This window comes from Pseudomonas sp. WS 5027, assembly GCF_012985695.1.
In the GTDB taxonomy this organism is placed as follows: Bacteria; Pseudomonadota; Gammaproteobacteria; order Pseudomonadales; family Pseudomonadaceae; genus Aquipseudomonas; species Aquipseudomonas hygromyciniae.
Map to the genome: position 1 here is coordinate 108,447 of NZ_JAAQWU010000012.1, position 56,577 is coordinate 165,023.

General features: G+C 61.1%; 51 protein-coding genes and 1 pseudogene (2 of these 52 running past the window's edge). 24 read left to right on the plus strand and 28 right to left on the minus strand.

Annotated elements, in window-relative coordinates:
- The 5 genes from HBO09_RS16180 to HBO09_RS16200 form a co-directional block, all read left to right on the plus strand.
- Positions 1 to 385, plus strand: partial view of a response regulator transcription factor gene (locus HBO09_RS16180; RefSeq protein WP_169994871.1) — the 3' portion only. Its footprint begins 284 nt before the window's first position; the window shows 385 of its 669 coding nt (coding positions 285-669); the start codon falls outside the window, past its left edge; the stop codon is at positions 383 to 385.
- Positions 382 to 1,701, plus strand: a complete 1,320-nt coding sequence (locus HBO09_RS16185; RefSeq protein ID WP_169994869.1) for a sensor histidine kinase — start codon at positions 382 to 384, stop codon at positions 1,699 to 1,701. The genes HBO09_RS16180 and HBO09_RS16185 overlap by 4 nt, the downstream gene beginning before the upstream one ends.
- 202 nt (positions 1,702 to 1,903) lie before the next feature.
- A complete protein-coding gene (locus HBO09_RS16190) occupies positions 1,904 to 2,857 on the plus strand; it encodes a TAXI family TRAP transporter solute-binding subunit (protein WP_169994867.1) in 954 nt (317 codons plus the stop codon).
- A 126-nt stretch (positions 2,858 to 2,983) separates the two neighbouring features.
- A complete protein-coding gene (locus tag HBO09_RS16195) occupies positions 2,984 to 5,011 on the plus strand; it encodes a TRAP transporter permease (RefSeq protein ID WP_169994865.1) in 2,028 nt (675 codons plus the stop codon).
- Positions 5,008 to 5,424: a DUF1850 domain-containing protein gene (locus HBO09_RS16200; protein ID WP_169994863.1), complete on the plus strand. Its 417-nt coding sequence runs from the start codon at positions 5,008 to 5,010 to the stop codon at positions 5,422 to 5,424. The genes HBO09_RS16195 and HBO09_RS16200 overlap by 4 nt, the downstream gene beginning before the upstream one ends.
- Positions 5,425 to 5,431: 7 nt before the next feature.
- Here the strand turns inward: HBO09_RS16200 and HBO09_RS16205 are convergent, their stop codons facing one another.
- On the minus strand, positions 5,432 to 7,579 hold the full coding sequence (locus tag HBO09_RS16205) for a methyl-accepting chemotaxis protein (protein ID WP_169994861.1): 2,148 nt from the start codon (positions 7,577 to 7,579) through the stop codon (positions 5,432 to 5,434).
- A 238-nt stretch (positions 7,580 to 7,817) separates the two neighbouring features.
- On the opposite strand from HBO09_RS16205, the gene HBO09_RS16210 reads away from it, so the two are divergent.
- Both HBO09_RS16210 and HBO09_RS16215 read left to right on the plus strand, forming a co-directional pair.
- A complete protein-coding gene (locus tag HBO09_RS16210) occupies positions 7,818 to 9,137 on the plus strand; it encodes a Na+/H+ antiporter NhaC family protein (RefSeq protein WP_169995082.1) in 1,320 nt (439 codons plus the stop codon).
- 163 nt (positions 9,138 to 9,300) lie between these two features.
- Positions 9,301 to 10,980 (plus strand): methyl-accepting chemotaxis protein, encoded by a 1,680-nt coding sequence (locus tag HBO09_RS16215; protein ID WP_169994858.1) that lies wholly within the window; start codon positions 9,301 to 9,303, stop codon positions 10,978 to 10,980.
- A 257-nt stretch (positions 10,981 to 11,237) separates the two neighbouring features.
- On the opposite strand, the gene yegQ is transcribed toward HBO09_RS16215, so the two are convergent.
- Positions 11,238 to 12,557 (minus strand): tRNA 5-hydroxyuridine modification protein YegQ, encoded by a 1,320-nt coding sequence (yegQ, locus tag HBO09_RS16220; protein WP_169994856.1) that lies wholly within the window; start codon positions 12,555 to 12,557, stop codon positions 11,238 to 11,240.
- A 162-nt stretch (positions 12,558 to 12,719) separates the two neighbouring features.
- Here yegQ and HBO09_RS16225 point away from each other — a divergent pair, with 162 nt between their 5' ends.
- Entirely contained in the window at positions 12,720 to 13,787 is a 1,068-nt protein-coding gene (locus HBO09_RS16225; protein WP_169994854.1) for an AI-2E family transporter, read from the plus strand.
- Here HBO09_RS16225 and HBO09_RS16230 read toward each other — a convergent pair.
- The 3 genes from HBO09_RS16230 to HBO09_RS16240 all read right to left on the minus strand — a co-directional run bounded on the left by HBO09_RS16230 (position 13,784) and on the right by HBO09_RS16240 (position 14,846).
- Positions 13,784 to 13,963: a hypothetical protein gene (locus HBO09_RS16230; protein ID WP_169956212.1), complete on the minus strand. Its 180-nt coding sequence runs from the start codon at positions 13,961 to 13,963 to the stop codon at positions 13,784 to 13,786. The genes HBO09_RS16225 and HBO09_RS16230 overlap by 4 nt on opposite strands.
- Before the next feature lie 110 nt (positions 13,964 to 14,073).
- Positions 14,074 to 14,268: a hypothetical protein gene (locus HBO09_RS16235; protein ID WP_169994852.1), complete on the minus strand. Its 195-nt coding sequence runs from the start codon at positions 14,266 to 14,268 to the stop codon at positions 14,074 to 14,076.
- A gap of 230 nt (positions 14,269 to 14,498) precedes the next feature.
- On the minus strand, positions 14,499 to 14,846 hold the full coding sequence (locus HBO09_RS16240; protein ID WP_169994850.1) for a hypothetical protein: 348 nt from the start codon (positions 14,844 to 14,846) through the stop codon (positions 14,499 to 14,501).
- Positions 14,847 to 15,010: 164 nt separating this feature from the next.
- On the opposite strand from HBO09_RS16240, the gene HBO09_RS16245 reads away from it, so the two are divergent.
- Positions 15,011 to 15,829, plus strand: coding sequence for a shikimate 5-dehydrogenase (locus tag HBO09_RS16245; RefSeq protein WP_169994847.1), 819 nt, complete (start codon positions 15,011 to 15,013; stop codon positions 15,827 to 15,829).
- Positions 15,830 to 15,898: 69 nt separating this feature from the next.
- Here the strand turns inward: HBO09_RS16245 and HBO09_RS16250 are convergent, their stop codons facing one another.
- Entirely contained in the window at positions 15,899 to 16,549 is a 651-nt protein-coding gene (locus tag HBO09_RS16250) for a DUF480 domain-containing protein (RefSeq protein ID WP_169994845.1), read from the minus strand.
- A 115-nt stretch (positions 16,550 to 16,664) separates the two neighbouring features.
- Here HBO09_RS16250 and HBO09_RS16255 point away from each other — a divergent pair, with 115 nt between their 5' ends.
- The gene (locus HBO09_RS16255) at positions 16,665 to 17,174 is read left to right on the plus strand and encodes a DUF1993 domain-containing protein (RefSeq protein WP_032857425.1); all 510 of its coding nucleotides are present in this window, start codon (positions 16,665 to 16,667) and stop codon (positions 17,172 to 17,174) included.
- A 964-nt stretch (positions 17,175 to 18,138) separates the two neighbouring features.
- Here HBO09_RS16255 and sstT read toward each other — a convergent pair.
- A complete protein-coding gene (gene sstT / locus HBO09_RS16260) occupies positions 18,139 to 19,362 on the minus strand; it encodes a serine/threonine transporter SstT (RefSeq protein WP_169994843.1) in 1,224 nt (407 codons plus the stop codon).
- Positions 19,363 to 19,571: 209 nt separating this feature from the next.
- Here sstT and HBO09_RS16265 point away from each other — a divergent pair, with 209 nt between their 5' ends.
- Positions 19,572 to 20,726, plus strand: a complete 1,155-nt coding sequence (locus tag HBO09_RS16265; protein ID WP_169994841.1) for an MFS transporter — start codon at positions 19,572 to 19,574, stop codon at positions 20,724 to 20,726.
- On the opposite strand, the gene nhaR is transcribed toward HBO09_RS16265, so the two are convergent.
- Complete coding sequence (gene nhaR / locus HBO09_RS16270) at positions 20,723 to 21,628, minus strand: transcriptional activator NhaR (protein WP_169994839.1); 906 nt, start codon at positions 21,626 to 21,628, stop codon at positions 20,723 to 20,725. The genes HBO09_RS16265 and nhaR overlap by 4 nt on opposite strands.
- A 134-nt stretch (positions 21,629 to 21,762) precedes the next feature.
- Here nhaR and HBO09_RS16275 point away from each other — a divergent pair, with 134 nt between their 5' ends.
- From HBO09_RS16275 to mnmH, 4 genes are all read left to right on the plus strand, one after another.
- Positions 21,763 to 22,014 carry a hypothetical protein gene (locus HBO09_RS16275; RefSeq protein ID WP_029296611.1) on the plus strand — a complete coding sequence of 84 codons (252 nt, stop codon included), beginning with the start codon at positions 21,763 to 21,765 and terminating at the stop codon, positions 22,012 to 22,014.
- Between the two features lie 28 nt (positions 22,015 to 22,042).
- Positions 22,043 to 22,792, plus strand: a complete 750-nt coding sequence (locus HBO09_RS16280) for a TerC family protein (RefSeq protein ID WP_169994837.1) — start codon at positions 22,043 to 22,045, stop codon at positions 22,790 to 22,792.
- A gap of 95 nt (positions 22,793 to 22,887) precedes the next feature.
- Positions 22,888 to 23,922: a selenide, water dikinase SelD gene (selD, locus tag HBO09_RS16285; RefSeq protein ID WP_169994835.1), complete on the plus strand. Its 1,035-nt coding sequence runs from the start codon at positions 22,888 to 22,890 to the stop codon at positions 23,920 to 23,922.
- Positions 23,922 to 25,025, plus strand: coding sequence for a tRNA 2-selenouridine(34) synthase MnmH (gene mnmH, locus HBO09_RS16290; protein WP_169994833.1), 1,104 nt, complete (start codon positions 23,922 to 23,924; stop codon positions 25,023 to 25,025). Before selD ends, mnmH begins: the two co-directional genes overlap by 1 nt.
- Positions 25,026 to 25,098: 73 nt before the next feature.
- On the opposite strand, the gene HBO09_RS16295 is transcribed toward mnmH, so the two are convergent.
- Entirely contained in the window at positions 25,099 to 26,154 is a 1,056-nt protein-coding gene (locus tag HBO09_RS16295; RefSeq protein ID WP_169994831.1) for a permease, read from the minus strand.
- A gap of 231 nt (positions 26,155 to 26,385) precedes the next feature.
- Entirely contained in the window at positions 26,386 to 27,087 is a 702-nt protein-coding gene (locus tag HBO09_RS16300; RefSeq protein WP_169994829.1) for a histidine phosphatase family protein, read from the minus strand.
- A 251-nt stretch (positions 27,088 to 27,338) separates the two neighbouring features.
- Between HBO09_RS16300 and HBO09_RS16305 the strand changes: the two genes are divergently transcribed.
- The 4 genes from HBO09_RS16305 to HBO09_RS16320 all read left to right on the plus strand — a co-directional run bounded on the left by HBO09_RS16305 (position 27,339) and on the right by HBO09_RS16320 (position 31,196).
- Positions 27,339 to 28,037 carry a glutathione S-transferase N-terminal domain-containing protein gene (locus tag HBO09_RS16305; protein ID WP_169994827.1) on the plus strand — a complete coding sequence of 233 codons (699 nt, stop codon included), beginning with the start codon at positions 27,339 to 27,341 and terminating at the stop codon, positions 28,035 to 28,037.
- Positions 28,038 to 28,040: 3 nt separating this feature from the next.
- A complete protein-coding gene (locus HBO09_RS16310) occupies positions 28,041 to 28,883 on the plus strand; it encodes a PhzF family phenazine biosynthesis protein (RefSeq protein ID WP_169994825.1) in 843 nt (280 codons plus the stop codon).
- A gap of 178 nt (positions 28,884 to 29,061) precedes the next feature.
- Positions 29,062 to 30,036: a porphobilinogen synthase gene (gene hemB, locus HBO09_RS16315; RefSeq protein ID WP_169994823.1), complete on the plus strand. Its 975-nt coding sequence runs from the start codon at positions 29,062 to 29,064 to the stop codon at positions 30,034 to 30,036.
- Positions 30,037 to 30,110: 74 nt separating this feature from the next.
- The gene (locus HBO09_RS16320) at positions 30,111 to 31,196 is read left to right on the plus strand and encodes a DUF1615 domain-containing protein (protein ID WP_169994821.1); all 1,086 of its coding nucleotides are present in this window, start codon (positions 30,111 to 30,113) and stop codon (positions 31,194 to 31,196) included.
- Between the two features lie 2 nt (positions 31,197 to 31,198).
- Here HBO09_RS16320 and HBO09_RS16325 read toward each other — a convergent pair whose 3' ends face one another.
- Positions 31,199 to 31,978, minus strand: coding sequence for a DUF4349 domain-containing protein (locus HBO09_RS16325; protein WP_169994819.1), 780 nt, complete (start codon positions 31,976 to 31,978; stop codon positions 31,199 to 31,201).
- 168 nt (positions 31,979 to 32,146) lie between these two features.
- Here HBO09_RS16325 and HBO09_RS16330 point away from each other — a divergent pair, with 168 nt between their 5' ends.
- Positions 32,147 to 32,560: a PaaI family thioesterase gene (locus tag HBO09_RS16330; RefSeq protein ID WP_169994817.1), complete on the plus strand. Its 414-nt coding sequence runs from the start codon at positions 32,147 to 32,149 to the stop codon at positions 32,558 to 32,560.
- 372 nt (positions 32,561 to 32,932) lie between these two features.
- Here HBO09_RS16330 and HBO09_RS16335 read toward each other — a convergent pair whose 3' ends face one another.
- From HBO09_RS16335 to HBO09_RS16345, 3 genes are read right to left on the minus strand one after another with little or no spacing between them, the layout of a single operon-like run.
- Complete coding sequence (locus HBO09_RS16335) at positions 32,933 to 34,114, minus strand: acetyl-CoA C-acetyltransferase (protein WP_169994815.1); 1,182 nt, start codon at positions 34,112 to 34,114, stop codon at positions 32,933 to 32,935.
- A gap of 11 nt (positions 34,115 to 34,125) precedes the next feature.
- Positions 34,126 to 34,785 carry a CoA transferase subunit B gene (locus HBO09_RS16340; protein ID WP_027603173.1) on the minus strand — a complete coding sequence of 220 codons (660 nt, stop codon included), beginning with the start codon at positions 34,783 to 34,785 and terminating at the stop codon, positions 34,126 to 34,128.
- 34 nt (positions 34,786 to 34,819) lie between these two features.
- Positions 34,820 to 35,518 (minus strand): CoA transferase subunit A, encoded by a 699-nt coding sequence (locus tag HBO09_RS16345; RefSeq protein ID WP_010211319.1) that lies wholly within the window; start codon positions 35,516 to 35,518, stop codon positions 34,820 to 34,822.
- Between the two features lie 132 nt (positions 35,519 to 35,650).
- Here HBO09_RS16345 and HBO09_RS16350 point away from each other — a divergent pair, with 132 nt between their 5' ends.
- On the plus strand, positions 35,651 to 36,553 hold the full coding sequence (locus tag HBO09_RS16350) for a LysR family transcriptional regulator (protein WP_169994813.1): 903 nt from the start codon (positions 35,651 to 35,653) through the stop codon (positions 36,551 to 36,553).
- 58 nt (positions 36,554 to 36,611) lie between these two features.
- On the opposite strand, the gene HBO09_RS16355 is transcribed toward HBO09_RS16350, so the two are convergent.
- The 6 genes and pseudogenes from HBO09_RS16355 to HBO09_RS16375 form a co-directional block, all read right to left on the minus strand.
- Positions 36,612 to 36,941, minus strand: coding sequence for a hypothetical protein (locus HBO09_RS16355; RefSeq protein WP_029296579.1), 330 nt, complete (start codon positions 36,939 to 36,941; stop codon positions 36,612 to 36,614).
- 586 nt (positions 36,942 to 37,527) lie between these two features.
- The gene (locus HBO09_RS16360) at positions 37,528 to 37,968 is read right to left on the minus strand and encodes a CBS domain-containing protein (protein WP_169994811.1); all 441 of its coding nucleotides are present in this window, start codon (positions 37,966 to 37,968) and stop codon (positions 37,528 to 37,530) included.
- Between the two features lie 123 nt (positions 37,969 to 38,091).
- Complete coding sequence (locus tag HBO09_RS16365; RefSeq protein ID WP_169994808.1) at positions 38,092 to 40,041, minus strand: DNA topoisomerase III; 1,950 nt, start codon at positions 40,039 to 40,041, stop codon at positions 38,092 to 38,094.
- A gap of 211 nt (positions 40,042 to 40,252) precedes the next feature.
- Positions 40,253 to 41,878, minus strand: a complete 1,626-nt coding sequence (locus tag HBO09_RS16370) for an MFS transporter (protein WP_169994806.1) — start codon at positions 41,876 to 41,878, stop codon at positions 40,253 to 40,255.
- 70 nt (positions 41,879 to 41,948) lie between these two features.
- Positions 41,949 to 42,035 (minus strand): annotated as a pseudogene (locus HBO09_RS29205) (outer membrane lipoprotein carrier protein LolA); the annotation flags it as partial.
- A gap of 15 nt (positions 42,036 to 42,050) precedes the next feature.
- On the minus strand, positions 42,051 to 43,697 hold the full coding sequence (locus HBO09_RS16375) for a GMC family oxidoreductase N-terminal domain-containing protein (protein WP_169994804.1): 1,647 nt from the start codon (positions 43,695 to 43,697) through the stop codon (positions 42,051 to 42,053).
- A gap of 130 nt (positions 43,698 to 43,827) precedes the next feature.
- On the opposite strand from HBO09_RS16375, the gene HBO09_RS16380 reads away from it, so the two are divergent.
- Positions 43,828 to 44,715 (plus strand): LysR family transcriptional regulator, encoded by an 888-nt coding sequence (locus HBO09_RS16380; protein WP_169994802.1) that lies wholly within the window; start codon positions 43,828 to 43,830, stop codon positions 44,713 to 44,715.
- 140 nt (positions 44,716 to 44,855) lie between these two features.
- Here HBO09_RS16380 and HBO09_RS16385 read toward each other — a convergent pair whose 3' ends face one another.
- The 5 genes from HBO09_RS16385 to HBO09_RS16405 form a co-directional block, all read right to left on the minus strand.
- Entirely contained in the window at positions 44,856 to 46,715 is a 1,860-nt protein-coding gene (locus HBO09_RS16385) for a DUF3857 domain-containing transglutaminase family protein (protein ID WP_169994800.1), read from the minus strand.
- A 150-nt stretch (positions 46,716 to 46,865) separates the two neighbouring features.
- Entirely contained in the window at positions 46,866 to 47,963 is a 1,098-nt protein-coding gene (locus tag HBO09_RS16390; protein ID WP_169994798.1) for a DNA alkylation repair protein, read from the minus strand.
- Positions 47,964 to 48,294: 331 nt separating this feature from the next.
- The gene (locus HBO09_RS16395; RefSeq protein WP_169994796.1) at positions 48,295 to 49,641 is read right to left on the minus strand and encodes a glutamine synthetase family protein; all 1,347 of its coding nucleotides are present in this window, start codon (positions 49,639 to 49,641) and stop codon (positions 48,295 to 48,297) included.
- Between the two features lie 22 nt (positions 49,642 to 49,663).
- Positions 49,664 to 50,221: an XRE family transcriptional regulator gene (locus HBO09_RS16400; RefSeq protein WP_169994794.1), complete on the minus strand. Its 558-nt coding sequence runs from the start codon at positions 50,219 to 50,221 to the stop codon at positions 49,664 to 49,666.
- Between the two features lie 120 nt (positions 50,222 to 50,341).
- On the minus strand, positions 50,342 to 52,501 hold the full coding sequence (locus HBO09_RS16405; protein WP_169994792.1) for a WG repeat-containing protein: 2,160 nt from the start codon (positions 52,499 to 52,501) through the stop codon (positions 50,342 to 50,344).
- Between the two features lie 130 nt (positions 52,502 to 52,631).
- On the opposite strand from HBO09_RS16405, the gene HBO09_RS16410 reads away from it, so the two are divergent.
- Together HBO09_RS16410 and HBO09_RS16415 are read left to right on the plus strand one after the other, a co-directional pair.
- The gene (locus tag HBO09_RS16410; protein ID WP_169994790.1) at positions 52,632 to 52,937 is read left to right on the plus strand and encodes an RcnB family protein; all 306 of its coding nucleotides are present in this window, start codon (positions 52,632 to 52,634) and stop codon (positions 52,935 to 52,937) included.
- A 173-nt stretch (positions 52,938 to 53,110) separates the two neighbouring features.
- On the plus strand, positions 53,111 to 54,316 hold the full coding sequence (locus HBO09_RS16415; RefSeq protein WP_169994788.1) for an MFS transporter: 1,206 nt from the start codon (positions 53,111 to 53,113) through the stop codon (positions 54,314 to 54,316).
- 129 nt (positions 54,317 to 54,445) lie between these two features.
- On the opposite strand, the gene HBO09_RS16420 is transcribed toward HBO09_RS16415, so the two are convergent.
- From HBO09_RS16420 to HBO09_RS16430, 3 genes are all read right to left on the minus strand, one after another.
- Positions 54,446 to 54,694: a DUF1652 domain-containing protein gene (locus HBO09_RS16420; RefSeq protein ID WP_169994786.1), complete on the minus strand. Its 249-nt coding sequence runs from the start codon at positions 54,692 to 54,694 to the stop codon at positions 54,446 to 54,448.
- Positions 54,695 to 54,706: 12 nt separating this feature from the next.
- Positions 54,707 to 54,958, minus strand: a complete 252-nt coding sequence (locus HBO09_RS16425) for a CsbD family protein (RefSeq protein ID WP_169994784.1) — start codon at positions 54,956 to 54,958, stop codon at positions 54,707 to 54,709.
- Between the two features lie 135 nt (positions 54,959 to 55,093).
- A protein-coding gene (locus HBO09_RS16430) for a helix-turn-helix transcriptional regulator (protein WP_169994782.1) crosses the window boundary here: on the minus strand, positions 55,094 to 56,577 show its 3' portion. It continues 10 nt past the right edge of the window; 1,484 of the gene's 1,494 nt are visible here — the last part of the coding sequence; its start codon lies beyond the right edge, outside the window; the stop codon is at positions 55,094 to 55,096.

Sequence of the window (56,577 nt, forward strand, 5' to 3'; positions counted from 1 at the left end):
CGACGATTATCTGAGCAAGCCGTTCCACCCCGAGGAGTTGTACCTGCGCATTCAGGCGTTGTTGCGCCGCTCCCACGGCCAGGTCAACCAGCCGACGTTGCAGGCCGCCGGCCTGCATCTGGATGAAGGCCGCCAGTGTGTGATGCGCGACGGCGCCGAGGTGCAATTGACCGCTGCCGAGTTTCGCTTGTTGCGCTACTTCATGCTGCATCCCGAACAGATCCTGTCCAAAAGCCATCTGGCCGAGCATTTGTACGATGGTGAAACCGAGCGCGACTCCAACGTCCTCGAAGTGCACGTCAATCATCTGCGCCGCAAGCTGGGGCGCAGCGTGATTGAAACCCGGCGCGGCCAGGGTTATCGCTTTGGCGCCAGCCCCACGTGAGGTCGATCCAGCGGCGCTTGAGCCTGGGGCTGATCAGCGTGATGGTGATCGTCGGCCTGGTGCTGGCGCAAACCAGCCTGTGGCTGTTCGAAATGGGTTTGCAGCGCTACCTGGAGTCGGGCCTGCGCAACGACAGTGAAAACCTGCTGGTGGCCCTGGTGCGTGGCCCCGGTGGCGTACAGCTGGATGAACAGCGCTTGTCACCGGCCTATCAGCGCCCGTTCTCCGGGCATTATTTTCGTATCGACTTCAGCGACAACCACTGGCGCTCCCGCTCCCTGTGGGACCAGGAACTGCCGCAACTGCCCCAGGCCGGCTTGCAGGGCAATCTGCAGTTGGGCCCGGAAGGCCAGCAATTGTTGATATTGCGCTCGGACTACAAACGTTTTGGCCAGGCGATCTCCATCAGCGTGGCCCAGGACTACACACCGGTGCGCGAGAGTTTCCGCCTGATGCGCCAGGTCGGCCTGGTCCTCGGGCTGGCGGCGTTGCTCCTGATCTTGCTGCTGCAACGGGTCACCGTGCGCCGGGCCCTGCGCCCGCTGGAAACCGCCCGCGAGCAGATCGCGCAATTGCAGCAAGGCCAGCGCTCGCAACTGGACACCCAAGTGCCGGTGGAACTGGAGCCGCTTGTGGCACAGATCAATCACCTGCTGGCCCATACCGAAGACAGCCTCAAACGCTCGCGCAATGCCCTGGGCAACCTTGGCCACGCCTTGAAGACTCCCCTGGCGGTGCTGTTGAGTGTGGCTTCCAGCGAGCAGCTCAAGGACCAACCGCAGTTGGCCAAGTTGTTGCGCGAGCAGTTGCAGCAGGTTCAGCAACGGCTCAACCGCGAACTGAACCGCGCGCGCCTGGCCGGTGAAACCCTGCCCGGCGCCCTGTTCGACTGCGACAGCGAACTGCCCGGCCTGCTGGCGACCCTGAATATGATCCACGGCGAGCACCTGGACCTGAGCTACCACGTGCGCCCCGGCCTGCAACTGCCATGGGACCGCGAAGACCTGTTGGAGCTTTTGGGCAACCTGCTGGACAACGCCTGCAAATGGGCGGATGCCGAGGTGCGCGTGAGCATTGACGAGGCGCCCCACTGTTTTGAGCTGCGGGTCGAGGATGACGGGCCGGGAATTCCCGAGGCCCAGCGCAGCCAGGTGTTCAGCCGCGGCACCCGCCTGGATGAGCAGACCGATGGCCATGGCCTGGGGTTGGGGATCGTGCGGGATATCGTCGAGGTGTGGGGTGGCACTTTGCAGTTGCATGAGAGTGAGCTGGGGGGGCTCAAGGTGCTGATCGAGTTGCCTCGACGCCAGGGCTGATGGCACTTTGTTTGGATGTGTAGGGATTTGCAACAAGACTTTTCCTGTAGCGCCTAGCCGGGAGCATTTCGCTTATAACAACCAACTGGCTAGCCATGCCGAGCAGGTTTTTCTGCTTGCAAGGCCTGGTATCTGTCAGAGCACTTGTCAGCCGGGCGCTCGATTGCTCGGTACCTAATAAGAAAGATAAAAGGCGACTCCCATGCGAATGACCAAGCGTTTCAGTGTGTTTGCTGCTGCCGCAGCCTTTGCCGCAAGTACTGCGGTACTCGCCGCCCCCACATTTATCAACGTGCTGACCGGTGGCACCAGCGGCGTGTATTACCCCATTGGCGTGGGCCTGTCACAGCTGTACAGCAACGGTATCGAAGGGTCGAAGACTTCGGTGCAGGCCACCAAGGCGTCAGTGGAAAACCTCAACCTGCTGCAAGCCGGTCGCGGTGAGTTGGCCTTTGCCCTTGGCGATTCGGTCGCCGATGCCTGGAACGGCGTGGAAGACGCCGGCTTCAAGGCTCCACTGAAGAAACTGCGGGCGATTGCCGGCACTTACCCGAACTACATTCAGATCGTCGCCAGCAAGGAATCCGGCATCACCACCCTGGCCGACCTGAAAAACAAGCGCATCTCCGTCGGCGCGCCGAAATCCGGCACCGAGCTCAACGCCCGCGCGATCTTCAAGGCGGCTGGCCTGAGTTATGAAGACATGGGCAAGGTCGAGTTTCTGCCGTATGCCGAATCGGTTGAGTTAATCAAGAACCGTCAGTTGGATGCCACCTTGCAGTCCTCGGGCCTGGGCATGGCCGCGATCCGCGACCTGGCCGCGACCTTGCCGATCACCTTCGTCGCCATTCCAGCCGATATCACCGCCAAGATCGACAACGCCGCCTACCTGGGCTCCGTGATCCCGGCGGGCACCTACGACGGTCAGGACAGCGATGTACCGACCGTGGCCATCACCAATATCCTGGTCAGCCATGACGGCGTGTCCGATGACGTGGCCTACCAGATGACCAAACTCATGTTCGACAACCTCGATCGCCTGGGCAATGCCCACTCGGCCGCCAAGGATATCAAGCTGGAGGGTGCGGCCAAGGGCCTGCCGATCCCGTTGCATCCGGGGGCCGAGCGCTTCTACAAGGAAGTGGGCGCCCTGTAAGCGGCAGGTGGGTGCTGCGTGCAGCACCCACCACTGCGGACACATGCCTGGGCTGTGAATAAAACCTGCGTATACCGCGCGCCAGGTTTTGTTGGCCTATCGACGTTGTAACGAGGGAGTACCTGCATGAGTGAGCAAGACCAAAGCCTCGCCGCCAATCCCAGGGATTGGCCCCGAGCGCTGTTCTATGTCGCGCTGTTATTTTCCGTGTTCCAAATCATCACCGCTGCCTTTCACCCCGTCTCCAGCCAGATTCTGCGGGCCGTGCACGTGGGCTTTCTGCTACTGGTGGTGTTTCTGTGCTTTCCGGCGCGTGGCAAGGAACAGCCCTGGCAGCCCCTGGCCTGGCTATTGGGTCTGGTCGGGATGGGCACGGCGTTCTACCAGTGGTACTTCGAAGCGGACTTGATCCAGCGCTCCGGCGATTTGACCACCAGCGACATGGTCGTCGGCCTGGTGCTGATCGTGCTGGTGTTTGAAGCGGCGCGGCGGGTGATGGGCATTGCCTTGCCACTGATCTGTGCGCTGTTCCTGGTCTACGGCCTGTTTGGCCAGTACCTGCCGGGCGACCTGATGCACCGCGGCTATGCCATCGACCAGGTCGTCAACCAACTGGCCTTTGGCACCGAGGGGCTGTACGGCACGCCGACCTACGTCTCGGCCACGTACATCTTCCTGTTTATTTTGTTCGGCGCGTTCCTCGAACAGGCCGGGATGATCAAGCTGTTCACCGATTTCGCCATGGGCCTGTTCGGCCATAAACTCGGTGGCCCGGCCAAGGTTTCAGTGGTGTCGTCGGCACTGATGGGCACCATCACCGGTTCGGGGGTGGCCAATGTGGTCACCACCGGCCAATTCACCATCCCTTTGATGAAGCGCTTTGGCTACAAATCGGCGTTTGCCGGTGGCGTGGAGGCGACTTCGTCGATGGGCAGCCAGATCATGCCGCCGATCATGGGCGCGGTGGCCTTTATCATGGCCGAGACGATCAACGTGCCGTTCTTCGAGGTGGCCAAGGCCGCGCTGATTCCGGCCTTGCTGTACTTCGGCTCGGTATTCTGGATGGTTCACCTGGAAGCCAAGCGCTCCAACCTGCGTGGCTTGCCCAAGGAGGAGTGCCCCAACCCCTGGGCGTCGGTGAAGCAGCGCTGGTATCTGCTGATTCCGCTGTTCGTGCTGATCTACCTGCTGTTCTCCGGGCGCACACCGTTGTTCTCCGGCATGGTCGGCCTGGCACTGACGTCCATTGTGATTCTCGGCTCGGCGATCGTCCTGCGGGTCTCGTCCACGGCCATGCGTTTTGTTTTCTGGATCGTCCTGGGCGTGCTCTGCGCAGGCTTCTTCCGGCTGGGTATCGGTATGGTGTTCGGGGTGGTGGCACTGCTGGTGGCGGCCTGCTGGTTTATCAAAGGCGGTCGCGACACCCTGACCATCTGCCTGCATGCGCTGGTAGAAGGCGCGCGCCATGCGGTGCCGGTAGGGATCGCCTGTGCCCTGGTCGGGGTGATTATCGGGGTGGTGTCGCTGACCGGCGTGGCTTCCACCTTCGCGGGTTACATCCTCGCCATCGGCCAGGACAATCTGTTCCTCTCGCTGGTGCTGACCATGCTCACCTGTCTGGTGCTGGGCATGGGCATCCCGACCATTCCCAACTACATCATCACCAGCTCGATTGCGGCCCCGGCACTCTTGGACCTGGGCGTGCCGCTGATTGTGTCGCATATGTTCGTGTTCTATTTCGGCATCATGGCCGACCTCACGCCGCCGGTGGCGCTGGCCTGTTTCGCGGCCGCACCGATTGCCAGGGAGAGCGGGCTGAAGATCAGCTTTTGGGCGGTGCGCATCGCCGTGGCCGGGTTCGTTGTGCCCTTTATGGCGGTGTATGAGCCGGCGCTGATGCTGCAGAGCGATAGCCTGCTGGCCACACTGTATGTGGTCGCCAAGGCGTTATTGGCCATCGGCATTTGGGGCGCGGCATTTACCGGCTACTTGCAGGCCCGACTCAATGGGTGGGAGCGCGTGCTGGGCTTGGTCGCCGGTGGCAGCCTGATTCTGGCGACGCCGTTAAGCGATGAAATCGGCTTCGCCCTGGCGGCGCTGCTGATCGCGCAGCATTGCTGGCGCGCCCGCCGGGCTCGGGTGGCCACGGCGTGATTGGCCTGTGCCTGGGCTTGGCGGGTGCAGTCTGGGCACAAGTCCCCACGCCAGCCTTTACCCTGGCCTGGACTCATACCGTTGAGAAAGTGCGCTGGGAGGAGGATTACCGCGTAACGCCTGCGGGGCTGGTACTGGGTCAGGCGCGGGTCAAGGGTTCCGGGGCCGGTATGGAAATTCCCGACGGCGCCGAACTGCGCGAGGGCAGTTGGCATTACCAGCGTCAACTGCCCCCCTTGCAACCCCTGCGCTTGGGGCGCACCCCTGAGGCGGGGGATTATCAACTGTGTATCAACCAGCAGTGCGAGTGGCTGAGTGCCTGGCTCGGCCCGCCACACGCGAGCCGGCCGGCGTTGGAGCTCTGGAGTTGTGAGCTGGATCCTGCGTCCGACGCCAGGCCCCGCGCCTTTTAAATCGCCATCAGACGCGGAACTGATCCATCAAGCCCTGTTGTTGATTGGCCAGGCTATTGAGTGTCTGGCTGACCCGGGCCGACTCATTGGCCTGGCCCGACAGCGACTCGGTCACGTCGCGAATCGTCGCCACGTTGCTGTTGATCTCTTCGGCCACTGCGCTTTGTTGCTCGGCGGCGCTGGCGATCTGCAGGTTCATATCGCTGATCACCGTCACCGCATCGCCGATCTGGCGCAATGCCGTCACTGCCTGGCCGACCTGTTCGACACTGCCTTGGGCCTGGCGATGACTGTTGTTCATGGAACTCACCACTTCCTGGGTGCCGTTTTGCAACTGTTCGATCACCTGGCGGGTTTCTTCCACCGACTCCTGGGTACGCCGTGCGAGGTTGCGCACCTCATCGGCGACCACTGCAAAGCCACGTCCGGCCTCACCGGCACGGGCGGCTTCAATGGCGGCGTTGAGGGCCAGCAGGTTGGTCTGTTCGGCAATTGCGCGGATCACTTCCAGCACAGAACCGATCTGCTCGCTATTGGCCGCCAGGCCTTCGACCTGGGCCATTGCGGTACTCATATCGGCGGCGAGGTGGCCGATGCTAGCGGTGGTGCGGTCGATCACGGTCAGGCCGTCGCGGGTGGCCTGATCGGCATCCCGAGCGGCGTGTGCGGCCTGGGCAGCGCTGCGGGCGACGTCCTGGGCGGTGGCGCTCATCTCGTGGGAGGCGGTGGCCACCTGGTCCACCTGGCGGTATTGCTGCTCCATGCCGGCACTGGTCTGGCTGGCAATCGCCGCCGATTGGTCGGCGGTGCTGCGTGCGTCCTGCACCGAGCGTTTGACCTCGGCAATGATCGGTTGCAGCTTGTCGAGGAAACGGTTGAACCAACTGGCCAGTTCACCGAGCTCGTCGCGCTTGTCGTAGGCCAGGCGCCTGGTCAAGTCACCTTCGCCGCTGGCGATATCCTCCAGCATGTGGGCCACGCCGAGGATTGGCCGGGTGACGCTGCGGGCCATCAGCCACACCAACAGCAAACCGACCACTGCGGCGAGCAAGCCCAGGCCCAGTTCCAGCAAGGTGCCTTTGGTGTTGTCGGCATCCAGTTCGGCCTTGAGGGCTTGGGCGGGGCCGATCAGCACGTTTTCCGGCACGTCCAGCAACACGCCCCAGGACTTGCCATCGGGGATTGGCTGGAACGGCGCCAGTACCTTGAGTTGCTGGCCGGTGCGCAGGCTGTAGGTCTGGGTACTGCTGGCCATGGCACTGATCAGTTGTGCGCCGCTGGTGGTGTCGACGCTGTCCAGGCGCTGGCTGAGCTTGCTCGCATCCGGGCTATAGCCGGCAAGCAAACCCACCGGGCTGATGATGCTGACGTTGGTCTGGCCGTCATACAGCTTGCGGCTGGCATTCTGGCTGACCGCCTGCAGGCTGTTGAGGTTGATGTCCACCGACAGCGAGGCGATGACTTTGCCATTGACCGTGAGGGGGAACACGATGCTGGTGAGCAATACGTTCTGCCCGTCGATCACATAGAAGTACGGTTCGATCACGCACGGTTTGAGGGTGGTGCGCGGGCAGGTGAACCAGGTGTTGGCCTTTTCGCCGCTGGGGCCGATGCTGGTGTCGGACATGTCGCTTTCCGGCAGTGCCATCGAGGTCAGCTTACCGGGTGTCGGCTGCGACCAGTACAGGGCGAAGCGGCCCTTCTCGTTACTGCCCAGCTCTTGCTGGCCGGCAAACAACTCATCCTTGCCATCCAGGGCATTGGCTTCGAATACCAGAGACAGGCCCAGCAGATCCGGATTGGCCTGCAGCGCGGCCTTGACTTGGCGGGTCAGGTCTTCACGCAAGTCAAAGGCATCGAGGAAGCGTTTCTCGGCCTGTTCCCGCAAAAACAGCACCTGGCGCGAGAAACCATGGCCGTATTGGTAGGCGTCCATAAACTGCTGGCGGATGCCCAATGCCTGGACTTCACCCTGGGCTTCGATGCGCGATTGGGCCGCGACATTGAGCATCTGCGTGCTGGAGGTCTGGACCCGTTGTGAGCTCTGGTCCATCCGATACAGCGAAAGACCCACCAGCAGGGTCACGATCCCCAACAGACAAAGGCCGGCGAGGAGGGTGATTTTCCATTGAATGGACAGCTGCCTGAGCGACATGGAGATCCTTAACCTTTCGTTACGACAGAGATGATCCGTTGTATCGGCCGCATGGTTTTTTTCTTTATTCATACGATCAATTGAATTCTGTTTGCGACGTCGTGCTTTGACATGGCGCGCCGGCTGCTGCAAAGTGCGCGCCCTCTAATAAAACACCTTTTCTGTGTGCGCCGTGGTCGCCATTTGGCCAGGGCGCCGGCGCGTGTTGTTTTTATGTTTCTGTCTTGAGGTAGCCATGATTAACGCAGTAATCGCCGCGGTCGGTACCATGCTCGTGCTGAGCCTGTCCCGCGTGCATGTGGTCATCGCGATCATCGTCGGCGCCCTGGTCGGCGGCTTGACCGGTGGTCTTGGGATCGACGCGACGCTCAGCGCGTTCAACAGCGGCCTGGGCGGCGGTGCCACCGTGGCGCTGTCCTACGCATTGCTCGGTGCTTTCGCCGTGGCGATCGCCAAGTCCGGCCTGGCCCACGCCCTGGCGGACAAGGCCTTGCTGCTGGTGGGGCGCCAGGAGGCGAGCGGCGGCAATCACGTCAAATGGCTGCTGATCTGCTTGCTGGGGGCGGTGGCGATTGCTTCGCAGAACATCCTGCCGATCCATATCGCCTTTATTCCGCTGCTGGTGCCGCCTCTTCTGTATGTGCTGACCAAGTTGCAGATTGACCGGCGCCTGATCGCCTGTGTCATGACCTTCGGCCTGATCACCCCGTACATGTTCCTGCCGGTGGGCTTCGGCAACATCTTCCTCAACCAGATCCTGCTGGCCAACGTCGCCAAGAGCGGGGTGGATATCAGCCAGGTCAATGTCACCCACGCCATGGGCATCCCGGCGCTGGGCATGGTGTTCGGCCTGTTGGTGGCGGTGTTTATCAGCTATCGCAAAAAGCGCGTCTACGATCTGAAGAAGATCGAGCGGGTCGAGCAAGTGGCGGTGCAATACAACCCGCTGACCCTGCTGGTAGCCGGGCTGGCCATTGCCTCGGCGTTTATCATCCAGTTGTGGCTGGACTCGATGATCATCGGTGCCCTGGCGGGTTTCCTGATCTTCTCGGTGTCGGGCATCGTGCGCTGGCGCGACACCGATGACCTGTTCACCGAAGGCATGAAGATGATGGCGATGATCGGCTTCATCATGATCGCCGCTTCCGGGTTTGCCGAAGTGCTCAAGGCCACCGGCCAGGTGCAGACGCTGGTGCAGGCCTCTGCAGCCTTGATCGGCCATAGCCGTGGCGTGGGCGCGTTGTTGATGTTGCTGGTGGGCCTGCTGGTGACCATGGGCATTGGCTCGTCGTTTTCCACCGTGCCGATCCTTGCAGCGATTTTCGTGCCGCTGTGTGTGCAACTGGGGTTCAGCCCCCTGGCCATTGTCTGCATCGTCGGCACCGCCGGGGCCCTGGGCGATGCCGGTTCGCCGGCATCGGATTCCACCCTGGGCCCGACCTCGGGCCTGAACATCGACGGCCAGCACCACCATATCTGGGACACCGTGGTCCCGACGTTCCTGCACTACAACCTGCCGTTGCTGGTGTTCGGCTGGTTTGCCGCGATGACCCTCTGACCTATCCTGTAGGAGCGAGCTTGCTCGCGAAGGATTCAAGGGCACCGCGTCCATCCAGGATGCCCGTGTTATTGCCGACGACTTTCGCGAGCAAGCTCGCTCCTACAGTTTTTTCTCTCAGGGCCGTTAACCTCTTAACGCTGCCCTATAAGAGAGAAGCTCCATGCGTCTGAGTCTGAAGGCCAAAGTCCTGTCCCTTGCCGTACTCCCGGTGTTGTTGTTTGCCGTGGTCATCAGCCTGACCACGGTGTGGATCCTCAAGGACCAGGCGCGCAGCGAGGTGGCTGAAACCCGCGAGCGTCTGCTCAACAATGCCAAGGCCACCCTGCAGAGTTACGTGGAAGTGGCGATGACCACCATCAAGCCGCTGTACGACGCCGCCGCTCCTGGCGACACGCAGGCGCGGGCGCAGGTGGTCAAGCTGTTGTCCAACACCACCTACGGCAAGGACGGATATTTCTTTGGCTACGACTCCGAGACCATCCGCCTGTTCAAGGGCAATAGCCCCGACGGTGTGGGCAAAAGCTTCAAGGACAACCGTGACCCCAACGGTGTCTACGTCAACCGCGACCTGGTAAAGGTCGGCAAGGACGGCACCCACTACCTGCAATACAGCTCGACCCAGCCGGGGCAAACCGAACTGGTGCCCAAGCTCGGCTACACCGAATACTTGCCCAAGTGGGACATGGTGATTGGTACATCGGTCAACCTCGACGGTATCGACGCGCTGGTCAGCGAGGTGGAAGCCAAGGTCAACGAGCGTATGGAAGGCGTGTTGTTGAGCATCGTCGGTATTGCCGTGGTCCTGTTATTGCTGATCGCGGCAGTGGGCATGGTGCTGGCCAATACCATCCTGCGGCCCTTGCACCTGATGAAGGCCAACCTCGACGACATCGCCGCCGGCGAGGGTGATTTGACCCGCCGCCTGGCAATCACCAGCCAGGACGAGTTGGGTGAACTGGCCGGTTCGTTCAACCGGTTTGTCGACAAGATCCATGGTTTGGTGCGCCAGATCACCGACATGACTTCGCAACTGACCGGCCTGGTCAGTCAGGTGTCCGATCAGGCCCATCGTTCGGAACAGGCCATGGAGCGCCAACGCCAGGAGACTGACCAGGTGGCCACGGCGATCAACGAAATGTCGTCTGCCGCCCATGAAGTGGCGCGCAGTGCCCAGGGCGCTGCGGTAGCGGCGCAGCAGACCGACGCCGAAGGCCAGGCCGCCAAACGCGTGGTGGATGGCAGCATCGCGCAGATTCATGCGCTGGTGAATGACATCCGCAGCAGCGGCGTGTCCCTGGACAGCCTGCAGCAGGACGTATCGTCGATTGTCAGCGTGCTCGGGGTGATCCGCTCGATTGCCGAGCAGACCAACCTGCTGGCCCTCAACGCCGCCATCGAAGCGGCCCGCGCCGGTGAAGCCGGGCGTGGGTTTGCGGTGGTGGCCGATGAAGTCCGCGCACTGGCCAGCCGCACCCAACAAAGCACCCAGGAAATCCAGGGCATGATCGACCGCCTGCAAAAGGGCACCGAGGCGGCCGTGGAGTCCATGCGCCGCTCCAGCGATGCCGGCGATGGCACCTCGGCCCAGGCCAATGAGGCCGGCGCGTCCCTCGATACCATGGCGCAGTTGATTGGCACCATCAACACCATGAACGCGCAGATCGCCAGCGCCGCGGAAGAGCAAACCGCCGTGGCTGAAGAGATCAACCGCAGCGTGCATCAGATTGCGGTGGCGGTGGACAGTGTGGCGGACGAGACCCAGCAGGGCGCGCAGACCTCCCGCAGTCTGGCGGATCTGGGCCAGCGGTTGGGGCAGTTGGTGGGGCAGTTCAGGATCTGACCTGGCAATTGCGGTGCGTGTTCTGACCCCTGTGGCGAGCGGGCTTGTCGGAACGCCGCATCGCCCGCGCTGGGCTGCGAAGCAGCCCCAAATCCAGCCGCTACGAAGTACCTGATACACCGTATTCGGCTCACTGGGGCTGCTTCGCAGCCCAGCGCGGGGCAAGCCCGCTCGCCACAACAGCCCTATCTGCCTGGATTTATGCGTTGCGGCAAAATTGTATAGATACCGATGCCACGATGAGGCCCTAAAGCCCCCTACACATCCCGCATCAACAACCCAAACCCGATATCCATCTCCAGCGGCACCGGCACATACACCGTATGCCCATCCCCCGGCGCCACCTCGATCGCCTCGCCCTTGGCGTTATGCATCATCCCCAAATCAAAATGGAAATTCCGCGCCGGGGTCATCAATTCCAGGTGGTTGCCCACCGCAAAGCGGTTCTTCACCTTGACCTCGGCCAGTTCCCCGCGCCGTTCCCCGGTCAATTCCCCGACAAACTGCTGCTGTTCCGAGACTGAGCTGCCGTTCTGGTAGTTCTGGTATTCGTCATGCACATGGCGGCGCAGGAAGCCTTCGGTGTAGCCGCGCTGGGCCAGGGATTCGAGGTTGGTCATCAAGCCACGGTCGAACGCGCGCCCGGCCACGGCGTCATCAATGGCCTGGCGGTACACCTGGGTGGTGCGTGCCACATAGAAGTGGGATTTGGTGCGGCCCTCGATCTTCAGCGAGTGCACGCCCATCTGCGTCAGGCGCTCGACGTGCTGCACCGCCCGCAGGTCCTTGGCGTTCATGATGTAGGTGCCGTGCTCGTCCTCGAAGGCCGGCATCTGCTCATCGGGGCGGTTGGCTTCCTGGAGCAGGAACACCTGGTCGGTGGGCGCGCCAAGGCCCAGGGTCGGCTCGGGCTGATACTGCTGGACGATATCGCCCACGCTGTTTTCGACGGCGGGGCTGGCCTGGTACTTCCAGCGGCAGGCGTTGGTGCAAGTGCCTTGGTTGGCATCGCGCTTGTTCATATACCCCGACAACAGGCAGCGCCCGGAATAGGCCATGCACAGTGCGCCATGCACAAACACTTCCAACTCCATGGCCGGTACTTGCTGGCGGATTTCGGCGATTTCTTCCAGGGACAGTTCCCGCGACAGGATGATCCGGCAGATACCTTGCTGCTGCCAGAACTCGACGCTGGCCCAGTTCACCGTGTTGGCCTGCACTGACAGGTGGATCGGCATCTGCGGGAAGTGCCGGCGCACCAGCATGATCAAGCCGGGGTCAGACATGATCAGCGCGTCCGGGCCCATGGCGATTACCGGTTCCAGGTCCTTGAGAAAGGTCTTCAGCTTGGCGTTGTGCGGTGCGATGTTGACCACCACATAAAAGCGTTTGCCCTGGGCCTGGGCTTCGGCGATACCCAGGGCCAGATTGGCGTGGTCGAACTCGTTGTTGCGCACCCGCAAGCTGTAGCGCGGCTGGCCGGCGTAGACCGCATCGGCGCCGTAGGCAAAGGCGTAGCGCATGTTTTTCAGGGTGCCGGCAGGGGCGAGCAATTCGGGAGCGAGGACAGGGGGCATGGGGATTCAGGTCGCAAAAGGGCGGCAGGGTAGCCGAGCCGGGCCTGGCGCTTATTGATCTGGGTCTACGCTGTAGAAATAAAGATGGCACTCGTCGGATGCGCGGTGGACTAAGCAACAGGGCGCGCTGGGCGCCTGGCGTTTTTCTGGTACGGATCGGACATGAACCAAACGAATCTGCAATTCAAAACCCTGCTGTTGCTGCTGGTCATGGTGACCCTCGCATTCTTCTGGATCCTGCTGCCGTTCTATGGCGCGGTGTTCTGGGCGATCATCCTCGGGATCATTTTTGCGCCTATGCAGCGGCGCCTGCAGCTCAAGTTTGGCTGGAACCGCAACCTGACGTCGCTGTGTACCTTGATGGTGTGCCTGGTGATCGCGATTTTACCGGTGATCATCACCAGCGCCTTGCTGGTGCAGGAGGGGGCGACGCTGTACAAGAACGTCGAGAGCGGCAAGCTGGATGTGGCGGGCTACATCGAACAATTCAAGAACTTCCTGCCGCCGTACTTCCAGCACCTGCTGGACCGCTTCGGCATGGGCAACCTTGAAGGCCTGCGCGAGAAAATCGTCAAGGGTGCGATGCAGGGCAGTCAGTTCTTCGCCAGCCAGGCGTTCAGCTTTGGCCAGGGCACCTTTGATTTCCTGGTGAGCTTTTTCATCATGCTGTACTTGCTGTTCTTCCTGCTGCGCGACGGTCCCGAACTGGTGCGCAAAGTGCGCACGGCGGTGCCGCTGGCCGAGCCACAGAAGCGTCGTCTGCAATTGAAGTTCAACCGCGTGGTGCGCGCGACCGTCAAGGGCAATGTGCTGGTGGCGGTGACCCAGGGTGCGTTGGGCGGCCTGATCTTCTGGTTCCTGGATATCCCCAGCGCGTTGCTCTGGGCGGTGTTGATGGCGTTTCTGTCATTGCTGCCGGCGGTGGGCGCGGGGATCGTGTGGGGGCCGGTGGCTGCGTACTTCCTGCTCAGCGGTTCAATCTGGCAAGGGGTGGTGCTGGCCTTGTTCGGGGTGTTTGTGATCGGCCTGGTGGACAATGTGCTGCGCCCGATCCTGGTGGGCAAGGACACCAAGATGCCGGATTACCTGATCCTGATCTCGACCCTGGGCGGCCTGTCGGTCTTCGGCCTCAATGGCTTTGTCATCGGGCCGTTGATTGCCGCACTGTTTATCTCCAGCTGGGCGCTGTTTGTCGAAACCAAACCCCGGGTGCGGCTGCCATTGCCCTAGGCTGAGAAGCAGTGGGCCATCTTGCGGGACAGGGCCTGGGCGTCGGGCAGTGAAGTCAGGGGGCCACTAATGGCTTCGCCGTCGCGTACCAGGTACCAACAGGCGAGCAAACCCAGTTCCCGCAGGGGGCCGGGGACGGCACTGCCAATGACGGACATGATCTGGATAGTGGGCATATCTACCTCCATTGCTGATGGAGGTCACCTTACGGCGGCCAGGCGGGGAGGGAAAATCACCCTGCTCGATAGTCAACATCACTGCCATCGAGGCTGCGCCGACAAGGGGCTCAGTCCACCACCTGGTCCAGCATTTGCAGCACTTCCTGTTCATTGAGCAGGCCTTTGTGGACCAGGTTTTCTGCCAGCAGCGAGAGAAACTTGGCGCTGCGATGGCCTTCAAGATGCTTGAGTTCGGTCAAGGCGCTATAGACCTTGCTCGACGTGCAGAGGCCGGCGGTACGGTGCGGGTTTTGTGTGGGCATGCTGGAGCGTCCTTGTTGTTATGACCTGTTATGGGGGACCGTTTCGATAGTGAGAGTGCCGCGTGACACAAACATGACAGCGCGCGCACCGGTAGGGCAAGTACACTTTGGCCTTAATAGTGTCGGAATTAACTGCCAGCGATGTCCCCATAACGACCTTGGCGAGATTTATTCAGACCCAGCGCCCACAAAAAAGCCCCGCCTGGAATGCGGGGCTTTTTATGCCGGGCTTACCAGCCGCGCCCGTAATAACCTCGGGGCGGGCCGTAGTAGCCGCGTGGTGGCCCGTAATACACCGGTGCCGGGCGGTAATATACCGGCTGCTGCACGTATACCGGCGCCGGCTGGTAATAGACCGGTGGCGGGGCGGCATACACTGGCTGGGGCTGGTAGTACACCGGTTGCTGCTGCACATACACCGGCCGATCATGGCTGGCGATCACTGAGCCCACTACGGCTGCGCCGACAACCGCACCCAATACGGCCGGGCCACCCCAACCGCCGCCATGAGCGGAGGCTTGGCCGGCTACAGCGAGTGCACCGATCAGCAAGGCGATCCTGGGGATTTTACGAATCATGGTCTTTCCTCGGTTGGCCCCTGCGCTTGTTGTCTGCAATCAATAGACTCAAGGATTGTCGCGGGGATACTTTTAAGACAACGTATTTCAGGAAAACAGCACTGCCATTTGGTAAAGGTTGTGTAAGGTCTGTACCGATTTGCTTACTTGAAGAGGCGTTACCGATGCTGATGAACCCCAACAAGGATACCCAGTTGTGCATGTCGTTGTCGGCTCGCCCAGGCAATTTCGGCCTGCGGTTTCATAACCATTTGTATGAGCAGTTGGGGCTTAACTTCTACTACAAGGCCTTCAGCAGCCAGGACTTGAACGGCGCCGTCGCCGGGATCCGTGCCTTGGGCATTCGTGGCTGTGGGGTGTCGATGCCGTTCAAGGAAGCCTGTATCGAACTGGTGGATGAACTCGACGACTCGGCCCGCGCCATCGCCTCGATCAACACCATCGTCAATACCGGCGGCCACCTCAAGGCCTACAACACTGATTACATCGCCATCGAACAACTGCTGCAAAAGCACGCGGTGCCCAAGGACTCGACCTTTGCCCTGCACGGCAGTGGCGGCATGGCCAAGGCCGTGGCCAGTGCCCTGCGTGACGGTGGCTACGCCAATGGCCTGATCGTTGCCCGTAACGAAGTGGCGGGCCGGGCCTTGGCGCACAACCTGGGGTATGAGTGGCAGGCGACATTGGGTAACGCACGGCCGCAGATGCTGGTCAATGTAACGCCTATCGGCATGACCGGCGGTGCCCAGGCCGAGGACCTGGCATTCGAGGCCGACGCCATTGATGCAGCAGACACTGTGTTCGATGTGGTGGCGATCCCCGCCGAAACGCCGCTGATCGTGCGTGGCCGGGCCCAGGGCAAGCGGGTGATTACCGGCCTGGAAGTGATTGCGATCCAGGCCCTGGAGCAGTTCGTGCTGTACACCGGCATCCGCCCGACGGACGAACAGTTCCAGAAAGCCGTAGCGTTTGCCCGACAGTAACAAATCTCACAAACACTGGTGGACCATGTGGGAGCGGGCAAGCCCGCTCCCAGAGGGGGAAGGGGCAGGTTATTCGAGACGCGACAGGCGCTCTTCCAGCGCCGCAATCCGCGCTTCCAGCTCCTCGATGCGCTCCAGGGAAACCCCGCTGCCAGCGCCGCCGCGCTCCACCGGGCTCCCACGGGCGGCCAGGATCGCCTCGATATCCGCCGGGTCACCCAGGGAGTGGGTGTAGCGGTCTTCGCGCTGGCCCGCCTGCTTGGGCACCAACACCGCCAGGTCGCGGGCGATCAAGCGTTCCAACTGATGCACCACCTGCTCGGCATCTTCAAAATCATGCATGCGCCCGCTGCGGGTCAACAATTCATTGACCGTCTGCGGGCCCCGCAGGAACAGCAGGCCGGTGAGAATCACCTGCGCCGGCACCAGCTCCAGGGCCTTGTCCACCCGGTGTTCCCAGCGGTCGGCGCGGCTACCCATCACCAGTTTGGTAAACCCCCGGCCTTCCAGGGCACGCAGGCTCTGGCCCACCTGGCCCTGGCTGAGGTTCATCACAGGTTCGCGGCTGGTTTTCTGGTTGCAGGCCAGGACCAGGGCATTGAGGGTCAGCGGGTAGGTTTCCGGGTTGGTGGCCTGCTTCTCGATCAGGCAGCCCAGAACACGGATTTCCGTGCTGTTGAGGCGCGGCTCGGAGGTGGTGGTGTCGTGCTCGGCGGTCATCGCGCTTTCCCTATGCAGTGAGCCCACTAGCCTAATCCCGAAAAAATAAAAGACAAGCAGCGCTCATGTCTATAATCGCGGCTGTTCAAACCCTGCCACCACTGTCGAGACTGTCATGACTATTTCCCTGTATGCCGCTTCCCTCCCAGTCTTCAAGCAAATGCTCAACGCTTTGAGCGATGTGCTGAACAAGGCCGAGGCCCACGCCACCGCCAAGAACATCGACCCCAATGCCTTGCTGCAAGCGCGCCTGTTCCCGGACATGTTCCCGCTGGTACGCCAGGTGCAGATCGCCGTGGATTTTGCCAAGGGCGTTTCCGCGCGCCTGGCTGAGATCGAAGTGCCGAAATACGAAGACAGCGAAGTCACCTTTGCTGACCTGCAAGCGCTGATCGCCAAGGTCCTGGCCTTCATCGACACCATCACCCCGGCGCAGATCGATGGCAAAGAAGGCATAGAGATCGTCACCCGTCCGGGCACCCCTAAAGAGAAGCGCTTCAGCGGCCAGTCCTACCTGCTGACCTACGGCCTGCCGCAGTTCTTCTTCCACGTCACCACCGCCTACGCCTTGCTGCGTCACAACGGTGTGGAAGTGGGCAAGCGTGACTATATGGGCGCGTTCTAATTACTGAGTAACACTGCAAAACAAGTGTGGGAGCTGGCTTGCCTGCGATGGCCATGAGTATCTACACAACTCGCTCTTCTGAGTATGTGTACATATCCGTTGCCGCGGTCGCGGCGGGTATGGGTTCCGCTTTTACAGCGGCTCACTTTTGAAGAGCGCAAAAGTAAGCAAAACGCTCTTGCCCCACCACTCGGTGCCTCGCCTAGGCTCGGCATGCCCGCAGTCAGGCATTGCTCCGTGGGCCCGCCGCGATCGGCCATCCATGGCCGTGTCGCGGCTACCCCGGCATCCATGCCGGGGTGCCCACTGCGCAATACCTGCCTGCGGCCATCGTGGTTTAACGGGGCGCCTAAGATCAAAAGCCAGATCAAAAGCTGAGCAAAAGCAACAACAAAGCCAGAGCGCAGAGCTGCATTCCCCTGTGGGAGCGGCGGTGCGACGATTCGACTTGCTCGCGAATGCGGTGGGTCAGTGATGGATATATTGACTGACCCACCGCATTCGCGAGCAAGCCCGCTCCCACAAGGGGTACGCGCACGATTCGACGATCAGGTCGGCTGTCAGGCCGCCTCGTTTTGCTTGTGATTTTGATCTTAGCGCCCCGTTGAACCACGCTGGCCGTCATCCGATATTGATTTGGGGGGTAAACCGGCAGGACGCCGGTTTAGCCGCGCTGGGCCATGGATGGCCCATCGCGGCGACCCCCAAAATCAATGTCGGATGACGGGCACACCGAGCCTAGGCGAGGTGCCGAGTGGTGGGGCAAGAGCGTTTTGCTTACTTTTGCGCTCTTCAAAAGTGAGCCGCCGTAAGGGCGGAACCCATGGCCGCCGTTATCGCAGCAATGGATATGCCCCCTACATCAGCCCAAAACCCAGAGCCCAGAAGTATCAGAGAGTTGTGTAGATACTCATGGCCATCGCAGGCAAGCCAGCTCCCACACAAGCCAGCTCACACTGTTGTATCAGGCCGGGTTCTTGTCTTCTTGGCCCAGGCACGCTGCGGCGGTGAACAACACGTCGGTAGACGAGTTGAGCGCGGTTTCCGCCGAATCCTGCAACACCCCGATAATGAAGCCCACGGCCACCACTTGCATGGCGATTTCACTCGGAATCCCGAACAGGCTGCACGCCAGTGGAATCAGCAACAGCGAACCCCCGGCCACACCCGATGCGCCACAGGCACAGATCGCGGCAACCACGCTCAGCAACACGGCGGTCGGCAGGTCGACGGCGATGCCCAGGGTATGCACGGCGGCCAGGGTCAGCACGGTGATGGTGATGGCGGCGCCGGCCATGTTGATGGTCGCCCCCAGCGGGATCGAGACCGAATAGGTGTCTTCGTGCAGGCCCAGGCGCTCACTCAACGCCAGGTTGACCGGGATATTGGCGGCCGAGCTGCGGGTAAAAAAGGCGGTGATCCCGCTCTCACGCAGGCACAGCAGCACCAGCGGGTAGGGGTTGCGGCGCAGTTTCCAGAACACGATCGCCGGGTTGATCACCAGCGCCACGAACAACATGCAGCCGATCAGCACCAGCAACAGGTGCGCGTAGCCCAACAGCGCATCGAAACCCGAGGCGGCGAGTGTCGAGGCCACCAAACCGAAAATACCCAGCGGCGCGAAACGAATCACCACGCGCACAATCAGCGTGACGCCGTTGGACAGGTCGTCCAGCACGGTGCGGGTGGTTTCCCCAGCATGGCGAATCGCGATGCCCATACCGATGGCCCAGGCCAGGATGCCGATAAAGTTGGCATTCATCAGGGCGCTGACGGGGTTGTCTACCACACTGAGCAGCAGGCTCTGCAGCACTTCGCCGATCCCGCCTGGGGCGCTGATGGCGACATCATGGGTGGCGAGGACCAGGTTTGACGGGAACAGGGTGCTGGCAATCACCGCCACGACCGCCGCAGAAAAGGTGCCCAGCAGATACAGGAACAGGATCGGCCGGATATGGGTTTCCTGGCCATGCTTGTGGTTGGCAATCGAGGCCATCACCAGCACAAACACCAGGATCGGCGCCACGGCCTTGAGCGCCGAGACAAATACCTTGCCGATAAACGCGGTGGACAGGGCGGCACTGGGCGAAAGCAGGGCCAGCAGGATGCCAGCGACCAGGCCGATGACAATTTGGGTCACCAGGCTTAAGCGCAGCAGGCGTTGAAACAGCGAAGGGGCAGCAGTCATAAGAGTGTCTCTAGTTTTTTTAATGTGTACAGCGCTATACAGGGCGCGAAGTCTAACATGCTGTAGGAGGCATCCTGTTTGCTGCGGCATTCAGTCGCCAAGTCTGTGTGTGGCTCGGTCACATTCTGTTAAGATTCGCCATCCTCTTCTTATCTCTCTGTCAGCGGGCCCTTGGGCCAACGCTGGCGTCGCCGTTTCTGGAGTTGTGCATGTTGTTGCCCATCCTGCTGCTGTCCGCAGCCGGTTTTACGGTGTTGACCACCGAATTTGTGATCGTCGGCCTGTTGCCCTCCATCGCCCGTGACCTGGAGGTGAGCGTGTCCCAGGCCGGTCTGCTGGTGACGCTGTTTGCCTTCACCGTGGCAGCGTTCGGGCCGTTCCTTACCGCGTATTTCGCACGTTTTGAGCGCAAACGCCTGTTTATCAGCATTCTGTTGATGTTCGGCGCGGCCAATACCCTGGCGGCCCTGGCGCCGAATATCTGGGTGATGGCCTTGGCTCGGCTGATTCCGGCTCTCGGGTTGCCGGTGTTCTGGGCCCTGGCCAGTGAAACGGCAGTGGATATCGTCGGGCCGGACTACGCTGGCCGGGCGATTGCCAAGATCGGCTTTGGCATCGTCTGCGCTACGGTCTTCGGGATTCCGGTGGGCACCTTGATCTCTGACATGTTCGGCTGGCGCACGGCCTTTGGCATTCTCGCCGGGGTAGCGGTACTCAAGGCATTGCTGCTGTTGATTTACCTGCCGGCGACCACCGTGAAGAAAGAAACCGTGACGTTGCGCTCGCAGTTCAAGATCCTGCGCAACCCCTTGATGCAGGGCCACGTGTTGCTGTCGATCCTGGTATTTAGCGGCATGTTCACTGCTTATACCTACCTGGCAGACATTCTTGAGCGCCTGGCCGGCTTCGATGGCACCTTGGTGGGCTGGTGCCTGATGGGCTTTGGCGCCGTCGGCCTGATCGGCAATTCGTTGGGTGGGCGCATGGTCGACAAGCACCCACTGATCGCCTCGATGGTGTTCTGCGGCTTTATGATCGCGGGCATGGTGGCGCTGGTGCCGGCGATCCACTCCACACTCGGCCTGGCAGCGGCCATGGGCATCTGGGGCGTGACCCAGGCGGCGCTGTTTTTGGTCAGCCATGTGCGGCTGATGAAAGCCGCGCCCCATGCGCCGGCATTCGCCGCGTCGCTCAATATTGCCGGGGCCAACCTGGGCATTGGCCTGGGGGCGATGGTCGGCGGGCACGTGATTGACACCCTCGGCCTGGGCAGCCTGGGGTTTGCGGCGTCCGGCTTTATCCTGTTGTCGATTCTCCTGGCCCTGTGGCTGATGACCGCCAAGACCCGGGCCGCCTGCGCCTAGGTTGGCAACGCGGTAAACAGTTCACGGCGGGCGCCTTCGGTAATCGCAACGATGCCGGGGTGCTTGACCTTGCGCTCCACCGAGATTGCATAGAACGACTCGGTGACGGCGTCCGTCTGCCCAATCAGTGCCACGCCGTACTGGCGTAGCACTTCCTCGGCGATCACGCTGGGGGCGATGAAAATCCCGCTGCCGGATTGACCAAAGGCCTGCATCAAGGCGCTGTCGTCGAATTCTCCGATGATCTTCGGCCGGATCTGCTGCTCGGCGAACCAGCGTTGCAAACGGCTGCGCACTACGGTTTCCGCGCCGGGAATCAACAGCGGCGCACCGTGCAGGCACTGTGGGAAATCGCCGCCGTGCAGGTCCGCCAACGCCTGGGTGGCGAAGAAACTGATGCCACATTCCCCCAGTTTCTGGCTGTAGCCCTTGATGTCCAGGTGGCTGGGCATGGGGCTGTCGGAAATCACCAGGTCCAGGCGCTGGATCGCCAGGTCGGCCAACAGCCGCTCCAGTTTGTCTTCGCGGCAGGTAATGCGCAGCGGCTCGCTCAACTCCATGGTCGGCGCGATCAGCCGGTAGACGATGGACTTGGGCACCACATCCGCGACACCCACGCGAAACACGATCTGCTGTTCATTGGGCTGGGCGCGCAACATCGCTTCCAGCTCGTTGCCGGTCTGGAACATCTGCTCGGCATAGGGCAGGGCCTGGCGCCCGGCCTCGGTCAGCTCCAACTGGCGCCCCACCCGTTGAAACAGGGCGATGCCGAATGTCTGTTCGAGCAGGCTGATTTGCCCACTGATGGTTTGCGGGGTCAGGTTCAGTTGCTCACAGGCGCGTACGATGCTGCCTGTCTTGGCCACCACCCAGAAGTAATGCAGTTGTCGGTAATTGAGCATGGCGGCCATTAGTTCGTGAAAACCGAAGTATACGCGAGAAAAATACGAATTTTACTGAAGTGTTCACCTGCATAGAATGCGTCGCTATCGCGGGGCCACTACTTGGACCCAATGGTTCTAACGAGGAATACATCATGAAACTCAATTCTCTCGGCGCGGCTTCGTTGCTTGCGCTTTCATTGGTAATGATCAGCGGCTGCGATCAGGTCGAGAAAAGTGCGCAGCAGGTCCTGGGCAAAGCCACCGAGTCGGCCAAGCAAGCGATCGACGACACCCACAAGGCCGCCGAGCAGGCATTGAGTGAAGCGACGCAAGGCTTGATCAGTCCAGAGAAAAAGGACGATCAGCCAGAGCAAGAGTCTGAATCGAACACCAAAGAAACCTAATTTCCCAGCACAACGTCAGGACTGACCTATGGAATACCTTTTACAACTGGCCGCCAGCCCCACCGCCTGGGTGGCCCTGGCGACCCTGATCGTCATGGAAATCGTGCTGGGCATCGACAACCTGATCTTTATCTCGATCCTCACCAACAAACTGCCGGAACAACACCGGGCCAAGGCACGGCGCATCGGCATCAGCATGGCGCTGGTGCTGCGTCTGGGCCTGTTGAGCACCATCGCGTTTATCGTGCAACTGACGGCGCCGGTGTTCGAAGTGTTCGGCCAGGCGTTTTCGTGGAAGGACATGATCCTGATCGCCGGTGGCCTGTTCCTGGTGTGGAAGGCGACGACCGAGATCCACCACAGCATGGACCCGGAGCCCGAAGAGAAGGCCAGCGTCGGCAACACCGTGGCTATCGGCTTCGCCGCGGCCATCGGGCAGATCCTGCTGCTCGACCTGGTGTTCTCCATCGACAGCATCATCACCGCCGTAGGCATGACCGAGCACTTGCCGATCATGATCATTGCCGTGGTGACCTCGGTGATCGTGATGCTGGTAGCGGCTGAACCCCTGGCCAAGTTCATCAACGACAACCCGACCGTGGTGATGCTGGCCCTGGGCTTCCTGATCATGATCGGCATGACCTTGATCGCCGAAGGCTTCGGAGCCCATGTGCCTAAAGGCTACGTGTACGCGGCCATGGCGTTCTCGGCTGCCATAGAGTGCCTGAACATCGCGCGACGCAACCGTCACAAGCGTTTGCTCGCTGCCCGCCAGTAACCGCTGAACCCCAAAAAGCCGGCTGTGCTCACAAGAGCCCAGCCGGCTTTTTGCTGTCTGTTAGACTCCGCGCACTTGATAGTGTGAGGTCCACCATGAACGAGCCGATTCGCCTGACCCAGTACAGCCACGGTGCCGGTTGCGGCTGCAAGATTTCGCCGCAGGTGCTGGAAGTGATCCTCGCCGGCAGCGGTGCGCAGAACCTCGATCCCAAGCTTTGGGTGGGCAATGCCTCGCGTGACGACGCGGCGGTGTACGCGATCGACGACGAGCGCGGGGTGGTCTCCACCACTGACTTTTTCATGCCTATCGTCGACGACCCCTTCGATTTCGGGCGCATTGCCGCCACCAACGCCATCAGCGATATCTACGCCATGGGGGGCGACCCCTTGATGGCCATTGCCATTCTCGGTTGGCCGGTCAATGTACTTGCACCGGAAATCGCCCGGGAAGTGATCCGCGGTGGCCGTTCAGTGTGCGACGCGGCCGGCATTCCCCTGGCAGGTGGCCACTCCATCGACGCCCCGGAGCCCATTTTCGGCCTGGCCGTCACCGGGCTGGTGCACAAGCGTCATATGAAGCGCAACGACACCGCTACCGCAGGCTGCCGCTTGTACCTGACCAAGCCCCTGGGTATCGGCATCCTTACCACCGCCGAGAAGAAGGGCAAGCTGCGTGAAGCCGATATCGGTCTGGCGCGGGACTGGATGTGCACCCTCAACAAGCCCGGCAGCCACTTTGGCAAACTGGCCGGGGTCAGCGCCATGACCGACGTGACTGGTTTTGGCCTGCTCGGGCATCTGGTGGAAATGGCCGACGGCAGCGGATTGACCGCCCTGATCGACTACGAAAAAGTCCCACGCCTGCCGGGGGTCGAGTACTACCTGGACCAAGGCTGTGTGCCCGGCGGTACGTTGCGCAACTTCGACAGCTATGCCAGCCAGTTGGGGCGCATCAATGAGTTGCACAAACGCGTGTTGTGCGACCCGCAGACCAGTGGCGGGCTGCTGGTGGCCGTCACGCCGGAGGGCGAGGCCGAGTTTCTTGCGACAGCGGCAGAACTGGGCTTGAACCTGGCGCCAATTGGTCAGTTGGTTGAGCGACAGAGCAACGCGGTAGAGGTGTCTTGATGCCCATCGATATCACCGATTACCGCGATATTTTTCTCAACGACCGACCGATGATGGATACCCGCGCACCGGTCGAATTCGTCAAAGGCGCGTTCCCCGGCGTAGTCAATCTGCCATTGATGAACGATGACGAACGCCAGCGGGTGGGCACTTGCTATAAGCAGCAGGGGCAGCAGGCGGCGATTGTGCTGGGGCATCAGTTGGTGTCCGGGGCGACAAAGGCTGAACGAGTCGAGCAGTGGGCACAGTTCGCACGCGCCCACCCTGAGGGCTACCTGTATTGCTTTCGCGGCGGCCTGCGCTCGCAGATTGTCCAGCAGTGGCTACGCGAGGCGGGTGTCGACTATCCGCGGGTCGGCGGTGGCTACAAGGCCATGCGCACCTTTTTGCTCGAAACGCTCGAGGGCGCTACCCGCGAGTGCGACTTCGTCCTGCTGGGCGGCATGACCGGCACCGGAAAAACCGAAGTCCTCAGCCAATTGCGCAATGCCCTGGATCTGGAAGGGCACGCCAATCACCGCGGTTCCAGCTTCGGCAAGCGCGCTACCGCACAGCCCTCTAACATCGATTTCGAGAACCGCCTGGGGGTTGATCTGCTGAAAAAGCGCGACCAGGGTATCGAGCAATTCGTGGTCGAGGATGAAAGCCGCATGATTGGCAGTTGTGCGCTGCCCCTGGCTTTGCACAAAGGCATGCAGGCATTCCCGATGGTGTGGTTGGAAGATAGCCTTGCGGGGCGGGTCGAGCGAATCCTGCGCGACTATGTGGTGGACCTGTGCGCCGAGTTTGTCAGCGTGTTTGGTGAGTCGGGCCAGGAGGTGTTTGCGCAGCGCCTGACCGAGAGCCTGGGCAATATCCACAAGCGCCTGGGGGGCGAACGGTTCCAGCGATTGCAGGGCATCCTGCAACAGGCCCTGGAAGAACAGGCTCGCAGCGGCTCGGTGGAGCTGCATCGCGTTTGGATCGAAGGCTTGCTGCGCGAATACTACGACCCGATGTATGCGTTCCAGCGTGAGAAGAAGGGCGCCCGCATCGAGTTCGCCGGGGAGCAGGGGGCAGTGCTGGAGTATTTGCGCGAGCGCGATGCCCGGCGCGGGTGCTGACGACTGTCCCTGTGGCGAGCCCGCTCGCCACAGCAGCCCTATCAGCGGCATACCTATGCGGCGATGCCCAACCCTACAGCACGACCACCGCAACCAACCCACACACCACACCCATCAACATGGTCAGCCCGGCCACTGTCACCAGCACCCGTGTATCGAAATCCTTGCGCAGCATCAACAGCGACGGCAGGCTCACGCTGGGTAGGGTCATCAACAGGGCCACCGCTGGCCCGGTCCCCAGGCCCAGGGCCATCATGGTCTGCACAATCGGGATTTCCGCTGCGGTCGGAATCACAAACAGGGTGCCGACAATGGCCAGTGGCACCAGCCATAGCAGGCTGTCGGCCATCGCCCCGTCCACATGGGGGAACAACCACACCCGCGCCGCGCCCAGCAGCAACACCGCCAGGATGTACACCGGGATGGTGCTCCAGAACAACTGCCACAAGGTGCGCAGCCAGCGGCTGAGGAATGGCTGGCTGTCGGCGCTGCTGACGTTGGCCACGGCCTCCAGCGCCACTTCAGGCACCTGCTCTGGGCGCGCGATACGTTGCGCGATCAGCGCCACACCGATCACCAACACGATCCCGGCCACCAGCCGCAGTGCGGCAAAGTCCCAGCCCAGGACAAAGCCCATGAATACCAGGGTCGCCGGGTTGAGTACCGGGTTGCCCATCCAGAATGCCAGGGCGGCGCCCACCGATACTTGCTGACGGCGCATGCCGGCTGCCACTGGTGCGGCGCAGCAACTGCACATCATGCCCGGCAGGGCGAACAACCCGCCGCGTACCGTGGAGCCAAGTCCGGCGCGCCCGAACAGGCGCAACAGCCAGTCCCGCGGAATCAACACCTGCAGCAATGAGCCGAGAATCACCGCCAGCACGGCGGCTTTCCAGATCGCCAGGAAATACACCTGGGCATAGGCCAGGGCCGCCGCCAATGGCGAGCCTTGCTGGTCATTGAGAATCGAGTTGCCGATGCTGTGGCTGTCTGCCGCAACGAACGCCTTGAAGTAGTAGGGCGACCATTTCACGTAATACAGGCCGACGCAGGCCACCAACAGGAACAGCGCCGGTTTCCACCAGAAGGACCAGCCGCGTACAGGGCTGGCAGAGGTGAGGTTAGACATGGTCAAGATCCGCAGATAAGTCGATAGCGACGCATCATACGCGGTCCCGACCCCAGCAGGAGCCGGCTTGCCTTTGATGGCCATCGGTATCTACACAACTTTCAGACACTGACGACCTCCCCTGTGGCGAGCCCGCTCGCCACAACAGCCCTCTCTGCCAGGATTTATGCGCTGCGGCAAAAATGTGTAGATACCGATGCTTTGATGGCTGTGTGTCAGGCAGGGTGCGGATCAGGTGTCAGCGTTTACGTGTGTGGCATCCGGGCAAGTCTGCAAGCCGTTATCAAGCCCTTGCTTGTAGTTGCGGCTGAGCAGGCTGGCCTTGCCGTTCTGCCAGGTCAGGGTCAACACGTACAGGGTGTCGAAGTCGCCGCCGGACCAGTCTTCGGTGATGGTGTACTTCTCGCCGACCGCTTCGCTCGCCACCTTGTTGATCAACTCCGGCAGGTAGCCGTGGGACCAGGCGGTGTAGATGGTCGAGTTGTGGTACTTGTCCTCCATCAATTCGTCAGCCAGGTCGCTGGTATCGTTGGCCGAAAACTCGATGTTCACTGGCAGCCCAAGTTTGATCGCGCTGGGGCTGATGGTCATCAATGGCCGGATGTAGCTGTAGGAGTTGTCGAATTCGCCTTCTTCGACATTGCGTGTTGGGTTGGCCGCGAACACAAAGTCGGCAGCGCCGAATTTTTCCGGCAATACCGTAGCCAGGTTCATCGCGCGGTTGAGGCCCTGGCAATTGAGTTGGCCCAGGCCGCCAGCGGGTTTTTCGCCGTGGCGCAGGAAGACCAGGGTCTGCACGCCGTTCTTCGGTTCGGCACTGCTTTCGCGGGCTTCGAAGGCCAGCATCAAGGCGCCGCCTACGAAGAATATCGGTAACACGTAATAAGCATATTGTTTAAAACGTTTGCCAAGGCACAAAGGCTTGATTTTCATTAGTTTTCGAGTCTTCAGTGCTTCGGATCAAGACCGCAAGGCCCAGCCACCGCGACGCTCCGAGCATCGTGCGGGTTTCCGTGAGTATGTCGGCATGCCTCCATTCAACCGTTCAAGCGCTTCTAAGAGTGCGCTATAGCGTTTTGGTTCGCAGGGACAAGAGATTAGCGAGCCGATGTTGCGGATTTAAGACCAATGCGGCCTGGCCGCTAGATGGCTATCATGGGTTTTTCTCTGCTTGGGGTATATCGATGATTTCACTCGCGGCGTTTCCGATTATTACCAAATGGCCAGCCCAGCATCCCGAACGCCTGCAGTTGTATTCGCTGCCCACCCCCAATGGCGTCAAGGTCTCGATCATGCTCGAAGAGGTGGGCCTGGCCTATGAGGCGCATAAAGTCAGCTTCGACACCCAGGACCAGTTCTCGCCCGAGTTCCTGTCCCTGAACCCCAACAACAAGATCCCGGCGATCATCGACCCCAACGGCCCGGGCGGTGAACCGCTGGCGTTGTTCGAGTCGGGGGCGATCCTGATCTACCTGGCAGAGAAAACCGCGCAACTGCTGCCCCAGGCGCCCGCCGCACGCTACGAAACCCTGCAATGGCTGATGTTCCAGATGGCCGGGATCGGGCCGATGTTCGGCCAGGTTGGCTTCTTCAATAAATTTGCCGGCAAGGCCTACGAAGACAAGCGCCCTCGCGACCGCTATGCGGCTGAAGCCCGGCGCCTGCTGGAGGTCCTGGAAAAACGCCTGCTGGGCCGCAGCTGGATCATGGGCGATGAGTACACCATCGCCGATATCGCGACCTTCCCCTGGATCCGCAACCTGATCGGTTTCTATGAGTCGGGCGATCTGGTGGGCATCAGCGACTTCCCCAATGTGCTGCGTGCGCTGGACGGCTTTGTTGCCCGGCCGGCGGTGATTCGTGGCCTGAATATTCCGAGCTGACCCATGCCGACTTTCGATTTCAAACAACTTGATGTGTTCAGCAGCGTTGCCCTCAAGGGCAACCCACTGGCCGTGGTGCTGGGCGCCGAAGGCCTGAGCGACCAACAGATGGCGGACTTCGCCAAATGGACCAACCTCAGCGAGACCACGTTCCTGCTGCAACCGCGCGACCCGCGTGCCGACTACCGGGTGCGCATTTTCACGACCACCCAGGAGTTGCCCTTCGCCGGCCATCCGACCCTGGGCAGCTGCCATGCGTGGCTGCAAGCCGGCGGCGTGCCCCGGGGCAGCGAGATCATCCAGGAATGCGAGATCGGCCTGGTGCGTATTCGCCGCCAGGGCCAGGAACTGGCGTTTATCGCACCACCCTTGCTGCGCTCAGGTCCGCTGGATGCCGAGCTGTTGGAGCGTGTGCGCGTGGCGCTCAACCTTGAACCCGAGGCGATTCTCCGCAGCCAATGGGTCGACAACGGCGCCGGCTGGCTGGCGCTGATGTTGACGGATCGGCAGGCGGTGCTGGACTTGCAGCCGGACTATTCGAAGCTGCTTGGGTTGGCGGTAGGCGTGGTTGCCCCGTGCGATCCGAGCCGCGACGATGTGGATGCGCAGTTTGAAGTGCGCGGGTTTATTGCCGGCGATGGGGCGCCCGAGGACCCGGCCACTGGCAGCCTGAATGCCGGCGTAGCCCAATGGCTGTTGGGTGAAGGCCTGGCCCCCAGCCAGTACGTGGTCAGCCAGGGCACGGCCATGGGCCGCGCCGGGCGTATTCGGGTGCAGCAGCAAGGGGATGAGATCTGGATCGGCGGCGCCGTCTCGGTGTGTATCGAAGGCAGCCTGAGTCTTTAACGGTTATTGGCTGCCAACTTGATCCCAAAGCCGAAAACATATTGTTACGGGAGTGGCAAAACACCGTTATGGCCACGGTATTTGTGCTCTCGGTCAATCCAGGCATAAGCTTTCGCCCTTAAGCTAGCGGCCTTGCCACGTGCCATGGCCCTTTTTGTAGGAAATTGTAGGAAAACCCATGTCCAGCCAGTTCCCCGAAGCCCGTTCCCGTCGCCTGCGCCGTTCCCCCGAGCTGCGCAGCCTGTTCCAGGAAACCGAATTCACCCTCAACGACCTGGTACTGCCGATCTTCGTCGAAGAAGAAATCGACGACTTCGTGCCAATCACCAGCATGCCCGGCGTGATGCGTATCCCCGAATCGAAACTGGCCAGTGAAATCGAGCGCTTTGCCCGCGCCGGGATCAAGTCGGTGATGACGTTTGGCGTGTCCCATCACCTGGACGCCGACGGCAGCGACACCTGGAACGAGCGCGGTCTGGTGTCGCGCATGTCGGCGATCTGCAAGGATGCGGTGCCGGAGATGATCGTGATGTCCGACACCTGCTTTTGCGAATACACCGATCACGGCCATTGCGGCGTGATGCACGGCCATGAAGTGGACAACGACCGCACCTTGGCCAACCTGGGCAAGCAAGCGGTGGCGGCAGCCCGCGCCGGTGCCGATGTGATCGCGCCTTCGGCAGCGATGGACGGCCAGGTCCAGGCCATTCGCCGGGCACTCGATGCGGCCGGCTTCACCCATATCCCGATCATGGCGTACTCCACCAAATTCGCTTCGGCCCTGTATGGCCCGTTCCGCGAGGCAGGCGGCAGCGCGCTGAAGGGCGACCGCAAAAGCTACCAGATGAACCCGATGAACCGCCGCGAAGCCGTGCGCGAATCCCTGCTCGATGAGCAGGAAGGTGCCGACTCGCTGATGGTCAAGCCGGCCGGTGCGTACCTGGACATCATCCGCGACATCCGCGAAGCATCGCGCTTGCCAGTGGCGGCGTACCAGGTCAGTGGCGAATACGCGATGATCAAGTTCGGCGCCCAGGCCGGTGCCATCGACGAAGCCCGCGTAGTGCGCGAAACCCTGGGTTCGATCAAGCGCGCCGGTGCTGACCTGATCTTCACCTACTTTGCGATGGACCTGGCGCTCGCCGGCATCTGATCCCGGCTCCTACATGGGATTGGGGAGGGGTGTGAGATAGTGGGTGCTTTCAGCGACTCACAGGACACCCCCGCATGCTTTCATCCCGGCTGACTCTATGCCTGAGCGCCTTACTGGTGCTGGCTGGCTGTTCGACGCAACGCAGCCAGCAGCTTCCAGAGCGCAGTGAGTCCGAGGTCAAGGCGCAGATCGTACGGTTGATGCCGGTCAAGGTGGCGGATCGCGCCGGCTGGGCCCAGGATATCTACACGGCGTTCGACAGCCAGAAGATCTACCCCAGCACCGAGAATATCTGTGCGGTACTGGCGGTGACTGAGCAAGAGTCCACCTATCAGGTCGACCCGCCGGTGCCGAACATGGGCAAGATCGCCCAGGATGAAATCCTCAAGCGTGCCGCCAAGGTGCATGTGCCGGCCGTGCTGGTGCGCACCGCGCTGCAACTGCGCTCGCCCACGGGCAAGTCCTACGCCGATCGCCTGAGTGCTGCGCGTACTGAGAAGGATCTGAGTGGGATCTTTGACGACTTTATCGGCACTGTGCCGTTGGGTCGCACCTTGTTTGGCAGTTTCAACCCGGTGCACACCGCAGGCCCGATGCAGGTGAGTATTGCCTTCGCCGAGAAGCAGGCTCGGGATTATCCCTACACCGTAGACGCAAGCATTCGCCGCGAAGTGTTCACCCGGCGTGGCGGCATGTATTTCGGTATCGCCCATTTGCTCGGTTATCCGGTGAGCTACGAGCGGCCGCTGTACCGCTTTGCCGACTTCAATGCCGGTTGGTATGCCAGCCGCAATGCCGCGTTCCAGGCCGCAGTCAGCCGCGCTTCCGGCATCCGCCTGGCGCTGGATGGCGATTTGATCCGCTACGGCTCGATCATGCCCGGCACCACGGAACTGGCGGTGCGCTCACTGGGCAAGAAACTGGACATGCGCAACCCGAGCATCCGCAGCCAGTTGGAGCAGGGCGATCGCCTGGATTTTGAAGAGACCACCCTGTACCAGCGGGTCTTTGCCCTGGCCGAGAAAGCCGCAGGCAAGCCGTTGCCGCGGGCGATCCTGCCGGGGATTGTGCTCAAGAGCCCGAAGATCACCCGCAACCTCACCACGGCCTGGTTCGCCCAGCGCGTGGATGAGCGTTACCAGCGTTGCATGAAGCGCTGAGGTCAGGGGCGGCGCTTGACCAGCTTGCGCCACAGCCAGACCCACAGCCACAACACCGGGAACGCGAGGATCACGAACGGCAGCACGTAGCTTGAGCGCTCCAGGGCGTCGGCAGTGCCGTCGATCAGGTTGTCGCCCAGGTTGCCGAACATGCGCGCGAAACGTGATTGCTGATGCTCGCCGTCGGATGGGCGGAAGTTCAGGGTCACGCGGTTGGTGTCCAGGCGCCGCTGCTGGCCGGCGGCGATCTGCGCCAGTTCCTGCAGCTCGTTTTCGATGGCGGCTTGTTCCTTGGTGAGGGTGATCAGATCGCCCACGGTGATGTCCTTGCGCGCGGCCAGCTCATCCAGGCGTTTTTGCTGGGCCTGCAAACGTTCCTGGCGGCGACGTACATCGGCCACCGCGTCGGCCAGGTCCTCGGCGCTGGTGATGCGCTGGCCCAGTTGCCCGCCCTCGGCCGCCATGCTCACCAACGGCTCGACTCCGCTGGGGGCGATGCGCAATACAATCATGCCGCCGTCGCTGTTTTCTTCGATACGCAGGATGTTGCAGGCACCGAACTGCGCCGACTCACAGGCTTGGCGCGTGGACAGCATGCGCGGCGCCAGTAGGGCAACCGGCATCGCCAGACTCAACTCGTGCTCATAGGCCAACTGCGCGCCAGCCCGGCCCTGTTCGCCATTGATCTGTGTGGCTTCGGAATACTCCTTGGGCGAACAGCCGCCGAGCAGCAGGGCAGCCAAAAACATCAACGCAGTAGATCTGCCTTCCAGATGGCGCATTACGGTTCCTTCAGTGTGCGGGATAAAGTGCGCGGCGATTAAAGCCGGTTTGCCCGGCGAACGCAAAGTGGGCGTGGGCTTATCGGCACAGATTTACCCGGTTGATCATGCTGGCTGCATCGACCGGCGCGGGTTAAACCTCATGCTTGGTCACAAGGAAGATCCATCATGACGGATACCCCTGAAGGTTTTGCCCCCTTATCTCGCAGCAGCCCGCTCCTGGACTTGCTCGGCCCGGTGTATTTCCGCGGCGAGGGCCTGCAGTTGCAACTGGGCCTGCGTGCCGACCACCGCCATGCCAACGGGCGCGGCACGGTGCACGGTGGCGTATTGGCAACCCTGGCGGATGTGGGCATGGGTTATGCCATGGCGTTTTCCAGCGACCCGCCGTTGCCGCTGATCACCGCGAGCATGACCCTCGATTACCTGGGGGCGGTGCAGGTGGGTGATTGGATCGAAGTGCGGCTGGAACATCACAAACGCGGACGGCAGATGGCGTTTGCCACGGTCAGCCTGCAGGTGGGGGAGAAGGTCGTAGTGCGGGCTAATGCGGTATTCGCCGTGCCCCAAGCCGCTGCGTAGCTACCAGCAAAGCCGGCATAGCATAAGTATCTACACGACGCGTTGATGGTTCTCGGGTTTGTGTACACCCCCCTTGTGGCGAGCGGGCTTGTCGGAACGCCGCATCGCCCGCGCTGGGCTGCGAAGCAGCCCTAAAACCAGCCGATACGGTGTATCTGGTACAGCGCATTCGGCTTATTGGGGCTGCTTCGCAGCCCAGCGCGGGGCAAGCCCGCTCGCCACAGGGAAGTTCGTCAGTTTCTGAAAGTTATGTAGATACCTCTGGCCATCGCTGGCAAGCCAGCTGCTACAGGCGAGGGGGCTGCAAATCGCTCAGGCAAAAAAAGGCCCGGCTTTTCGTGGAGCCGGGCCTTTTCCATGTTGCTCGTTGAATCAGTCGCGCTCAAGGGCCAGTGCCACGCCCTGGCCGCCGCCGATGCACAAGGTGGCCAGGCCTTTCTTGGCATCGCGTTTGATCATTTCATGCAGCAAGGTCACCAGCACGCGGCAGCCTGATGCGCCAATCGGGTGGCCAATGGCAATGGCACCGCCGTTGACGTTGACCTTGGCCGCGTCCCACTCCAGTTCCTTGCCCACTGCCAGCGCCTGTGCGGCGAAGGCTTCGTTGGCTTCGATCAGATCCAGGTCGGCCAACTGCCAACCGGCCTTGTCCAGGCAGCGACGGGTCGCGGACACCGGGCCAATGCCCATGATCGCCGGATCGACGCCCGCGTTGGCGTAGCTGGCGATCCGTGCCAGGACTGGCAGGCCCAGTTCCTTGGCTTTATCGGCGCTCATCAGCAGGACCGCAGCGGCGCCGTCGTTGAGGCTCGACGCGTTGCCGGCGGTGACGCTGCCGTCCTTCTTGAAAGCTGGCTTGAGCTTGCCCAGGGATTGGGCGGTGGTGCCGGCGCGAGGTTGCTCGTCCACGGCAAAGGCAATCGGGTCGCCTTTGCGCTGGGGGATCAGGATCGGCGTGATTTCGTCGGCAAAGCGCCCGGCTTCAATGGCGGCGGCTGCTTTCTGCTGGGAAGCGGCGGCAAAGGCGTCCTGGTCTTCACGGCTGATGCCGTACTTGTCCACCAGGTTCTCGGCGGTGATGCCCATGTGGTAGTCGTTGAACGCGTCCCACAGGCCGTCGCTGATCATGCTGTCGACCATCTTCGCATGGCCCATGCGCAGGCCGGTGCGGGCGGCGGGCAGTACATAGGGCGCCAGGCTCATGTTTTCCATGCCGCCGGCGATGATCACTTCGGCGTCACCGCAGCGGATGGCCTGTGCGCCCAGGTGCAAGGCCTTGAGGCCCGAGCCGCAGACCTTGTTCAAGGTCAGGCTCGGTACTGCGTGCGGCAGGCCGGCGAGGATTGATGCCTGGCGCGCCGGGTTCTGGCCGGAGCCTGCGGTCAGCACCTGGCCAAGGATCACTTCATCTACAAGCGCGGGGTCCAGGCCAGTCTGCTCCAGAAGGCGGCGGATCACGGCGGCCCCCAGTTCCGGTGCCGGGATGGCGGCCAGGGCCCCTTGAAAGCTGCCCACGGCGGTGCGGGTGGCAGCAACAATCACGACGTCTTGCATGGAATCTGTCCTCACTGGAAGTGCATTTCTGGAACGTGGTCCGGGACGATCAGTTTACCGGCGGTCTTGCTCACAATCTCTTCAACGCTGACGCCAGGTGCGCGTTCCTTGAGGACAAAAGCGCCATTTTCGATTTCCAGGTAGGCCAGGTCCGTCAGCACGCGTTTGATGCAGTTGGCACCGGTCAGCGGCAGGCTGCACTGGCTGAGCAACTTGGACTCACCGTCCTTGGAGGCGTGGGTCATGATCACGATGATGTTTTCTGCGCCGGCCACCAGGTCCATGGCGCCGCCCATGCCCTTGACCAGCTTGCCGGGGATCATCCACGAGGCGATATTGCCGTGCACATCCACTTCAAATGCGCCAAGCACCGTGAGGTCTACGTGGCCGCCGCGAATCATCGCGAAGGATTCGGCCGAGGAGAAGATCGACGCGCCGATGCGTGCGGTGACGGTCTGCTTGCCGGCGTTGATCATGTCGGCATCGATGGTGTCTTCGGTCGGAAACGGGCCCATGCCCAGCAGGCCGTTTTCCGACTGCAGCATCACTTCCATGCCTTCGGGAATGTAGTTGGCCACCAGGGTCGGGATGCCGATGCCGAGGTTGACGTAGAAGCCGTCCTGCATTTCGCGGGCGACGCGTTGAGCCATTTGTTCGCGGGTAAGAGCCATTTTATGAGTCCTTATTGTTCGGGCTGGAGGCAGATTATTTGCGGACAGTGCGCTGTTCGATGCGCTTCTCGAAGGTGCCGCAGATGATCCGGTCGACGTAGATGCCAGGGGTGTGGATCTGCGCCGGGTCCAGCTCGCCCGGTTCAACGATTTCCTCGACTTCGACCACCGTGATCTTGCCGGCGGTGGCGGCCAGCGGGTTGAAGTTCTGGGCGGTGTGGCGGTAGATCACGTTGCCGAAATGGTCGGCTTTCCAGCCTTTGACGATCGCGAAGTCGCCGGTGATGGACTCTTCCATCAGGTAGGGGCGCCCGTTGAATTCACGGGTTTCCTTGCCTTCGGCGACGGGTGTGCCAACGCCGGTGGCGGTAAAGAACGCTGGAATGCCGGCGCCGCCTGCGCGCATTTTTTCCGCGAGGGTGCCTTGGGGTGTCAGTACTACTTCGATTTCACCGCTGAGCAGTTGCTTCTCGAACAGGGCGTTTTCACCGACGTAGGAGGCGATGACTTTGCTGATCTGCTTTTCTTCGAGCAATACACCCAGGCCGAAGCCATCCACGCCGCAGTTGTTGGAGACGACCGTCAGGTCGCGGGTGCCTTTGCGCTTGATTTCGGCGATGAGGTTTTCCGGGATGCCGCACAGGCCAAAGCCGCCGGAGAGTACGGTCATGCCGTCTTCCAGGCCTGCCAGCGCTTCTTCATAGGACGCCACGCGTTTATCGAAACCTGCCATATGCACCTCTTTTATTGTTTGTGGTCCAGCCAGTGAACCGAGTGTTGCGCCGGTGAATTGATTTGTTAAGTTGTTTTTTAAGGTTGATTGATTTAAAAAACAGGACAATTGGTTGGGTATTGGAGCAGAGCCATGACAGTTAAACAGATGCGGGCCTTCCTTGCCGTGGCCCAGACCCTGAGTTTTGCCGCCGCCTGTGAGCGCCTGCATTTGTCCCAGTCGGCCCTGAGCCTGACGATCAAAGGCCTGGAGGAGGGCCTGGGCGGGCGGCTGTTCAGCCGTAATACGCGCAACGTCGCACTGACCCCGGAAGGCGAATCCCTGTTGCCCCTGGCTCGTCGGTTGATTGCTGACTGGGACAATGCCGAGGACGAATTGCGCCAGCGTTTCACTTTGCAGCGCGGGCGCGTAACGGTGGCGGCAATGCCGTCGTTTGCCGGCAATCTGCTGCCGCCGATCCTGAAGATTTTTCGAGCGCGGTTTCCCCAGGTCAATGTCACGGTGCACGACCTGATCAATGAACAGGTGCTGGAGATGGTCCGCGATCGCCAGGTCGAACTGGGTGTGGCATTCGAGCCCTCGCCGGGGTCGTCGCTGGCCTTTACCCCGCTGTATCTGGACCGCTTTGTTGCGGTAGTGCCCGGTGATTCAGCGTTGGCGCATATGAGTGAAATCGACTGGAAAACCCTGTTGGCGCAACCTTTCATCACCTTACAGCGGCCTTCTACGGTCCGGGTGATGCTTGAAGAGCACCTGGGTGTATTGCAGATGAAGCTACCGGTGGCGTTGGAGAGCCATCAATTGGCAACGGTGGGCAAGATGGTTGCCAGTGGCCTGGGCGTCAGCGCCGTACCCGCGTTGTGCGCCCCGCAGATGGAAGAGGCGGGCGCCCATTGCATTACCTTGTGTGATCCGGTGATCGAGCGACCGATTGGCGTGCTGACCAAGCCTGGTCATGAACTGTCGGCGGCGGCGCAGGCACTGTTTGATATCTTTCGGGACGAAGCGGGGAAGGGGCGGTTTCCGGGGATTTAAGTCGACATAAACAAATGTGGGAGCTGGCAAGCCAGCTCCCACAAAGTTGAAGTTATTCTTAGTAGTAGCGGTCAATCACTTTAACTTGCGAGTTGTCCTTGAAGGACTCCCAGGCATTGTTAAGTGTGTCGAACACCTGCTCGATAAAGTTGCGGTCAGCAGCTGCTTTTTTGCCGACATAACCCTGGCCACGGCGGTACATCTTCAGGCGCGCCGCCAGTTCACGGTTATTGCGGTCGAACTCGGCTTCTTCGGTATGGGGCGCCAGGCAGTCAATTTGCACTTCGCCCGATTTGCCAATCCACAGGATATGGTCGTCGAGTGTGTCTTTCTGCGCTGCGAACATCTCAGCCAATTCATCGATAGTTGGTTGGTTGTTCAGATTCATGTGTAAGCCCCTTGACCAGTTGGCGATCTTCAGTTGATTCGTTAATCCACGTTAGTTGTCTCCGGTTGCAAAAACCGGGCGTCGGAAACGGTCTGCCAAATACGGGCAGGGTCTTGAGCCTGATGCATGTAGTGTTTCTGATGAACTGCTACGCAATGGTTTCATAACGAAGACAAGTAGCATTTGAGCTTCTTGTACCGGTCCTTTCGGGTCGGTCAGCTTCATCAATCTGCCTTGTGGGCAGTGCACATCCGGAAAAACAGCTCGGCGGTCAGACGAGCTTGTTCAAAACGCTTGTTACCAACGCTCCCGATCCGGGAGACGTCTGAATCATGCAAGGTCAAAATGGTTACGTCAACGGTTATGTAGTGATTATTTTCGTTCACTACATAAATATTTTTGCGCGGGGGAGGATGCGGGGAAAGGTGACTCTTGCGTCATTTTTTGTGCTGATAGGTCGGGTGTTTGCCCTGCAGTAGGATCTGGTCTGCCTGCGATGGCATCACCTCGGTGTGTCAGTAAAACCGAGGTGATGCCATCGCAGGCAAGCCAGCACCTACATTGGATTTTTGGTGCTTGGGGAGTGTCATTCGCCGCGGATGTACTGTTCCAATTGCCGGATCAGTGCCGCTTGTTCGGCGATAGCTTCCTTGACCAGGTCGCCGATGGACAGCAGGCCCAGGAGTTTTCCGTCTTCCACCACCGGGAGGTGGCGCAGGTGGCCGTCAGTCATGATGCCCATGCAGTCTTCGACGCTTTTGTGGGTGTCCACGGTGATTGCCGGTGAGCTCATCACCTGGCGTACCTGGGTGCTCGTCGAGGACAGTCCATGGAGAATCAGTTTACGTGCATAGTCGCGCTCACTGATGATGCCGACGACCTTGTCATCCTTGACTACCGGCAAAGCGCCGACGTTCTTCGCTGCCATCACCACCAGCGCCTCAAACACGGTGTGATCCCACTGGATGGTATGCACTTCCTGATTCTTCTGGTCCTTGGACTTGAGCAACTGTGCGACGGTTTTCATGGTGTCCACCCGGTTTTGTTATTAGGCCGTGCCTACAGAATCCTAGACCACTGACCCCAGAGCAAGACCCAAAGCGGCGTATATCCCGTCAAAAAGCGTCATTTTCCGGATTTTTCCTTCCATTCAGCCCTTGCTGGCCGGTTTTGCCGCCCGTTTCGGGCTGGCGCCGGTCTTGCGCTTGGCCGGCTTACGTTTATTTTTCCAGGGTGTGGCACCACGGCCTGCGGGGCTGGCCGGGCCGCTGATGGTCATTTGCATGCCATTGCAGCGGGCCACTTGTTTGCTCATCCACGCCGCCTGTTTGGCGACAAACTCTTCCAGGCTCATTTCACCGCTTTGCACCATGTCCAGGGCCTGCTCCCAAATCGCAGTGGTGCCGGGATCGGCAATCGCTCTGGGCACCGCGTCGATCAGGCTGAAGGCCGCCGGTGTGGCGGACAGCGCCTTGCCATTTTTTACCAGGTAACCACGGTCCAGCAGGCCCTGGATGATCCCGGCCCGTGTCGCCTCGGTGCCGATGCCGGTGGTGTCCTTGAGCTTTTGCTTGAGCAGTGGGTCTTGCACCAGTTTGGCGACGTTCTTCATCGCCTTGATCAGGTCGCCTTCGGTAAAGGGCTTGGGCGGCTGGGTCCACAGGTCCTTGAGGTTGACCTGCGCGACCCCGTAATCCTCGCCTTGCACCAGCGGCGGCAAAGGCTGCGGCGCCGGCGCCTCGCGGCCTTTGCTCGGAGCCAGGGCTTCGGGCAAGGCGCGCTTCCAACCGGCTTCCACCACGACCTTGCCTACCGCACGCAAGGATTCACCGGCACAGTCAAAGTCTGCCTGGGTGCGATCATATTCGTGGTTGGGCAGGAACTGCGCCAGGTAGCGGGCGCGGATCAAGGTGAAGACGGCGCGGTGCTTGCCGGTCAACTGCGCCAGATCCTTGCCGGCGCCGGTGGGGATGATGCCGTGGTGGGCGCTGACCTTGGCGTCGTTCCAGGCACGGGAGCGGCGTTGTGCATCAAGGTGCGGCAGCAGCGCGCTCACCGCCGGATCGGCGCGCCCCAATGCCGCGAGAATAGTGGCCGCGTCGCCATGCTGGCTTACGGGCAGGTAGCCGCAGTCGCTGCGTGGGTAGGTGATGACCTTGTGGGTTTCGTAGAGGGACTGGGCGATATCCAGGGTTTCCTGGGCGCCGAGGCCGAGTTTCTTCGAGCAGATTTCCTGCAGGGTACCCAGGTCAAAGGGCAGGGGCGCCACTTCGCGCATGCGTTCGGTGCGCAGCTTCACCAGGCGGGCGCTGGCGGCGTTACTCATGGCTGTCGCCGCCTGCCGGGCGCGCTCATGGTTGAGGCAACGGCCCTGGTCGTCACAGATATCATCGGCGGCGCGCCATTGCGCGATAAAGCTCATCTGCGCATGCAGCAATTGCACATCGATTGCCCAGTACGCCACCGGGACAAAGTCGGCAATGCTGCGGTCACGGTCCACCACCAGGCGCAGGGTCGGAGTTTGCACCCGGCCCACCGGCAACACGCCCTGATAGCCGGACTGGCGGCCGAGCAACGTAAACAGGCGGCTCATGTTCATGCCGATCAGCCAGTCGGCGCGGGAACGGCCCAGGGCCGAATGATAGAGGCTGAAGGTGTCCGCACCGGGCTTCAACGAAGCCAGGGCCTTGCGGATCGAGGCATCATCCAGTGCCGACAGCCATAGGCGCTGGATCGGCCCGCGATAGCGGCAATGCTCTACCAGCTCCCGGGCAATCATTTCGCCCTCGCGGTCGGCATCGGTGGCTATCACCAGCTCCCGGGCTTCCCCCAGCAGGCGCTTGACCGCCTTGAACTGGCTGGCCGTCTTGGGTTTGACCGTCATCTTCCATTTTTCCGGGACGATGGGCAGGTCGGCCAGCACCCAGCGTTTGTACTTGGCGTCGTAGGCATCGGGCGGGGCGGTTTCCAGCAGGTGGCCGATGCACCAGGTGACTGTGACGTCGGTTCCCAGCCAGCATCCGTCGCCCCGACGTCGGGCGCCGAGCACGGCCGCGATATCCTTGGCCTGGGAGGGTTTTTCACAGAGGAACAGCCGCATGGTCAGCCCATTCGTTACACAATTGAATGGGCGAAGGATGGGCAAAAGAAGGGAATTGAGCAACCTTTATCTGGATGGATATACAGCAATTTGTGTGGGCGCCGGGAAACCAATGTGGGAGCGGGCTTGCCCGCGATAACGGTGGATCAGTCAATACATCTAGTGACTGACACAGCGTCATCGCGGGCAAGCCCGCTCCCACAAGGGGATATCAGTTGTTATCCAGATCCACGTTCTTGGTTTCCTTCAGGCACAGCAGCCCGACAATCAGGCTCACCCCGGTAATCACCACCGGGTACCACAGCCCGTAGAAGATATCGCCGGTATACACCACCAACGCAAACGACACGGTGGGCAGGAACCCGCCAAACCAGCCGTTACCGATGTGGTAGGGCAGGGACATGGAGGTGTAGCGGATGCGCGTCGGGAACAGTTCCACCATTAGCGCGGCCAGCGGGCCGTAGCACATCGCGGCGATCAGGATCAGGGTGACGATCAACACCACCACCATGGTTTTGTTGACCTGGGCCACGTCCGCCGATTTCGGGTAGCCGGCCAGGGTCACGGCGCCGCGCAGGGCGTCTTCGTCGTAGCCGTCGATGCGCACATCGCCGATGCTCACTTGTACCGCGCTGCCTGCCGGTGCGGCTTCGCTGCTATAGGGCAGGCCCTGTTTGACCAGGAAGGTCTTGACCTTGTCGCAGGGGCTGTCAAACCGCGCCTTGCCCACCGGGTCGAACTGGAAGGTGCAGGTGGCCGGGTCCGCCAGTACGGTGATCGGAGCCTGGCGGCTGGCCTGGTCCATCGCTGGGTTGGTGTAGTGGGCCAGGCCCTTGAAGATCGGGAAGTACAGCGCGGTGGCCAGTAGCAGGCCGACCATCAGCACCGGCTTGCGCCCCCATTTGTCCGAGAGCCAGCCGAAGAAGATAAAGAACGGCGCGCCAATCACCACGCTGATGATCAGCAGCATATTGGCCAGGGCCGGGTCCATCTTCAGGAACTGGGTCAGGAAGAACAGCACGTAGAACTGCGCCGCATAAAAGGTCACGGCCTGGCCGGCGTTGATGCTGAACAGCGCGATCAACACCACCTTGAGGTTTTCCCAGTTGCCGAACGACTCGCGGATCGGCGCCTTGCTGGCCTTGCCTTCCTCTTTCATTTTCAGGAACGCGGGGGATTCGTGCAGGCTCAAGCGGATCCAGGTGGAAATCCCCAGCAGCACGATGGACAGCAGGAACGGCAGGCGCCAGCCCCAGACTTCAAATTGATCGCCGGTGAAATAACGGCAGGCCAGCACCACCAGCAACGACAGCAGCAGGCCGAGGGTGGCGGTGGATTGAATCCAGCTGGTATGGAAGCCGCGCTTGCCGGCCGGGGCGTGCTCGGCGACATAGGTTGCGGCACCCCCGTATTCACCACCCAGGGCCAGGCCCTGGAGCATGCGCAGCACCACCAGGATGATCGGCGCGGCGATGCCGATGCTGGCGTAGGTGGGCAACAGGCCCACGCAGAAGGTCGCCACGCCCATCAGGACGATGGTGGCCAAGAAGGTGTACTTGCGCCCGATCATGTCGCCCAGGCGCCCGAATACCAGCGCGCCGAATGGCCGCACCACAAAGCCGGCGGCAAAGGCCATCAAGGCGAAGATAAAGGCCGTGGTGTCGTTGACCCCGGCAAAGAATTGCTTACTGATCACCGCCGCGAGGGCGCCATAGAGGAAAAAGTCATACCACTCGAACACCGTCCCCAGGGACGAGGCGAAGATGACCTTTTGCGACTCCTTGCTGGTAACAGTGGCGCCCGGTGTGGCGTCCAGGGGTTGAGCACGTTCTGACATGGGGTAGTCCTCACAGTGATTATTTATTGTTGTTCCACTGTCGGCGCTAACTTCAGCGCCGCTCTTACCCTGTAGGAGCGAGCTTGCTCGCGAAAAGCCTGAGAGCAACGCGGTTATCCAGAATGCCCGCGTTATCGTTGGCGATTCTTGCGAGCAAGCTCGCTCCGACAGGTCATGCCGGTGTTGTCTGTTCTCGTTGGGGGGTGAGGTTCCTCGTTGAAGGGGACAGGATCAGTTGCGCGGCTTTTTCCGCGATCATCAGCGTGGGTGAGCAGGTGTTGCCGGAGGTGATGCGCGGCATGATCGAGGCGTCGGCGATGCGCAGGCCGGGCACCCCATGCACGCGCAATTGGGCATCGACCACGGCGTCTTTGTCCTGGCCCATGCGGCAGGTGCCGACCGGGTGAAAGATCGTGGTGCCAATCCGTGCCGCGGCTTCCTGCAATTGTTCATCGCTCTGCAACGCTTCACCGGGCAGGTACTCCACCGGGTTGAACGGGCGCAGGGCCTGGGCGCCGACAATCCGCCGGGTCAAGCGGATGGCATCGGCGGCCACGCGTAAATCTTCTGGATGGCTCAGGTAGTTGGGCTGGATCAGCGGCGGCGCAGAAGGATCGGCCGAGCGGATATCGATGCGCCCGCGACTCTGTGGGCGCAAGTCGCAGACCGATGCAGTAAACGCCGGGAACCCGTGCAGCGGCTCGCCAAAGCGCTCCAGCGACAGCGGCTGCACGTGGTATTCGAGGTTGGCCGAGGTCTGTTCCGGTCCCGAGCGGGCGAAGGCGCCGAGTTGGCTGGGCGCCATGGACAGCGGGCCGCTGCGGTCATACAGATACTGCAGGCCCATGCCCATCTTGCCCCATACGGAGCCGGCGATCTGGTTCAGGGTGCGGGCGTTTTCCAGCTTGTAGATCAGCCGCAGTTGCAGGTGATCCTGCAGGTTGCCACCCACCCCCGGCAGTTCATGCAGGACCTCGATACCCAACGGTTTGAGCACGCTGGAAGGGCCGATGCCGGAACGTTGCAGGATGCCGGGCGAACCCACGGCGCCGGCGCACAGGATGATTTCCTTGTGCGCTTGCCAGGTCACCGCTTGCCCTTGCTGGCGGCCAACTACCGCACTGGCACGGCCGTTTTCCAGGAGGACGCGGTCGACTTCGACACCGGTCAACACCGTGAGGTTGGCACGCTGGCGAATCGGCTTGAGAAACGCCTTGGCCGCATTCCAGCGCACACCGCTTTTCTGGTTGACCTGGAAGTAGCCACACCCTTCGTTATCGCCCTGGTTGAAGTCGTCGATGCTGGCGATGCCACTTTGCTTGGCGGCTTCGCGGAACGCGTCGAGGATCGGCCAGTGCAGACGCTGTTGTTCAACGCGCCACTCGCCGCTGTCGCCATGCAGGGGCGAGGCGCCGGCAAAATGGTTTTCGCTTTGCTTGAACAGTGGCAGTACATCGTCCCAGGCCCAGCCCGGGTTGCCTTCGGCGGCCCAGCCATCGTAGTCGTTGGCCTGGCCGCGCATGTAGATCATGCCGTTGATTGACGAGCAGCCGCCCAGCACCTTGCCCCTTGGATAGCTCAAGGCACGGCCTTGCAGGCCTTCCTGGGCTTCGGTCTTGAAGCACCAGTCGGTGCGCGGGTTGCCGATGCAGAACAGGTAGCCGACGGGGATATGGATCCAGGGGTAATTGTCGCGGCCGCCTGCTTCAAGCAGCAATACGCGATGGGCGGGGTTGGCGGACAGTCGATTGGCCAGCAGGCAGCCCGCAGGGCCGGCGCCTACCACCACGTAATCGTATTGCGCAGGTGCAATAGTCATTTGGGGTCTCGCTTGTTTTTCTTATTGGCTCCATCCTAGTTGTTAGTTTTCGTCTTAAAAATGTTAGTTTTTGCCCAGCTGCTGTGCGTTTTTAAACAGCGCTGTTCTCAAGGCCGAGAGGGGAGGCGACATGTTCGACTGGAATGACCTGCGGTACTTCCTTGAATTGCAACGTAGCGGGCGCCTGCTCACCGCTGCCCAGCGCATGAAGACCACGCATGCGACCGTGGCCCGACATATCGAGGCCATCGAGAAAAGCCTCGGCACCGCGTTGTTTGTGCAGCATGCCCAAGGCTACGAACTGACGCCGTCGGGCGAAGCGCTGCTCAAGCATGCCGAAGCCATGGAGAACGTTGCACTGCTGGCCGAAGAAGAACTGACCCACTCCGCCGCGCCCCTGGGCAAGATCCGCCTGGGGGTGGCCGAAGGTCTGGGGGTGATGTTCCTCGCCGGGCGCATGGGCGGCCTGTTCGAGCGTTATCCCGGGCTGGAAGTGGAACTGGTGGCGGTGCCGCGCTTTGTCAGCATCCTCAACCGCGAGGCCGAGATCAGCATCCACCTGGAGCGGCCCAGCGTCGATCAACTGGTCACGCGCAAACTCACCGACTATCGCCTGGCCCTGTATGCCAGCCGCAGCTACCTGGCGCGCACGCCCGCCATCGAGAAGCGCGAAGACCTGGCTGCCCATGCCTGGATCGATTACGTCGACGACCTGCTGTTCAGCCAGGAGTTGAAACTGCTCAGCAGCTTTTGCCGCAACCCCAGGGTGGTGTTCCACAGCACCAGCGTGATCGCCCAACACCAGGCTGCGCGCTCGGGGCTGGGGATTGCGGTGTTGCCATGCTTTATGGCCGCAGGCGACCCGGACCTGGTGCCGCTATTGCCGCAGGAAGGCATCCAGCGCAGCTACTGGATCAGCTCCCGGCGCGAGTTGCACAAGTCGGTGCGGTTGCGGGTGTTGTGGGATTACGTGGTGGAGTTGTGCGCCAAGGAGCAGGGGCTGCTGTTGGGCGAGTAAATCTGCGGATGTACAAAGATCAAAATGTGGGAGCTGTCGAGCCCCTGCGAGGCTGCGATGACGGCTTCACAGGCGCAATAGTTGTCGCCTGACACACCGCCATCGCAGCCTCGCTGGGGCTCGAAAACTCCCACATGGGTTTAGAGTTTTACTGTCTGGTGTACCTGTTCACCACATGCACGAGCATCGTTGATCATCTTTTCAAACGGCGCACTGACGATTTCGTTATGGCTCAACCAGCGCACTTTCTGGGTCAACCGATAGTGGTAGCGCAGGCCATCCTTGAGCTGTTCGCCATCGAGTTCCAGGTCATACCAGGGCGAGCTGATCTTGCAGCCCTGGACCGGCTTGTCCATCTTCCCGCCGGTCAAGGTAAAGGTGTAGTCGACCGTGTCCGGGTTGCCCAGGTACAGGTCGGCCTGTTGCCCGTTGCGGCGGTAGTTGAGCAGGCCGTCCCATTTTTCTTTGAGCGACTGGTCGGTGTAGACGTAGCCTTCATCGAGTTTTTCCAGGGCGCGCAGGTCGGTCATGCTGGCCTTGACCGTGTAGCTATCGGGCTGCACGAACCCGGTGGGTTGGCGGGTGACCTGGCAATCGCTGATCTCGCGACCGAAGTTGTCGCAGATGTTCTGGTCAGTGGCGGTGGCCCCCTGTTCACGGTCAGCCATGCTCAATTGCATCAGCGTCAGGCGGCTGAAGGTAACGCTGGCGCGGGTCGCGCCGTTGCCCTGCTTGTCGTAATGCACCTGCTTGTCCAGACGGATGCTGGTGTCAGGGCGCGCCAGGGGGATATGTTCCTCCCGTACCTGGCCCTGGGCATTGTTGACGAGTACCCAGCGATCCTGGATATCCGGCATGGTCTGGCCCGGGGCGAACACCGGGTTGGTCGGGTCCAGCCACCACACCTGGCCGGCCACTTCGGCACGCACGATGGCATGGTTGGGCGCGCCCGTGCCTGGAACCAGCAATGAATCCACCACATCCCCCCGGCTGACCCACGCGGTCTCGGCCTTGATCCCGCTGGCCTTGAGCATGGCGGTCAGGAGGATCGCCAGGTCCTTGCAGTCGCCATAACCATGCTGCTCGATCTCCGCCAGGTTAAACGGTACATAGCCGCGATCCGTGGCACGCCAGTCACCCAGGTAACGGTAGTGATCGTTGATGTGCTGCATCAGCCCGGCGACTTGCTGCGCCGGGGCCAGGCCCTGCACTGCAGCCACGGCAGCGGCACTGCCCGCCGGCAGCTTGGCTGCGAGAATCTGGTTGTAGCGCTGGGCAAAACCGCCGAAGTGCTTTTGCACATCCAGGCTGCTGCCCACTTCGATACGTGGGATCACGCGGATATAGGCGTGGCCCGATTCGTTGATGTAGTTGAGATAGGTCGGCGCTTTTTGCTCGATATCCAGGGTCTTGCGATTGACCGAGGGGGTGATGGTGAAACCGTCCATCGACTCAGCGCGCCACTCGATTGGCCGTTCAGCGGTAAAGCGCGCCTTGAGTCGATCGCGACGGGCGTTGCTGGGGCCAAACTGCAGGGCGTAGTGGAACTCGGTCATCAGTGGCTTGGCCGGGTGATGTTCGCGCACGGTGTAGCGGATCTGTGTGCCGACCCGCAGGTTGGGGAAGGCCAGGGACGTCTGCTTCAGGCGGGAAAACCCCTGGTCGGGGTTGGGCGCGGTGCGCGTATCGATCTGCGATTCGGCCAACGCCTGGGGCTTGCCGCCGGGCTGGATGGACTCGGCGTGCAGCACTTCAAAGCCATCGCCTTCGGCGTAGTTGAAGTCGATGCGCGACAATATTTCCCGGCCGCTGGGCTGGAGGATGGTGTAGCGGTAGGTGGTTGTGCAATCGGTGCTGGCGTCACGGTTGAAGTGGCAGTGCAGCTCGGATTCATTGGCAAGTGCAGCTTCGGCCATGGGTTGCAACGCGGCATGAGCAGTGTGCGAAACAAGCCCCAGACTGGCGCAAATCAAAGGGCGGTAAAACGAGAAACGGTGCATGGGCGCCTCAGGTGGAACGTTGACACAGATACCCGTGCGGGTACCAAGAGGTGCCAGATGATAATGGATCGCAACACCAAAGGCCAGCATTGTAGGACAATAAATATCGCTGAAAGGCCCGAGATAGAGCCTTTTGTTCAGTAGGAGGGGTTAGCCGATCAACTCAAATCCGCTGCTTGCCAGGCGCTCGCCGTTCACCAGTACGTGCACCGTATGCTGGCCGGGGTAATGCTTGCGCGTGGTCATGTCGCGGATGTGTTGGCCGCGCTGCACGGTATGCCGTTCACCGGCGCCGAGGGTAAATGCCTTGAGCTTGAACACCTTGGCGGCGTTATGGCCGGCGCTTTTTACATACTCGATGGCGTAGTCCACCACCAGCTTTTGTGGGGCATTGGTCGTGGATTCGAGGGTAAACGACAGATTGATCCGCTCGCCCAGGCGAATCGCCGCTGGCTCGACCCTAAACTGGTGGATCTTCACCTCGGCACGGGCGCCTGCGCCCATGATCGTCAGTGCGCGGGTATTGCCTTGTTTGATCAGGCTGCGCAGGGCGTGGCGGGCGATCCAGGCGGTGTGGGGGTTGTCCAGGGACCAGCTTTCGATCACTTCCAGCACCCAGTCCGGATGATCCTTGGTGATGTCGTTGAGGTGGTTGGCCACGGACTTGCGCACATACAGGCTGCTGTCGGCCTTGAGGTTCTCCAGGATTGATGCGCACAGGCGCGGATCAGCCTGTACCTGGGCCAGGCGAAACGACCACGGCAACCTGGGCCGCGAGCCCTCGCTGGCGAGGCGGCGTACGTGTTCATTGGCATCCAGCGACCACTGCTGCATCACCTCCAGCGTGCGCTGAAAATCCTTGAGCAGAAAAGCCCGCACGGCAAATTCGGCAGAGCCAAAGGTGGTGAAGTACTTGAGCGCTGCCATCGAGCGCTTGAAATCATCCAGGCCGTAGCTGGCCACGTAGTGCCCGAGGAACAGGCTGACAAAACCACTGTTCAGGCGCGGGGCCAAGGCATACAGAAGCTTGAGGGTCTGTGCATAGTCCAGCGGGATCACTGCGTGCAGGCTTTCACTGACGCGGGCCATGCGCTGCATCACCGACAACCCGGCAAGGTCCTGGCTGGCGTGCTGGAGAAAGCCCTTGGCATCGAACGGCGGGTACACCGTGCTCATCTCATCGGCGATGTGCTGCAGGCGTTCGAGGTTGAAGATTTCCTTGAGGGCAGGGGGGCTTTGGTCGGTCATGGGTAGTCCGCAGCAGAGGTTGGTCGTAAGACCTTTGCAAGGTAACAGCTTTGTAGGAGCCGGCGTGAACCAGCGATAGAACTCCCCTGTGGCGAGCGGGCTTGTCGGAACGCCGCATCGCCCGCGCTGGGCTGCGAAGCAGCCCCAAAACCAGCCGCCTCGGTGATTCTGAATAAACTCGGTGCTCCTATTGGGGCTGCTTCGCAGCCCAGCGCGGGCGATGCGGCGTTCCGACAAGCCCGCTCGCCACAGGGGAGTTCGTCAGTTTCTGAAAGTTGTGTCGATACCTATGGCTATCGCTGGCAAGCCGGCTCCCACAAGAGGACGGTCGCTAGAGATACCAGCGATATTCCCGCGCATTGATCTCCTGCTGGAAAGCCAAGTGATCCTGGCGTTTGTTTTCGCAATAGACGTCGACAAACTCCGCGCCCAAGCCTTCGCGCAGGACCGGTTGTTGCTGCATGGCGCGCACGGCTTCGAGCATTTCCAGGGGGAATTCGTGGCCGCTGTCGCGATCCTCGTTCAGCGGTGCGATAGGTTCACGCGCGGCATCCAGGCCATGTTCAAGCCCGACCAGGATCGCCGCCAGTACCAGGTATGGATTGGCGTCGGCACTGGCCAGCCGATGTTCGATCCGCAGGTTGCGCGGGTCGGACTCGGGAATGCGTACGCAGGCATCTCGGTCTTCATAGCCCCAGCAGGCCTTGGTGGCCGCATTGACCGTACCGCCCAGGCGGCGGAAGGCGTTGTGGTTGGGCGAGAAAATCGGCATGCAATGGGGCAGCAGTTCCAGGCAACCCGCCACTGCGTGACGCAGCGGTTGCTGCTGGTGTGCCGCCAATAGGTTGTTGCCGGCGGCATCGTACAGGCTGACATGCACATGCATGCCACTGCCGGGGTGTTGCAGGTAGGGCTTGGCCATGAAACTGGCGCGATAGCCATGCTTGAGCGCCACGCCACGGGTGCTGCGGCAGAACAGGGCGGCCCAGTCTGCGGCGCGCAGGCCGTCATCGAGGTGACCGAAATTGATTTCGAACTGGCCAGGGCCCAACTCGGCAGTGATCACCGTAATGTCGATGCCCTGGGCCTGGGCGGTCTGCACCATGTCATCGAGTACCGGGGCGAAACGCGACAGCCGTTCGATATGCAGGGTCGGTTGGTCGTCGGGGTCGTCGCTCAATGGGTCGCGGGCAAATTGCGGCAGGCCGTCGGCGAGTTTTCTGTCAAACAGGTAGAACTCCAGCTCAAACGCCACCACCGGGTGAATGCCTTTGCGATGCAGGCGCTCCAGGACTTTGGCCAGTACTTCCCGTGGCTCGAATTCGATGGGCGCCTCGGTGCCGTCGGAGGTGATCAGCATCTGCCCCAGGGGCTGCGCTTCCCAGCTCACGGGCTTGAGCGTACCGGGTACCAGGCGGCGATTGGCGTCAGGGTCGCCGTCATGGAAGCAATAGTCACCGATCTTGAACAAACCGCCCTGGGCGCCCAGCAGCACGGCGTTCTGTGGCAGCTTCAGGGGGCTGCCGGCGGCGACTTTTTCCAACATTTCAACCGGGTAGCGCTTGCCGTAGAAACGCCCGGGGATGTCCAGGCAAATCAGGTCGACGTAACGTACATCCGGATGGTTCTGGCGAAAGGTCCGCACTTCGGCCAGTAACGTGGAGGAATGGCTTTTCACGGGTGACGCTCCTTGGTGTGCCTCAGTTATAGACCCACAGCACGCGGGCCGGCAGGTCGGTCAGGTTGCCGTAGCGGCAGTGGGCAAAACTGGCGAGGTGAAAGCTGTCGCCGGGGCCGAGGGTGACCGCATCGGCTTCGCCCTCGACCCACAGGGTCAGGTGGCCTTCAAGCACGAAACCTGCCTGTTCGGCGCGGTCGCTCATGGTCTGCTCGCCACTGTTGGCGCCGGGTTCGAGCAGGCTGTCGAGGATCGAAAACGCCCCTTGCATGCTGGGCGAGACAAGGATGTCGGTGATGCCATTGGCGTAATACACCGTGCGCCGCTCGTTGGGGCGGGTGACCCAGGCCACGGCCTTGGGTTTGGACAGGCTGTAGAAATAAGTGGTGGGCACATCCAGCGCATGGCTGATGGCAGTCAGGTCCGCCACGGTGGGGCGCGACAACCCGCGCTCGACCTGGGACAGGAACCCCACGGAACGCCCGATCTTCTGTGCCAGTTGGGCCAGGGTGAGCTTCTTGTATTTGCGCAGGTCGTGAACCAGGATCGCCAGGGCGTCGAGTTCTTCTTGTTTGTCCATGGGGCTTTCGTGAAATTCTTATCTAAAAATTTCATGAAAAATTACAGGATTAATTTCACGGGTGCAATAGCGGTCCTGTTGTAAGAGCCGGCAAACCGGCTCCTACCACGATGCCATCATTCACTCGCGTTCGAAGCTATCGGTCTGGTTGCCATCGGCGTCGAACACATTCACCCGGTTCTCGTCTTTCACATCCCAGATGCTATAGGTCGCGTCGTTGCTGTTGTACGGGTAGCTGTAGCTGGTATATGGCCCGAGTTTTTTCACCACGCGGTTGTTTTTGTCGATCAATACCAACCCTTCAAAACTATCCATTTCTGCCGAGGCCAGGTTTTTCTGGAATGGGTTGAGTTTGCTGTAGGTCATGGGCACGCGCAGTTTGCCCTGTACGTCGATGGCGCCATAGCGGCTGCCCTTTTGCACCACTGCCATGCCGTTGGAAAACGGGTTGACGTCATCAAAGGGCAGGCTAAAAGGCAGCACCTTGCCCTGCTCGTCGATAAAGCTGTATTTGCGGCTGTTACGGTCCTGGACCAGCAGCGGCTGGCCCTGGACAAACTGGCCGAAGACGGTCGCGCCGGGCGGGTTGAGTTTCTTCATCTGCAGGTTGTAGACGTCAGTCTGTTTCTGGTCGGCGGAGGTGGCGTAGATAAACTCGCCACTGCCGTTGATCCCCGAGTAGAGCGGCGCCAACAGTTCCTTGCCGGTCAGGCTCCAGGCACCGTACAGCGAGTTCGAACCATAGGTGGTCTCGCCGGGCCGGCCAATGAACACGTTGCCGACCACACTGGGGTTGACGTACTTCATCGGCACCACGACCTGCAGTTTCTTGACGTCGTAGACCCCATACGGGCCATTGGTTTCACGCTCGACAATCACCAAGTTGTCGTTGATTGCGCTTTCGATGATCTCGAAGGGCAGCTCTTTCAATGTCTGCGTACCCGGTACAAAGGCGAAGTACTTGAACAGCAGTTCGCTCCAGCCTTCGCCGGACGACTTCTGGCCGACCATGATGTGGTACACGCCGGGCATCTCGGTGGGATCGATGCGCTTGAACCGTGGCTTGACCACCCATTGCCCCTTGCTGTCGATAAAACCGCTGCTGTCGCTGGCGCTGTCGTAGGCGATGTAGCGCTCTTGGGGCGCGCTGTTGTTGTGCATTTCCCAATCAAAGGTCTGGGGTTGGGCCGGCTCCAGCACGTAAATCACGATGCTGGCGGGGGTATCTTCGAATTGATAAGTGGCCTGCACGTTACTCAGCTCGCTGGCGGAGCTGGGCAGGTTGCTGGCGAACTGTTCCAAGTGATCCTGCACCGCAGCGGCCGTCTTGAAGTCGGTGAAGTTGTCTTCCATGCGCAGCAGTTCGTTGTAATAGGCCCGCAGGTTGGCTTTTTGTTCGGCGGTGGGCGAAGTGTTGGAGCTGTTGCCAGCGCTGTACAGCGTCTTGCCATCGGCGGTCAGGCCCTGGATTACATAGGATTTATTCTTCGGCGTTGCCAATTGCAAGGAGGCACTGGCGTCGCCCAGGTGGGTCAACTGGTACACCTCGCCACCTTCGGCGGTAGCTTTCGGGTGGGCCCGGTCCAGGACGATTTTATTGAAGCCGGGGTAGGCCTGATAAGTCAGGGTCAGGCCGATACGTTCCAGGGGCTTGTTGAGCTTGAGTTCGGCCTGGGTGGTGTCCTGATCTTGCTCTTCGCTGTCCTCATCCTTGACCGCCACATCGGCGAACGGCTGTTGCGAGCCGTCGCGAAAGTACAGGGTCTGGATGCGGTAGCTGGCTTCGGTCTGCTGATCGGGCAGGGCGCCACGCTTGAGCACCTCGCGAATCGCCTCGACCTCCAGCTTCAGCCCGGACGCATTGTCGTAGAACAATTGCTGGAACTGCCCCGGTGTGCGCTGCAGGTCCGTCAATGCCGCCTTCAGTTCTGCTGCGGGGAAGGGCACGAACGGCTCCTCGTAGTTCAGCTCTTTGTGTTCGTCAGGCGTGGTGGTGGCGGGGCCGATTTCCAGGCGCATGCTTTCGAGCATGGCGATGCGGTTGATGCTGTCGCGCATGTCGAGGATCAGGTAATTCAGGCGTTTTTTCGCTTCCGGCAGAGGCAGGTCGCGGATGCCATCCACACCCCCTTCATTAAGTTGCGCTTCGCTGTATTCGGGACCGTCAAGCAGGCCGTTGGTGGCGCGGCGGTCCAGCAAGTAATAGGTGGCACCGCCAATCACGGCGATCACGATCAGGGCGCTGGCCAGCAGTTTGGTTCGGGTCAGGGCTGTTTTCATTGTTCTCGGACTCGTTGGAAGGCTGGCCCAAGATTAGCAGGCGCGGATATCGGTGCCTGCATTGCGGGTGAATGATTGCCTGGGCCTGCTGTCGGAAACTGGGTACGCATCATTTACTGAAGGAATGCCCATGAAAGCAACATCCCTGATTGCCAGCCTGCTGGTTGCCGCCAGCCTGTCCGCCGCCAGCCTCACCGTGCAGGCCGAGGACAATCCGCAGAAAACCGTGGAGCCTTCGAACATCAGCGCTCGAGACTTGAAAGTCGGGGACCGTGCGCCGGATATCCTGGTGCGCAAGGAATCGGCCCTTGCTGACTGGAAAAAGCGCGGTCTCAAAGCGCCCCACGACGACAGCCAATGGGCGCGGGTCAATGACCGTTATGTGCTGGTGAAAATCACCAATGGCACCATCCTCGATATCACCCCGGCCAAGTAACGGTTTGGGGGAGCGGGCCAATGCCTTTGCTTCCCCTGCGACCGATGTATTTAAAAATCCCATGCACGATTGCATAAAAACGGCATTTTTTGCCGCTTATCCTGAGTTAAGGTAGCTGCGCTTTGCCCCTGTCATGGCGAGCGTAACGACTACTTTCAGGAAACGAGAGCAGGATGCTGAAAACAATAAAAAACTACCCCCGCAGCGTAAACCTGCTGCTGTCGGCCACGCTGGTACTGACCCTGGCCAAGGCGATCACCTTTCCGTACATGGTGATCTACCTGTCCAGCCACTTCGCCCTGGGTATCAGCCAAGTGGGCCTGGTGATCGGCAGTTCGCTGATCGTCGGTTCCCTGTTGAGCGTGTACGGCGGTTTCCTCGTGGACCGGGTCAATAGCTACCGGCTGTTGCTGGGCCTGAGCCTGCTGTTCGTCCTGGGGTTTGTCGGCACGTTGCTGGCCCGCGAGCTGTGGCTTTTCTACAGTTGCCTGATCCTGATCAACCTGGCGTATGCGGTGATCGATATCGCGGTCAAGGCCGGTTTTGCCAGCCTGTTACCCCTGGAAGCGCGCAGCGAAGTGTTTTCCATCAAGTACACCCTGACCAATATCGGCTACGCGGTAGGGCCGTTCTTTGGGGCGATGGTGGCCAAGGTCGACATGAGCCTGCCGTTTGTCTTGTCGGTACTGCTGGGGATGGGATTCTTCCTGCTCTACTGGCGCTGGGGCGACCGCAGCCTGGCCACGATCGACGCCGCGCAAAAACCGGTGCCCTTTCTCGCGGTGGGCCGGGTATTGCTGCGCGATCATCGCCTGGTGTGCTTTACCCTCGGAGGCCTGCTCAGTGCGGTGGTGTTCGGGCAGTTTACCGCCTACCTGTCGCAGTACCTGGTGACCACTTCGGACGCCGAATACACCTACACCGTGATCAGCGCCATCCTGACCACCAACGCACTGCTGGTGATCGCCCTGCAATACGTGATTGGCCGGCAGATCAGCCACCGTCACCTGAGCCGCTGGCTGCTCCTGGGGCTGGGTATGTTCATGGTGGGGGTGATTGGCTTTGCGCTGTCCACCAGCGTGTGGTGGTGGGTGGTGTCGATGGCGATCTTTACCGTGGGGGAAATCATCGTGTTTCCCGCCGAGTACATGTTTATCGACCGCATCGCCCCGGACCACCTGCGCGGGATGTACTACGGCGCGCAAAACCTCTCCAACCTCGGCGCCGCACTGGGCCCGGTGCTGTGCGGACTGGTGCTGGCCAGCCTGCCGGCACACTACATGTTCTACATGCTGGCCGGGTTTATCGTGGCCGGGGGGCTGTTCTACTTTATCGGCGCGTCGTTGAAGCCGCGTCCTGACATCCCACAACCTTTGTAGAAGTCTGCGCCCCTGTGGGAGCGGGCTTGCTCGCGAAGGCGGTGGGTCAGTTAAGTAACTTTTGGCTGTCCGAACGCTTTCGCGAGCAAGCCCGCTCCCACAGGGGAAAAGCGCCTACCGAGCGGGGGATCAGATGGAGAGGGCAGCGCCCACGGTGTTGCTGTGCAATTCGTAGCGCAGCTCCTCGACCATCGTCGCGACGTCTTGTGGGGTCTTGAGCTTGTTCACGCTGATCCCGGTGACCACCAGGTCCACGCGGCCACTCTCGGCATCAAAGACCTTCAACGTCAGTGATGAGTCGCGGCACAGGGTGAATTCGCAGGTCAGTGGCAACAAGGCTTCTTCGATGCAATTACGCAGTTGGGACAAGGTAAACATGCCAGCCCCTCTTTAACGACGACGCAGCAACAGGCCCAGAACCAGACCCACGCCAGCAACGATTGCCACGGTGGCAAGCGGTTTGCGTTGGGCAAAGTCACCGACATTGTCCAGCACATCGCCATAGGTCTGTTGCAGTTGACCGGCCGCCTGGCGTGCTACGCCCTGGGCCTGGAGTTGTTCGTCGTCGGTCATTTCGCCGAGAAAATCCTCAGCCTTACCGAGGGCTTTTTCCACGCGGCCTTTGACTTGTTCACTTTTCATGTTGCCTCCTTCAAGGGCAAAAAATCGCCAGGACACAGGGCGTCAGACCCTGTGCCTACCCTTCAAGGTTAAGCAGCCCATCGCCCTGCAATAAGGCGAATTTGCACTGGTAGGGCTAGTGCATTTGCACTGGACTCATGGTTTTTTGACCCGCCGCTCCCCGGCAAACAGCCCCCGTTCCCGCGCCCATACAATTGCGGCGCTGCGGCTGTGCACATTGAGTTTGGAGTAGACCGTGGCCACGTGATTGCGCACGGTATTGGGCGCCAGCTTCAGGCGCGAGGCGATTTCCTTGTCGGCCAGGCCTTCACAGATCAGCCCGAGTACATCCCGCTCACGGGCGGTCAGGTCGGTGAAGGCGATGGTTGGCTGGTTGGAACTGTTGACGTTCTTGGCGTTGGCCAGTTTTTCGATCAGGGTCTGGCTGAACCAGGACGCATCCTTCATCACTTCCTCGATGGCCGACACCAACTCCAGTTCCGAGCGTTTGCGCTCGGTGATGTTCATCATCACCAGCAGGTAACAGGCGGTGTCCTGGATGGTCACGGTGTCGGCCGACACCACGCAGTCAATCAGCTCATTGCCTTTCTTGCGGATCTTCAGGTCCTGTCCTTCGAGGTTGCCGGCTTTTTCCAGGGTGGCGAACAACTGCGCGCAGGCTTCGCTGCTGTCGATAAAGTTGATATCGCTGATGGATTTGCCGATCAACTCTTCGCTGGTGTAGCCGGTGATGGTCATGAACGCATCGTTGACGTCCACCACCTGCTGATTGCCCGCGTCGCACACCAGGGTCGGCACCGGTGTCAGGCGGAAGGACTTGGCAAACCGCTCCTCGCTTTGGCGCAGGGCGGTTTCGGCCTTGCGCCGGGGTTCCAGGTCGGTGAAGGAAAACAGCATGCATTCCTCATCGTTCATATCCAGCGGTTGGCCGGCGACAATCACCAGCTTGCTGCCGCCTTCGGGCAGCTTCAGCTCGGCTTGCATCTGTGGGATGGTCGCGCCTTCGCCCAGGCGCTGGATCGCCAACTCCTTGCGCTCGGCCTGTTCCAGCACGTCCAGTTCGTACACTGAACGGCCGATCACCTGGTCGCGGCTGTAGCCGGTCATTTCGAGGAAGCCCTGGTTGACTTTGATATAGCGCAAATCACTCAAGCGGCAGATCACTGCCGGCGCCGGGTTGGCGTTGAAGGTCTTTTCAAAGCGCTGCTCGGCGCTGGCCCATTCGGTGGCATCGCTCAAGATCAGCACCAGCAATTCCGGCTTGCCGGCGCTGTCGGTGAGCACCAGGCTGCGCAGGCGATGGACCCAGGTGCGGTCGGTGTCGGCGGTGGGCGTGACTTCGATCACCACGTCACTGAATTCTTCGCCGTTGGCCACCCGGCTCAGCGGGTAAGCCTCCAAGGCCAGCGGGTGATTGTTGCGATAGCGCAGGGCAAAGCGCTCGGCGTATTCGGCAGTGTTGGCGCCGAGCCCGGCAATATCGTCCAGGCCATGCATGGTCAGCGCCGCATCGTTGGCCCACAGAATACTCTGGTCGACCTCGGCGAGAATCACCCCATCGGACAGGCCGGAAATGATCTGCTGCAACTGGCGGCGATTGGTTTCTTGGGCGAGGACGG

Bases quoted from the DNA above. Each gene is read 5' to 3' on its own strand.
- HBO09_RS16190 (WP_169994867.1), top strand. From the start codon at position 1,904: ATGCGAATGACCAAGCGTTTCAGTGTGTTTGCTGCTGCCGCAGCCTTT.
- HBO09_RS16195 (WP_169994865.1), top strand. From the start codon at position 2,984: ATGAGTGAGCAAGACCAAAGCCTCGCCGCCAATCCCAGGGATTGGCCC.
- HBO09_RS16205 (WP_169994861.1), bottom strand. From the start codon at position 7,579: ATGTCGCTCAGGCAGCTGTCCATTCAATGGAAAATCACCCTCCTCGCC.
- HBO09_RS16215 (WP_169994858.1), top strand. From the start codon at position 9,301: ATGCGTCTGAGTCTGAAGGCCAAAGTCCTGTCCCTTGCCGTACTCCCG.
- yegQ (WP_169994856.1), bottom strand. From the start codon at position 12,557: ATGCCCCCTGTCCTCGCTCCCGAATTGCTCGCCCCTGCCGGCACCCTG.
- HBO09_RS16225 (WP_169994854.1), top strand. From the start codon at position 12,720: ATGAACCAAACGAATCTGCAATTCAAAACCCTGCTGTTGCTGCTGGTC.
- HBO09_RS16230 (WP_169956212.1), bottom strand. From the start codon at position 13,963: ATGCCCACTATCCAGATCATGTCCGTCATTGGCAGTGCCGTCCCCGGC.
- HBO09_RS16235 (WP_169994852.1), bottom strand. From the start codon at position 14,268: ATGCCCACACAAAACCCGCACCGTACCGCCGGCCTCTGCACGTCGAGC.
- HBO09_RS16240 (WP_169994850.1), bottom strand. From the start codon at position 14,846: ATGATTCGTAAAATCCCCAGGATCGCCTTGCTGATCGGTGCACTCGCT.
- HBO09_RS16245 (WP_169994847.1), top strand. From the start codon at position 15,011: ATGCTGATGAACCCCAACAAGGATACCCAGTTGTGCATGTCGTTGTCG.
- HBO09_RS16250 (WP_169994845.1), bottom strand. From the start codon at position 16,549: ATGACCGCCGAGCACGACACCACCACCTCCGAGCCGCGCCTCAACAGC.
- HBO09_RS16255 (WP_032857425.1), top strand. From the start codon at position 16,665: ATGACTATTTCCCTGTATGCCGCTTCCCTCCCAGTCTTCAAGCAAATG.
- sstT (WP_169994843.1), bottom strand. From the start codon at position 19,362: ATGACTGCTGCCCCTTCGCTGTTTCAACGCCTGCTGCGCTTAAGCCTG.
- HBO09_RS16265 (WP_169994841.1), top strand. From the start codon at position 19,572: ATGTTGTTGCCCATCCTGCTGCTGTCCGCAGCCGGTTTTACGGTGTTG.
- nhaR (WP_169994839.1), bottom strand. From the start codon at position 21,628: ATGCTCAATTACCGACAACTGCATTACTTCTGGGTGGTGGCCAAGACA.
- HBO09_RS16275 (WP_029296611.1), top strand. From the start codon at position 21,763: ATGAAACTCAATTCTCTCGGCGCGGCTTCGTTGCTTGCGCTTTCATTG.
- HBO09_RS16280 (WP_169994837.1), top strand. From the start codon at position 22,043: ATGGAATACCTTTTACAACTGGCCGCCAGCCCCACCGCCTGGGTGGCC.
- selD (WP_169994835.1), top strand. From the start codon at position 22,888: ATGAACGAGCCGATTCGCCTGACCCAGTACAGCCACGGTGCCGGTTGC.
- mnmH (WP_169994833.1), top strand. From the start codon at position 23,922: ATGCCCATCGATATCACCGATTACCGCGATATTTTTCTCAACGACCGA.
- HBO09_RS16295 (WP_169994831.1), bottom strand. From the start codon at position 26,154: ATGTCTAACCTCACCTCTGCCAGCCCTGTACGCGGCTGGTCCTTCTGG.
- HBO09_RS16300 (WP_169994829.1), bottom strand. From the start codon at position 27,087: ATGAAAATCAAGCCTTTGTGCCTTGGCAAACGTTTTAAACAATATGCT.
- HBO09_RS16305 (WP_169994827.1), top strand. From the start codon at position 27,339: ATGATTTCACTCGCGGCGTTTCCGATTATTACCAAATGGCCAGCCCAG.
- HBO09_RS16310 (WP_169994825.1), top strand. From the start codon at position 28,041: ATGCCGACTTTCGATTTCAAACAACTTGATGTGTTCAGCAGCGTTGCC.
- hemB (WP_169994823.1), top strand. From the start codon at position 29,062: ATGTCCAGCCAGTTCCCCGAAGCCCGTTCCCGTCGCCTGCGCCGTTCC.
- HBO09_RS16320 (WP_169994821.1), top strand. From the start codon at position 30,111: ATGCTTTCATCCCGGCTGACTCTATGCCTGAGCGCCTTACTGGTGCTG.
- HBO09_RS16325 (WP_169994819.1), bottom strand. From the start codon at position 31,978: ATGCGCCATCTGGAAGGCAGATCTACTGCGTTGATGTTTTTGGCTGCC.
- HBO09_RS16330 (WP_169994817.1), top strand. From the start codon at position 32,147: ATGACGGATACCCCTGAAGGTTTTGCCCCCTTATCTCGCAGCAGCCCG.
- HBO09_RS16335 (WP_169994815.1), bottom strand. From the start codon at position 34,114: ATGCAAGACGTCGTGATTGTTGCTGCCACCCGCACCGCCGTGGGCAGC.
- HBO09_RS16340 (WP_027603173.1), bottom strand. From the start codon at position 34,785: ATGGCTCTTACCCGCGAACAAATGGCTCAACGCGTCGCCCGCGAAATG.
- HBO09_RS16345 (WP_010211319.1), bottom strand. From the start codon at position 35,518: ATGGCAGGTTTCGATAAACGCGTGGCGTCCTATGAAGAAGCGCTGGCA.
- HBO09_RS16350 (WP_169994813.1), top strand. From the start codon at position 35,651: ATGACAGTTAAACAGATGCGGGCCTTCCTTGCCGTGGCCCAGACCCTG.
- HBO09_RS16355 (WP_029296579.1), bottom strand. From the start codon at position 36,941: ATGAATCTGAACAACCAACCAACTATCGATGAATTGGCTGAGATGTTC.
- HBO09_RS16360 (WP_169994811.1), bottom strand. From the start codon at position 37,968: ATGAAAACCGTCGCACAGTTGCTCAAGTCCAAGGACCAGAAGAATCAG.
- HBO09_RS16365 (WP_169994808.1), bottom strand. From the start codon at position 40,041: ATGCGGCTGTTCCTCTGTGAAAAACCCTCCCAGGCCAAGGATATCGCG.
- HBO09_RS16370 (WP_169994806.1), bottom strand. From the start codon at position 41,878: ATGTCAGAACGTGCTCAACCCCTGGACGCCACACCGGGCGCCACTGTT.
- HBO09_RS16375 (WP_169994804.1), bottom strand. From the start codon at position 43,697: ATGACTATTGCACCTGCGCAATACGATTACGTGGTGGTAGGCGCCGGC.
- HBO09_RS16380 (WP_169994802.1), top strand. From the start codon at position 43,828: ATGTTCGACTGGAATGACCTGCGGTACTTCCTTGAATTGCAACGTAGC.
- HBO09_RS16385 (WP_169994800.1), bottom strand. From the start codon at position 46,715: ATGCACCGTTTCTCGTTTTACCGCCCTTTGATTTGCGCCAGTCTGGGG.
- HBO09_RS16390 (WP_169994798.1), bottom strand. From the start codon at position 47,963: ATGACCGACCAAAGCCCCCCTGCCCTCAAGGAAATCTTCAACCTCGAA.
- HBO09_RS16400 (WP_169994794.1), bottom strand. From the start codon at position 50,221: ATGGACAAACAAGAAGAACTCGACGCCCTGGCGATCCTGGTTCACGAC.
- HBO09_RS16405 (WP_169994792.1), bottom strand. From the start codon at position 52,501: ATGAAAACAGCCCTGACCCGAACCAAACTGCTGGCCAGCGCCCTGATC.
- HBO09_RS16410 (WP_169994790.1), top strand. From the start codon at position 52,632: ATGAAAGCAACATCCCTGATTGCCAGCCTGCTGGTTGCCGCCAGCCTG.
- HBO09_RS16415 (WP_169994788.1), top strand. From the start codon at position 53,111: ATGCTGAAAACAATAAAAAACTACCCCCGCAGCGTAAACCTGCTGCTG.
- HBO09_RS16420 (WP_169994786.1), bottom strand. From the start codon at position 54,694: ATGTTTACCTTGTCCCAACTGCGTAATTGCATCGAAGAAGCCTTGTTG.
- HBO09_RS16425 (WP_169994784.1), bottom strand. From the start codon at position 54,958: ATGAAAAGTGAACAAGTCAAAGGCCGCGTGGAAAAAGCCCTCGGTAAG.